Below are 57,671 nucleotides of genomic sequence, written 5' to 3' on the forward strand. Positions count from 1 at the left end.
TGGACAGTCTGTTCTTCATGAACTCCGGCAGTGAGGCGGTGGAGGCCGCGCTGCGTCTGGCCCGCCAGGCCACCGGCCGGCCGAACGTCCTGGTCTGCCACGGAGGCTTCCACGGCCGGACCGTGGCCGCCGCCTCCATGACCACCTCCGGCACCCGCTTCCGCTCCGGCTTCTCGCCGCTGATGAGCGGGGTGGTCGTGACCCCCTTCCCGTCGGCCTTCCGGTACGGCTGGGACGAGGAGACCGCCACCCGCTTCGCCCTCCAGGAACTCGACTACACGCTCCAGACGATCTCCTCGCCCGACGACACGGCCGCCATCATTGTCGAGCCGGTCCTCGGCGAGGGCGGATACGTGCCCGCGAACCAGGCCTTCCTCGAAGGGCTGCGCGAGCGGGCGGACCGCCACGGCTTCCTGCTGATCCTGGACGAGGTGCAGACGGGCGTGGGCCGCACCGGCCGCTTCTGGGGTCACGACCACTTCGGCGTCACCCCGGACATCCTGGTCACCGCCAAGGGACTGGCCAGCGGCTTCCCCCTGTCGGGCATCGCCGCCTCCGAGGAACTGATGCGGAAGGCCTGGCCGGGCTCGCAGGGCGGCACCTACGGCGCCAACGCCGTCGCCTGCGCCGCGGCCTGCGCCACCCTCGACGTCGTACGCGACGAGAAGCTCGTCGAGAACGCCGAGGCGATGGGTGCCCGGCTGCGGGCCGGTCTTGAGACGGTCGCCGCGGACACCCCCGGCATCGGGGACGTACGAGGGCTCGGCCTGATGCTCGGGACCGAGTTCGTGACCGAGGACGGGCAGCCGGACCCCGCGACGGCCGCGCGGGTGCAACGGGCCGCGGTGGACGAGGGGTTGCTCCTGCTGCTGTGCGGGGCCTGGAACCAGGTCGTACGGATGATCCCGGCGCTCGTCGTCGACGACACGGCGATCGACGAGGGACTGCGGGCCTGGTCCGCCGCCGTGGAAACCGGAACCTCGGCGCCGTGACCGCTGGTTCGGACCCTCTTACGGGCCACGAGGCGGCGCCGCTGCCGCCTCGTGGGCCCGGCGTGTCGGCGGACGACGGCGCCGAGGCGCTGTCGCGGCTGCTCGCCGGGACCGCCCCCGGGATGCGGGTCGACACCGGCGGCCGGACCGCCGCCTACGCGTACGACGCCTCCAACTACCGGGTGCCGCCACGGGCGGTGGTCTTTCCGCGCTCGGCCGACGACGTCGCGGCCGTACTGAACGCCTGCCGGGAGCTGAACATCCCCGTCACGGCACGCGGTGGCGGCACCAGCATGGCGGGCAACGCGATCGGCCCGGGTGTCGTCCTGGACTTCTCCCGCCACATGAACCGCGTGCTCGACATCGATCCCGCGGCCGGTATGGCCAAGGTCGAGGCCGGAGTCGTGCTCGACGACCTGCGGACCGCCGCAGGGAAGCACGGGCTCACCTTCGGCCCCGACCCGTCCTCGCACAGCCGGTGCACGCTCGGCGGCATGATCGGCAACGACGCGTGCGGCAACCGGTCCGTGCGCCACGGGCGGACCGGCCGCCACATCGAGTCGCTGGAGATCGTCACCGCCGACGGCGTCCACGCGATCGCCGACCACGGCGGGCTGCGCGCGGCCGATCCCGCGGACACCGCGTCCGTCGAACGCGTCGCCGAACTCGCGGACGACATACGGCAGTTGGTCGCGGACCAGCTCGCGCTCATCCGCACCGAACTCGGCCGGATCCCGCGCCAGGTCTCCGGCTACCAGCTCCAGCACCTGCTGCCCGAGCACGGCTTCGACATGGCCCGCGCGCTGGTCGGTACCGAGGGCACCTGCGCGGTCGTCGTCGCAGCGACCGTCCGCCTGGTGGCGACGGCTCCGGCCTCGGCCCTGCTGGCCCTCGGCTACGACGACGTCGTGGACGCCGCCGAGGACGTACCGGAGATCCTGCGCTGGTCGCCCACCGCCGTGGAGGGCATGGACGAGGCCATAGTCGCGACCATGCGCGCCCGCCGGGGAACGGACTCTGTCACCGGACTGCCCGGCGGACGGGCCTGGCTGTACGTCGAACTCGACGGCGACGAGGAGGAGTTGGTCACCGCCCGAGCGGCCGAACTCCTGGACACCCTCAAGGCACGCGGACGGATGGTCGACGGTCGCCTGGTCACCAGCCCGGGGGAGCGGCGGTCCCTGTGGCGGGTCCGCGAGGACGGCGCCGGTCTGGCCGCCCGCCTGCTGGACGGCGGGGAGTCCTGGCCCGGCTGGGAGGACGCGGCCGTCGCCCCGGAGGACCTGGCCGACTACCTGCGTGACTTCCGCGCACTGCTGGCCGCACACGGACTGACCGGCGTGCTGTACGGGCACTTCGGCGCGGGCTGCGTCCATGTCCGCGTCGACTTCGACTTCGCGACGGACACCGGCCGGGCCGCCGCCCGCCGCTTCCTCCAGGAGGCGGCCGCCCTGGTGGTCCGGCACGGCGGCACTCTCTCGGGAGAACACGGCGACGGCCGGGCACGCGGTGAGCTGCTGGAGGTCATGTACAGCGACCGGATGATCCGGGCGTTCGCCGCGTTCAAGCGTGCCTTCGACCCGGACGGCCTGCTGAACCCGGGCGTCATCGTGACACCGGCCGCGCTCGACGCCGACCTGGCCCTGCACGGCCCGCCGGCACCCGACGGCCGCCCGACGCTCTTCACCTTCCCGCACGACGACGACGGCTTCGCGGGAGCCGCCCGCCGCTGTGTCGGCATCGGCCGCTGCCGCTCCGACGCGTCGGCGGGCGGTGTCATGTGCCCCAGCTACCGCGCCACCGGCGACGAGAACGACTCCACTCGCGGCCGGGCACGGGCCCTCCAGGAGATGCTGCGCGGCGAGACCGTCCACGACGGCTGGCGGTCGACGGACGTCCGTGACGCCCTCGACCTGTGTCTGTCCTGCAAGGCGTGCTCCACCGACTGCCCGGTGGGCGTCGACATGGCCACGTACAAGGCGGAGTTCCTGCACCAGCACTACCGGGGAAGGATCCGACCCCGCTCCCACTACTCACTGGGGTGGCTGCCGCTCACCGCGGCCCTGGCCGGCCGGATCGCGAGGCCGCTGAACGCGCTGCTCCGCGGTCCGGTCGGCAGGCTGCTGGCACGCGTGGGCGGCGTCACCAGGAAACGTACGATCCCCGCCTTCGCCTCCCGGCGCGCGCTGCGGTCCGCCCTGCGCACGGCCGTCACCGACAAGCCGAGCGCGCTGCTCTTCGTCGACAGCTTCACGCGCGCCTTCCGTCCCCAAGTGGCAGGAGCCACGGCACGCGTGCTCGCCGACGCCGGGATACCAAGCGCGGCGAGGGACGGCCTGTGCTGCGGGTTGACCTGGGTCAGCACCGGCCAACTGTCCGTGGCGCGGCGGGTCATGGCCCGTACCGTGGCCCGGCTCGACGGCGGGCCCGACAGCGGGCTGCCGATCGTCGTGGCCGAGCCCAGCTGCGCCGCCGCGCTCAAACGCGACGTGCCCGAACTGCTCGGCACCGAGGCCGCCCGGCGGGTCGCGGCCCGGGTCCACACCCTGACCGGCGCCTTGAACGACCTCGCCGCACCAGACTGGAGCCCGCCCCCGCTGCCGGAGTCGGTGCTGCTGCAGACCCACTGCCACGAGTACGCGACCTTCGGCAGCCGTCGCCCCCGCGATCTGCTGACCCGCCTCGGGACACGTGAGGTGACCGAGGCGGAGGGCTGCTGCGGCCTCGCCGGGAACTTCGGCTTCGAGGAGCAGCACTACGACACCTCGATGGCCGTCGCCGACCTGTCGCTCCGACCGCACCTAGACGCGGCAGCGGCCGACGACCCACCGACCGTGGTGGCCGACGGCTTCAGCTGCGCCACCCAGATCGACCACCTCGGCCGGCTCGCGGGCGGCCGGGGAACCGTTGCCGTACATCTCGCGGAACTGCTCGACCCCGCCGCCCCCGCCCGTGCCGACCAGCCTGGAGACACACCGTGAGCATCCTGAACGACGTACCCAAGCAACTGTTCATCGGCGGCAAGTGGCTGGACGCCGAAGCCGGCGCCACGATGCCCGTGGACGACCCGGCGACCGGCGAGATCCTCTGCCAGGTCGCCGACGCCGGACCCGAGGACGCCCGGCTCGCCGAGGAAGCAGCCGTCGCGGCACAGGAGGACTGGGCCCGTACGGCGCCCCGCGCACGCAGCGAGATCCTGCGCCGCGCCTACGAGATCATCCTGTCCCGCACCGACGAGCTCGCCCTGCTCATGACCTCCGAGATGGGCAAGCCGCTGGCCGAGGCCCGGGGCGAAGTGGCGTACGCGGCCGAGTTCTTCCGCTGGTTCTCCGAGGAGGCGGTCCGCATCGACGGCGGCGGCTACGGCGTGCTGCCCGACGGCCGCAACCGGATGCTGCTGACGCGCCGCCCCGTCGGCCCCTGTCTGCTGATCACGCCATGGAACTTCCCGCTGGCCATGGGCACCCGCAAGATCGGGCCCGCGATCGCGGCGGGCTGCACGATGGTGTTCAAGCCCGCCCCGCAGACCCCGCTGACCAGCCTCGCGCTGGCCGGGATCCTCCGGGAGGCGGGGCTGCCGGACGGCGTGCTGAACGTCGTCACCACCTCACGCGCCGACAAGGTCGTCGAGCCGCTCCTGAGGGGCGGTCGCATCCGCAAGCTGTCCTTCACCGGCTCCACGCAGGTCGGCCGGATCCTGCTCGCCCAGTGCGCGGACACTGTCGTACGCGCCTCGATGGAGCTGGGCGGCAACGCGCCGTTCATCGTCTTCGACGACGCCGACCTCGACGTCGCCGTGGACGGCGCGATGATCGCCAAGATGCGCAACATGGGCGAGGCGTGCACGGCCGCCAACCGGTTCTTCGTGCACAGCTCCGTGGCGGACGACTTCGCGGTGCGGCTCGCCGAACGGATGGGGGCGCTCGTCGTGGGCCCCGGCACCCAGGAAGGCGTGGATGTGGGCCCGTTGATCGACGACGCGGGCCGCGCCAAGGTCGAGGAACTGGTCGCCGACGCCGTCGGCCGAGGCGCCCGGGTGCTGGTCGGCGGCGCCACTCCGGACGGGCCCGGCCGCTTCTATCCGCCGACCGTGCTGGCCGGCGTGGACCCGGGCAGCCGGCTGATGGACACGGAGATCTTCGGCCCGGTCGCGGCGATCCTCACCTTCGACGACGAGGACGAGGTGATCCGCGCGGCGAACGACACCCCGTGGGGGCTCGTCGGTTACGTCTTCACCGCGGGCCTGGACCGGTCGCTGCGGGTCAGCGAACGCTTGGAGGTCGGCATGGTCGGCCTCAACACGGGGCTCGTGTCCAACCCGGCCGCGCCCTTCGGAGGCATCAAGCAGTCGGGGCTGGGCCGGGAGGGCGGCCGGGTCGGGATCGACGAGTTCCTGGAGTACCAGTACCTGGCGATGCCGGTGAAGTGACCGGGCCGGGTCCCGACCCACTTCGGTCTCGACCCGGCGCGCGCCCGGCTCACTTCGGTCCCGGCCTGCCACGCGCCTGGCTCACCTAGGTTCCGGCCTGCCACGCGCCCGGACCGCCGCCGCGGTCCGGGCGCGCGCCGGTGCGTACGGCTCAGGGGCCCGGGTCGGTTCCGTCCAGCAGCGCGGCGACGCGCTCTGCCGTCTTGTGGCCGGCCCGCTGCTTGATCAGGCCCTCCTTCGCGACGGCCCGCACATGGATCAGGGTGGCCCACCCGCTCCCACGAGTCACGTCCACGGTGATCACCACCGGGTTCATGGCGAGGGCCCCGCCGCCGGTGAGTACCCGCAGGGTCACCCGGTCCGTCGTCGCTTCCAGGACCACCGGATGCGCACCGTGGGCCACGCCGAAGAGCTGCGCACGGACGCGTTCGACGGCGGTGTCGAAATCCAGCGGCAGCTCACGGTCGAACTCGCCGACGTCGTTCCTCATGAAACGGGAGGCGAACTTCCCACCGGGATTGATGCTGCCGAGAGCCTCCGCCAGGAGCCTGTCCTCCGGCTGCTGCATGCCGCCTCCCACTTCCGTGCCCACCCAGCTTCTGTACCTGCCCAGTCGAGGCATTTTGCCCGAGAGTGCGCCACCCGTCAGGGGTTTTCCATGCACCGGGCCCTGGACGGCAACGCGATGATGGCAGGTATGCGCATCCGAATCGACGCCGTGGACCTGCCCGGCCGTACCAGCCCCGCCCCCGCCGACGGCAAGGTCGCGGCGTACGACAACATCCATGTCGCCGTCCAACGCCGTGACCGTCCGGCCGAACTCCTCGAACCGCACCCGGGCGACGCCAAGTCCGCGACCTGGACCCTGGAGTGCACCGCGGTCACCTCACCGACCGGCACCGACGTCAAAGGCCCCTATGTGCAGGACCGGTTGGGGCGCCGGTTCATCTACCTCTCCTGGTGCACGGTCGACGAGTCCGGCGTCTTCAGCATGTTCCGCCGGGCCAAGCTGATGCTCGACGTCGTTCCCGAAGAGGTACTCGCCGCCGCTGCCCGTGACGGCCTGCTGGTGGCCCGCCTCGGCCTGACCGACGAACAGGGCGGCCCCCTGTGCGCCCGGGTCGAACCCCCGCACATCACCTGGACCGCCGAACCCGCTTAGACGGCCACGACCTCCACGGCGAGGCGGACGTGACCGAACCGCCGCCATCCACCGCCCAGCGTGCCTCAGGGGCTGATCCGGTACATACCAGCCATACGAAGCCGCGATGGCCCTGAGGCGAACCTTTTCTTGTTCTGGTCAAAGGCCGTCCCTACGCTTCCAGAACCGCACACCGGCGGCACTGGACAAGGGACATGGAACTCATGGGTCGACTGGCCGGGAAAATCGCTTTCATCAGCGGAACAGGGGCTGGAATAGGGCGGGCCGCGGCTCAGGTGTTCGCCGCGGAAGGCGCCACGGTATTCGGCTGCGACATCGATTTCGACGCCGCTGGGGAAACGGTGGAACTCGTCGAGAAGGCCGGTGGAGTCATGCGGTCCCTGGCCCCCGTGGACCTTTCCACCGAAGGCGGTGCCGGGGAGTGGATCGACGCGGGGATCGCGGCCTTCGGTGGGATCGACATCCTCTACAACAACGCCTCGGCGCTGCGCAACGGGCCGTTCGAGACCATGCCGGCCGAGGACTGGTACTTCACCATCAGGAACGAGCTCGACATCCCGTACTTCTGTACGCGGGCGGCCTGGCCGCACCTGATCGCGCGGGGCTCAGGAGCCGTCCTCAACGTCGCCTCGGTGGCCGCGGTGCGGGGCGCGCCCTTCATGCCGATGGTTCCGCACGGCGCCGCCAAGGGCGGGGTGCTCGCGATGAGCAGGCATCTGTGCGCGGCCGGCGCCCCGCACCGCGTCCGCGTCAACACGATCTCGCCGGGCATGACCCGCACCTCGGCGACCGCCCCCTTCCTCGACGACCCCGACGGGCCGAGGGCACAGCTGGAGGCGCGGATCCCGGTGGGACGGGTGGGCGAGCCCGAGGACATCGCGCGGGCCGCCGCCTTCCTCTGCTCCGACGAGGCGGCGTTCGTCAACGGCGCGAACCTCATGGTCGACGGCGGCGACAGCGCGATGGCGGGCTGAGCGCCCGTGACCACACGACTCGACCACGTGGGCGTCAACGTACGTGATCTGCCCGCCCTCACCACCTGGTACCAGGACGCCTTCGGTCTGAGGACGGTCTTCGCCTTCACCCTCGAAGGGCCCGGACTGAGCGCCGTCGTCCTGGAGCATCCGCACGGCTGGCGCATCGAACTCCTGGCCAGAGACGGCTCCACGCCCGGGCTGCGGGCCCCCGACCCGCTGACAGCCGCCCTCACCGAGGGATACGGGCACTTCGCGGTCACCACCCCCGAACTCGACCCCCTCTACACGGCCCTGGTGGCCCACGGAGCGGGCGAGGCCATGAAGCCGGGGCCGTCCCCCGAGCCCGGTGTCCGCATGGCCTGGGTCACCGACCCCGAGGGAAACCTCATCGAACTCATCGAGAAGAACGTCGAGAACAACGTCGAGAAGAACGTCGAGCAGCACCCCCATAGGAACGCGTAACGAGGGCAGGCGTGATGACGGATTCGATCTCCTTGAACCCCTTGAAGAAACTGGACCGCGGAACACTCATAGCCTGCTGTCTCGCGGTGGCCGCCGCGCAGTTGTGCATTACCGTTCCCTCGCCCATCAATGGCGAGATCCAGGCCGCATTCGGTGCGTCGGGCTCCCAGGTGGCCTGGGTGACCTCCGCGTTCATTCTTCCCACAGCGATTCTTGAGTTGAATTTCGGTGTGGTGGGAGACCTTTTCGGCCGTAAACGTCTGCTGGTGATCGGTGGACTGGTCCTGGCGCTCGGTGAACTCCTCAACGCCACCTCGCAGAACATCACCATGATGTGGACCGGTCAGGCTCTGGCGGGCATAGGTGCCGCCGCGCTCTTCCCGAGCTCCCTCGCGGTCATCGCGGCCGCCACCCCGGACGGGAAGGACCGCGCGAAAGCGGTCTCCACGTGGGCGCTCAGCATCTCCATCGCCTCCGCCGTGGGGCCGCTGTCCTCCGGGGTCCTCGCCACCGTCGCCGACTTCCGCTGGGCGTTCGTGCCCCCGGTCTTCCTCGGCCTGGCGGTCGCGGCCGTGAGCTGGAAGCTGGTCACCGACTCCAAGGCTCCCCAGGGCCGCACCCTGGACTGGCCCGGGCAGATCACCATCGCCGTCGGCCTCACCGCCCTGCTCTGGGGCATCATCGAGGGCGGCGAACGCGGCTGGAGCAGCGCGGCGATCGTGGGTTCGCTGTCCCTGGCGGCCGTGGCCCTCGTCGGATTCGTCGTCGCCGAGAAGCGTGCCGCGTCGCCCATGTTCAACCTGGACCTGCTGCGGATCCCCTCGTTCGCGGCGGCGGCCGTCGTCGCGCTGGCCGGCATGTTCGGCTTCATCGGCACGGCGTACTGCGTCTCGATCCGGCTCGGCGCGGTGATGCACCTGAGCGCGCTGCGAGCCAGCATGCCCTTCGTGATCCTGCAGTTGATCCCGCTCATGCTGGCACCGGTGCTGAGCAGGATGCTCACCCGCGTCGACGCCCGCTGGCTTCTGATGGGCGGTCTGCTGCCGATGGCCGCGGGGCAGTTCTGGATCGCGGCGATCCCCATCACCACCACCTCCCTGGCCGCCTTCATCGGCCCGGTGCTGCTGCTCGGCATCGGCTTCATCTGTGTCGTCTCCTCGCTGACCTCGGCGGCCGTGAACGCCGTGCCTATCCACATGACCGGCATGGCCAGCGGCGCCACCAGCCTCGTACGCGAGTTCGGTCAGGGACTGGGCCCGGCGGTGATCAGCACCATCGCGATGAGCGCCGCGTCCTCGGCTCTGGTGGGCAAACTCAGCGGGGCCGACGCGGGTATGGAAGCGGCGGCCGGTCCGCTCGCCGTCGTGAACGCGGGCAGCGACAGCGCCAGGGCCGCGGCCCAGGACGCGCTCGGCCACGGCATGGCCCTCGGCGTGGTGGTCTGCGGCTGCGCGTCCCTGCTCGGTGTACTGGTCACCCTGCTGCTGGTGTGCAGGAACACGGCCCGCTCGACGGCCGATGCCACCGGCGAGCCGGCGGAGGCGGCGGCCGTCTAGGGCACACCAAACTCTGGACCGAACACGTCCCACGAAGGAGCCCGGGCCCGTGCCCGGGCTCCCTCGCATGCCCGGCCGCACACAAGAGATGCCGAAGAGGCGTCGATTCGGCCCCGCGCCGTTCGTCGGTGGGGTACAGAGAGCCCACAGGGGTCTCATGAACACCGGGAGGAAACATGAAGTACATGCTGCTGGTCTGTGGTGACGACACCGCCGACGCCTCCGGCATGGCACCCGTCGAACCCTGGGTCGAGGAACTGGGCGTGCGCCGCGGCGTACGGCTGCACGGGCACCGTCTTCGGCCGCCCACCGATGCGGTCACCGTACGGGTGCGCGACGGCGAAGTGCTGCGCAGCGACGGGCCGTTCGCGGAGACGAAGGAGTACGTCGCCGGGTTCGACATCCTTGAGTGCGACAGCCTGGAGGAGGCCGTCGAGGCTGCCGCCAAGCATCCAGTGGCGACCGTCGGGGCCATGGAGGTGCGCGCGTTCTGGGAGGACGGGGACGCCGAGAAGGAGATCCGACGCTTGGACGCGGAGCTGACGGCGGCCGGCCGTGAGCGGGACTTCGACCGGGCGATGGCCTGCTACGCACCGGACGTCGAGGTGTTCCACCCCGTGAGCGGTCTGGAGCAGCGCGGGATCGAGGCCCTGCGCAAGGCGGAGGAGATGTGGTTCTCGACGCTGGCCGGGCCCGTGGAGCGCGAGGTGCTCGACTTCCGCGTACGGGTCGACGAGAGCATCGCGTTCAGCCACGCGCTCGTGCGGATGCGCGCCTCGACGGTCGGCGGTGACTCGCTGGACACCACGGCGCGGGTGACCACCGGCTACCGTGCGGCGGGGGACCGCTGGCAGATCGTCCACCAGCACACGTCCGTTCCCTTCGACGTGGGCATCCCCGGAGCCTCCGCCACCGGATGAGGACGCGGTGCGAGGCACTGGGCGGGCCGCCGCGGCTCCGCACCCGTCACCGGGCGTCGAGCGCGTTCGTGATCGCCTGCACCCCGCCGTGCGCCGAGTAGCCGCCGTCCACGGTGATCTCGGCGCCGTTCACGTACGACGACTCGTCGGAGAGGAGACAGACGACCAGCGGCGCCACCTCGTCGCAGGTGCCCGGGCGGCCCTGCGGCGTCATGGCGAGGTGCGCCTCGACGAATACGGGGTCGGCGCTCGCCGTCATCGAGGTCTCGATGTAACCGGGATGGATCACGTTCGTACGGATGCCGCGCGGTGCCAGTTCCAGCGCGGCGACCTTCGACAGGCCGCGCAGCGCCCACTTGCTCGCCGTGTACGCGACCGCGTGGTGGGCGGTGAGACCGGCGACCGAGCCGACGTTGACGATGGAGGCACCCGGGCCCATGAGCGGGGCGAGGGCCTGGATGCCGAGCAGGGGCCCGGTGGTGTTCACGGCGAACGCCCGGTTCCAGTCGGCGAGTTCGACCGAACCCAGGCGTCCGCGCATCGGGATGCCCGCGTTGTTGACGAGACCGTGCAGGGGTGCGTCGCGGAGGGACGCGGCCAGCGCCGCCCAGTCGTCGGGCGACGACACGTCCAGGTGGTGGTAGCGCACGTCGAAGCCGTCGGCGCGCAGGGAGGCGGCCAGCTTCCGGCCCGGCTCGTCGAGGATGTCGGTCGCGACGACCGAGGCGCCCTCACGGACCGCGGCCGTGACCTCGGCGGCGCCCTGGCCCTGCGAGGCCCCGGTGACGACAACGGTGCGGCCGGCCAGACGCTTCCTGCTCACGGCTTCCTCCAGGTGACGGGGCACGGACGGGAAACGTCCGCTCCCGCTCCACGCTAGGGAGCCGGGGCCGGCTCCGGAAACGCGCGTTCCTCATGGCTGGCATCCGTGACGGTGATCTCGGTGGACTGCGGCCGGGCGGGGGCGTCGAGGCGGACACCCACCTTCCGCAGCGTCTCGCGCAGCCATCGGTGCGCCGGGTCCGCATGCCGGTTGTGGTGCCAGTACATGGCCTCCACGAGCGGTACGTCGGGGAACGGCGCCGGTACGGTCACACAGCGGGCGAAGCCCTCGTAGCGCCTCGCCAGACGTTCGGGCACCATCGCCACCAGCTCGGTGCCGGCCACCAGGAACGGCAGCACGCTGAAGCCGGGCGCGCTCACCTGGACCCTCGGGGTGATACCGAGGGTCTCCAGCTGGCGGTCGGCGGGCGTGAGGCTCTTGCCGAAGGCGGAGGCGGCGTGCGGGAGTTCGGCCAGGTCGCGCAGCGTGAGCCGGCCGTCGACCAGACGCGGGTTGTCCGGGTCGACGATGCACACGAACCGGTCGTGCATCACGGCCTCGCTGATCCCCGGCAGCTGGTAGCCGAGCGGCACCACCATCAGGTCGTGGCAGCGCAGATGCGTCTCGCTCTCGGGCTGCCCGTGCACCAGGGGATGGAAGTCGATGCGGACACCGGGCGCCTCCCGTGCGATGGCCCGCAGCAGCGGCTCCACGAACACCGTCATCACGTAGTCCGACATCACGACCGAGAAGCGCTGCCGGCTGCGCTCCGGATCGAAACTCCGGGTCAGGGACATCGCCTCCTCCGCCTTGTGGAGGGAGGCCTGGACGACCGGCAGCAGGCGCTCCGCGAGCGGGGTGAGTTCGTACTCGCGGCCCACGCGCACCAGCAGCTCGTCGTTGAAGTGCCGCCGCAGCCGGGCGAGGGAGCCGCTCATCGCGGACTGGCTGGTGGAGAGCCGGACGCCGGCGTGCGTGACGTTCTTCGCCTCCAGGAGTGCTTCGAGCGCCACCAGAAGATTGAGGTCGATCGCTCCGAGACCCACGGGTGTCTCCTCTCCGGCCGCGTCACTGAAGCATCGGTGAGACGGGAGCGTAACGACGTGCCACCCGGGGAGGAAGCCCCGCAGGGGAACTCTCAGCAAGTTGCGATGCCAGCCATCGGACCAGCGAATACGGGCACGCCGGAGGGCCTGTCCCGCCCCGTTCCACGAGGCGCACTCCGGCGCCCGCGTCCGACGCCGCTCCTGAAGGATCGCTGACGCCGCTCCTGAAGGGCCGCTCCTGAAGGGCGGGAGACTCACCGGGTCGACGGGGCGAGCGCTCCCGCGGCGCCGTCCGCGTCGCCCTGGTCCGCCGGATCGTGCGGCCGTGCCGCCCGGCCGTCCAGGAGTTCCGTGCCCAGCGGCGTGAGGGTGTGCCGCATGGTGTTGCGCACGCGCAGGCTGTGGATCAGGCCCGCGTCACGCAGCACGGTCGCGTGTTCGCTGACCGACGCGGGCGAGATGGCCAGCCGGCGGGCGATCTCGTTGCCGGTCGCGTTCTCCGCCTCCGCGATCGTGGCGAGGGTCGCCGCCCGGGTGCGGCCGAGGAGCCGGTCGAGTGCGCTCGCTCTGCCCACGGGACCGCCGGGCCGCAGGGAGTCGAAGCCGCAGTTCACCGGATACACCAGCACCTGCGAAAGGGAGCTGTCGCGCAGCGCGATGGGCCTGCCCCGGCAGAAGTACGACGGCACGAGCCGCAGCCCCCGACCCTGGAGGTGCACGTCCCGGTCCTCCGGATAGGACATCTGCAGGACCGGCGCACGCCACTGCACCGTGGGGTGCAGTCCGCTCAGCAGCCGGTCGGTCCCGCCGGCCAGGAACGCCTTGGCGCGCTGGGCCCGTTCGGCGTCCACCGAGGCGCTGATCTGTGTCCAGTACGGGTGCAGCGCCTGCCGGTGATACCGACGCAGGGCCGTGCCCAGACCCCGTCTGGCCGCCGGCAGTCCCGAGGCGAGCGCGGTCGCCCACGAGGGCAGTCTGCGCTGCTGACCGAGGGTCGCCACATCCGCCCGCAGGCGAGTGGACGAAGTGGACAGGATCGTGTCGACCGCTTCCGCGGGGTCGGTGGTCCCCTCGGCCGGTGTCAGGAAGTCGGGCGAGTACCCGCGCGGCGGAACGAGATGGAACAGCGGCCGTGCGGCCGTGTCCATCGACGTCCGGACGTGCGTGCGCCATCGCCGCAACTCGACATCGATGTCGGGACCGCCGAGCACATGAAGGCTCAGCAGGGCTTCCCAAGCAGGATCCGGTCCGGTCGCCAGGCGAATCCGGCCGAGGTCCTCCGCACTGAAATGGATACGCAGCATCAGCTTCCCCCCGAAAGGCTGCTACCCCAGGCGCCCCACTCTTGCCGATGAACGCAGGACGCGATAGCTCCGATTTCGCCAGCCCTGGTCTTTCGGCGACGGCCGAAACTGTTCCTGTGCGTTCCCTGAACGCGCCTAGTTTCGGGGCCAGTCACCACGGGGGAACGGCGACGGAGACCGCCGACGGTTTTCGTCGCCGCCCGTAGGCAAACGGAGGACTTCGTGACAACTGCACGTCGAATGGTCGGTTCCCTCGCGGTCGCGGCAGCTCTCGTCGCCGGGACCACCGTCCTGGCCACCGCCCCGGCGTCCGCCCAGGCCGACGCGTCCGCGCCCGCCCAGACACAGCGCGCCGACTGGGACGGCAACATCTACCTCTACTACAGCGCGTCCAGCAACAGCTCCTGGAGCAAGTACTACGGCTGGGTCGACGACTTCGCCGGGCACACCTTCGCCGCGGGCGGTGAGGGCAGTGGCCGGCTCGTCAAGAACAACGTGAACCGCGCCTGGAACAACGACGCGACCCACGCCGCGCGGATCTACTACAACGAGAACCAGAACGCGAGCGGCAACGCACCGTACGACGACTTCTACCCTGGCAACGCCCGGGCGCTCAACAGCGGTGTACAGAACAACAACGCCTCGATGAGCTGGTGGTACGTCGGCTGACATCGGGCTCGGGCCCGTCCGAGGACTTCGGACGCGCCTCTCTCGTACGAAGGGCCCTTCGTACCGTACGGGCCCTTCGTACGGCCGCACACACAAGGGGGACATGACATGCGGGCGCGAACCAGGCAGCGCACACTGCGGATCGGGGCCGCGGTCGCCCTCTCCGCCGCCCTCGCGGGCTGTGCGGAGGGACAGGCCGCCGAGCCGAGGCCGAAGGCATCCGGTCCGCCGCCCGTGACCGGAGTGCCGACGATGCTCGGCGTCGGATCACTGGTCCTGCCCATCGAGCCCTATCTGTTCACCGACCGGCAGGTCGCCCGGCTGTTCCGGGCGCGTGCGGTGCTCACCGCGTCCTGCATGGAGCGTTTCGGCCACCGCTGGCCCGTCCCCACCGAAACCGTGCCGGACACCGGCACGCTGAATCCGGCCAACACGGCACACCGGTACGGGATCACGGACGCTCGGCTCGCCGCCGAGTACGGATACCACCCGGCCCCCGGCACGGCACCGAGCCGCTCCAAGGAGAAGAGCGCGGGGCCCAGGCCCGGACCGGAAGAGATGCTCCTCCTGACGGGCCTCCGCGACGACGGCACCCCGGCGGACAAGGACGAACGCGGGCGGGCCGTTCCGGCGGGCGGATGCCAGGGCGAGGCGACGGCGGCCCTGTCGGGCGACCCGGAGAAGATCGGCAACCGGGAACTCGTCGGCACGATCAACATCGGCAGTTACAGCGACTCGCAGAAGGACCCACGGGTGGTGGAGGTCTTCCGCGCCTGGTCGCGCTGTATGAAGCGACACGGTCACCGGTACGCCGATCCGACCCAAGTGCCGGGCAAGGAACCCGAGTTCACGGGCCCGGAGGCCACCCGGGCCGAGACCTCCCTGGCCGGTACGGACGTACGGTGCAAACGTGAGACGAACGTCATCGGCGTCTGGTCCTCGGTCGACGCGGCCTACCAGCGGCGGGCGATGAGCGCGAAGACCCGGGAACTCGCCGCGATCAAGCGGGACATCCGCAAGCAGGTCACCAACGCGGACCGGGTACTGGAGTCCCGCTGACCCCATGCCCCATGCCCCCTGACCTGCTGACCGTGGCAGGGGCCCGTGCTCCGGCTCGGATCGGCTAGGGACGCGGTGTACGCCCCCGCTTGCGCGCCCGGGGCAGGTACACGTCCGTGCGACCGGGGACGACACGGTTGGAGAGGCTGCCCAGGCGCTCCACGGTGAGTGTCACCTCGTTGCCGGGCTTCAGCGGCGGTGGCGTACGTTCGCCGACGCGGCCCCAGAACTCCGCCAGGGAACCCCAGCCGCAGGTGCCCGAACCGAGGATGTCGCCCGGGCGCACCCAGGCGTCGCGGGTTGCGTAGGCGACCATCTCCTCGAAGGTCCAGGAGGCGTTCGCCAGGGTGTCACGGCCGATGAGTTCGCCGTTGAGCGTGACCGTCATCTCCAGGTCGAGGAAACCGTCCGGATCCCGCCGGTCCTCGACCTCGTCGGCGGTGACCAGAAACGGCCCGAGGGTGTTGGCGAAGTCCTTGCCCTTGGAGAAGCCGAGGCCCAGGTTCTTCTCCGGCTTCTGCAGATCGCGCGCGGACCAGTCGTTGAAGACCAGGTAGCCGACGATGTGTTCGCGAGCCTCCTCCGGTGCGAGATCGCGACCTGAACGGCCGATCACCGCACCGACCTCCAACTCGAAGTCGAGGACCGAACAGCCCGCCGGCACCGGCACGTCGTCGTGGGCCCCGTACGCCGCGTGCGGGTTCGTGAAGTAGAAGTTGGGCGCCCGGTACCACTCATCGGGCACGTGCTCCAGCGCGTCCAGTGACTTGGACACGCCCTCGATGTGCGCCTCGAAGCCGACGAAGTCCCGGATGGACGGTGGCCTGAGGGGCGGCAGCAGCCGCACCTGATCAACCGTCAGGTCGCTTGGTACGGCGAGCGCTTCGGCGCCGACCCGTTGCAGGGCCGCCTCCTCGACGAGGGACAGTACGCTCACGCCCTCGGGCAGTCGGTGCACGATCCCGTCACGGACGACCCCGGCGTGCTCTCCGCCCTTGTACTCGTATGTCGTGAACCGCATCTCTCACTGCTCCCAGTGGTTGGTGTTGCTGACCGCGCCGGTGCTCAGATAGCCCACGAAGAGACCCTTGGGATCGCGGACGGCACGGATCTCCTGGACCCGCCGCCACTGTTCGTCGCCCATGAACTTCAGCTGCCGGACGGTGAAGTCGGAGTCCCCGAGGTACTGGCCCACGGTCACGGGCCGCATCCGTGCCATCGCGTCGTCGAGCCAGGCACGCAACTCGCCGTCCCGCTCCGGTGAGTCGTGGACGACGTACGTGGCGCAGTAGATCTCGGACTGCAACGAGAAGGCCATGTCGGGGAGTTCACGCAGGGGCGCCATGGAGAACCAGATGGTGAAGGTCTGCGGGGTGGGCTGTTCCGTGAACGCCTTGCGGATCGCCGGGACGACCTCCTCGGCGGGGCCGGTCAGCCAGGCGTTGTCGACGAGATAGCGGTGCCCTTCGGGGTTGGCGGTCCGCTGGCCCCGGAGCTGTTCGGCGAGCGTGGTCGGCTGCGCCTCGATCCGGAACAGGGCCCGGTCCGCGTACGGGTTGGCGTGCAGCGGAGCCAGCGCTTCGGCGGCCTGACCGGGCGTGTCGGTCATGGAGACGCCGGTGACCAGCAGCAGCGGCTCGTCGTGACCCGGCGGGGTCTGGGTGAGCGCCACGATCTCCACCAGGTCGGAGACCGTGTGGTGCATACCGTGCAGCCAGGTCATGACCTCGTCGAACAGGCCGAGCGGGTAGGCGTGCACGCTGTGCGCCAGGTGTCCCGGCAGGGGGCGCGTGCGGAGGTGGAAGCGGGTGACGACGCCGAAGAAGCCCGGGCCCGCGCCGCGTGCCGCCCAGAACAGGTCGCTGTGGTGCCGCTCGTCCGCGCGCACCGACTCGCCCTCGGCGGTGACGACGTCGACGGCGGCAAGGCTCTCGGCCGCCCAGCCCCAGCCGCGGGCGTTCCAGCCCTGGCCGCCCTGGAGGAGGAATCCGCCGATGCCCACGGACGGGCAGTGGCCCCCGTTGAAGAACCTGCCGAACTCCCCGAGATACGGGTTGAGTTCGTCGCCGCCCCGCACGCTGGCCGTCGCCGTCACGATCCCGGTCGTCGCGTCGTAGGACATCTCGCGGAAGCCCCCGAGGTCGATCAGCAGGGCCTCGTCGCGTACCGACCAAGTGGCCCAACTGTGCCCGCCGGAGCGCACGGCGACCTGCCAGCCGCGCTCGACGGCGAGGCGCACACCCTCGACGACATCTTGTTCGCTCTCCGCCTCCAGTACGGCGGCCGGGCAACGGTCAAAGGGGCGGCGGGCGTTGAAGACCCGCCCGAAGCAGGCTTCCTCGAAGCTCTCGTCGCCGGGTAGGTGCAGCGTGCCGGTGAACCGGTTCGTGTTCATGCGGCGGCTCATTTGACCGCGATCGGGTTCACCGGGGCGCCCACCGCACCGGTGACCGGCAGCGGCGCCGCGACCAGCAGGAACTCGTGGACATCGTCCGCCGCGCAGTCCTCGGCCAACGCCTCCAGGTCCCACATCTCGCCCAGCGGCAGGCCCATGTTGGGGATGGCTATCTGGTGCAGCGGGGACATCGCGGGGCCGGGGAATTCGTAGGGGCGTACCTCGAGTCCCCAGGTGTCGGTGGCGATGGCGGCGATCTCCGTACGGTGCAGCCAGCCGAGCGTGGTGAAGGAGAGGCCGGGCGCGTCACCGGCGGCGTACCCGCCCCAGGCGCCGAGCCGGCGTACCCGCCCCAGCTGTCCGGTGCGGACCAGGACCAGGTCGCCCCGCCGTACCGTGGAAGTGGCGCCCTGGGCTTCGATCGTGGCGCGCAGGTGCTCCTCCAGGATCGGGAACCCGTCCGGGAGTTCGCCGTGTTCGTCACCGACCGCGCGGCCCACGTCGAGGAGCACTCCGCGTCCGGTGAAGGCGTCCTTCATGTGCTCGATGCCGGTGACCGAGTCGCCGTCGCCGTTGACGATGGTGCACGGACGGCCGTTCCAGGCCCGCTTGTTGTCGTAGATGTGGCCGAGGCCGTCCCACTGGGTGGAGGCCTGGAGCGGCATCACGACATGGTCGTCGGCACCGCCGAAACCGTGCGGGAAGCCCTGCGTCCCGGCAGCCGCGTCCGAGCCCGTGTCCTTCATGTAGTGAACGGGGTTGATGCGGCCGCGGAAGCCGCGCTGCGGGCCGTTCTCGTTGAACTCCTGTGCCAGCGAGAAGGACCGGCCGCGCCGGACCAGACCGGCCGCGTGCGCCCGCATGGCGTCGTCGATGTGGTTGAGCGTGCCCAGTACGTCGTCCTCGCCCCAGCGGCCCCAATTGCGGTACGCGGCACGGGCTTTGGCGAGTTCCTCCTCGATGGGACCGACGGTCGGGCCGAGCGGCGTACCGGTGATCGCGCTCATCGGGTGTGTCCTTTCTGCAGCAGGCCGAGGGCGTTGCCTCCGGCGACGGCGGCGCGGTCGGCGGGCGACAGGCCGGCGGCTTCCAGCCTCGCCACCGGGTCGTCCACCCCCATGTCGAACGGATGGTCCGTGCCGAGAACGATCCGGTCCGCGCCCACCTCCTCGACGAGATGGCGCAGGGCGCGCGCCGTGTAGACCAGGGAGTCGAACCACATGCGTCGCAGATAGGTGCTGGGCGGCTCGGCGCAGCCGCGTGCGTCCTCGCGCCGGTGCCAGGCGTGGTCGGAGCGGCCGATGTACGTCGGGAGATAACCGCCGCCATGCGCGGCCACCAGCCTGAGGCGCGGGAAACGGTCCAGCACACCGGTGAAGACGAGGTGGGAGAGCGCGATCGTCGTCTCGACGGGCTGGCCGACGGTGTTGCCCAGATAGTGCGTGGCCAGGCGCTCACCCAGCGAGCAGCCCCAGGGGTGCACGAACACGACGGCACCCAGCTCCTCGGCCTTCCGCCACACCGGGTCGTGCGCGGGATCGGCCAGCTCTCGTCCGTCCACGGTCGTGGACACGCTGACGCCGTACAGGCCGTACGAGGTGACCGCCGTGTCCAGCAGCGCGACCGCGAGGTCCGGATGCTGGAGCGGGATCGTGCCGAGGCCGTACAGCCGCTCCGGTGCCACGGAGCAGTGGGCGGCCACCGCCTCGTTCACCGTACGCGCGAGCCGGTCGGCGAGGTCCGCGTCCGCCCAGTAGCGGTGCATCGGCATCGGACCGACCACTTGAACGTCCACGCCCATCATGTCGAGATCGGCCAGCCGGACCGCGGGGTCCGTCAACTTCGGTGCCAGCCGCCGGAGTTGGGCGCGATTGACCGCGAGGGACGCGGGGGAGTGCGCCCGCAGCTCGGCCGCCGTCTCGGCGGCGAGGCCGGGAGTGCCCGCGCACAGCGTGTCGGCGGCCGGGACAGCGAGATGGCCGTGGAAGTCCACCACGGGCGCCGGGTCCGGGGTGTTCACGCGGCCGCCGTCAGGTAGTCCAGCGTCTCGGACATGATCCGGGCGGGATCGGCACCGGGTGTGTCCGGGTGCATCTCCCAGTCGGCGAGACGCAGCGAGTTCTCCAGTACGACCCGCACCCGGGGCAGCCGACGTGCCATGAACGTGTCCAGCGCCTGATCGAGGGGCGCCCCGCCGGTGACCAGTTCCGCGAGCACGACCGCGTCCTCGGCGCACATCGCGGCGCCCTGCGCGATCAGGGGCGGGCAGGCGTGCGCCGCGTCGCCGACGACGATCGTCCGGCCCCGGTGCCAGGGTCCGTCGAGGAGGATCGCCTCGATCCAGCGGTAGTCGACCGACGTGTCGTCGGGCAGCGAGGCGAGAACCTTGCCCCAGGTGCCGCCGTACCCGCCACCGCGCTCCCGCAGCAGCGACAGGGGAGCGCGTGGGCCGACCAGCGAGGCGTCCAGGTTCTCGTCGAGGAGATACGCGTAGCAGTGGTCGGGGGAGATCGGGCTGTACCCGGCCTTGTAGCGCGGGCCGCCGTAGTACACCTCGGCGCAGTCCATCTCGGGCGGGCGCTCCGCGACGACCCGGAAGATCGAGATGCCGACGGGGCGGGGCTTCGTGGTGATGCCGATCAGCGCGCGCAGCGCCGAGTTGATGCCGTCGGCGCCCACCACGAGGTCGTAGCGCCCGGTGGAGCCGTCGGTGAAGGTGACGTCCACGTGGTCGGGGGACTGGTCGAGTTTCTCGACGCTCAGCCCGAGACGGACCTGGACCCCCTGCACGTACACCGCCTCGCACAGCGCGTCCTGGAGATCCGAGCGGAGCGCGCCCGCCGTCGACGGCAGGTCCGCGCCGCCGGTGTGCGGGGTGGGCAGCTCCGCGATCAGCTCGCCGTCGGCCCTGCGCAGCCGCATCAGGTCGAAGGGGACGGCCCGGGCGAGCACCCGGTCCAGTACGCCCACGGAACGCAGCGCCTTGAGCGCGTTGCCCTGGATGGTGATGCCGTGCCCCACACCGAACCAGTGGGGCGACAGCTCGGCGAGGTCGACCTCGACGCCGCGCTGGGCGAGCGCGAGGGACAGCACGCTTCCGGTGATGCCGCCGCCGACGACGAGCACCTTTGTTACGGGCATGGGAGATCCTTGCGAACGTAGAGGAAGAGGTCAGCCGGGCTGTGGCTGTTCCGGGGGCAGGCCGGCGGACACCCGCCGAGGGCTCAGCTCGCGGTAGTGCTCGACGGTGGGCGCCCGTGTGAGGAACGCGCCGACCGGACCGCGCCGGCGGGCGAAGAGCTCCGACTCGCGGAAACCCACCGTGTGGGCCTCGGTCGACTCCCAGCCGACCAACAGCAGATACGTCCGCGGCCGTTCCTCGCGGCGCAGCAGCTGCGCCCGGCGGAAGCCGTCGGCCTCGGCGGGCACCGCGCGGGCCTTGTCGAAGACGGCCTCGAAGTCGTTCTCACGGCCGGCCGCCACGGCCGGCTCGGCATGCTCGACAACCACGTGCGTACTCCCTCTCGTGGAGCCCGGCTGGGGACCGATGGTGCTCCGAGCCTGCTGGGACGCCGGATGCGAGGTCAACGGATGGAGGCATCGGCAGCGAAGACGTCATCCATCCCGCACGACGATGGGCGTGCGGGGCGGGCACCTCGGCGAGGCAGCCGTCACAGCCTCTGGTCGCGGGCCCCGTGCGGCGCCGATGCCAGGCATCGCGGATCCCCATTTCCGCCGGGGCCCCGCACTGCCTAGCGTCGACGGCAAGCCACCCGTCCCCGCGAGGAGAGCGCCCGTGCCCGACCGAATCCCCCTCCACGTAGGCCCGTTCGCCCTGGGGACCTTTCAGGCGCACGGCTCAAGTCCCTTCCCCGGCCTGGTCGTCGGGCCACGGGTGCGCGACCTGTCCGACGTGGCACCCTCCGTGCGCGCGGTCGTCGAGGACTGGGCGGGTCTTCTTCCCCGCCTGGCGGACCTCGCCCAGGAGAGCGAGGACACCCACGGGAGGGACGAGGACCAGGAAGTCGGGCAGAGCCAGGACGTCAGGCAGAGTCGGGCAGGCTGGTTCGCCCTCGCCGAACTGCGCGTCCTCGCCCCGCTCGAACCCGGCCAGATCCTGCAGAGCGGAGCCAACTACCGCAAGCACGTGGTGGACCTGGTCGCCGCCGAGACACAGAGTGTGCACGGCGCCACGCCCGAGGAGGCCCGCGCCGACGCCGAGCGGATGATGGAGGAGAGGATCCGCACCGGCGTCCCGTACATCTTCCTCGGATCGCCGCGCGCGATCTGCGGTCCGTACGACGACGTCGTGCTGCCCACGCTCGGCGAGCAGCACGACTGGGAACTCGAACTCGCCCTCGTCATAGGCAAATCGGGCAGGAGCATCCCGGCCGAGGAAGCGATGGAGTACGTAGCCGCGTACACCGTCTGCAACGACCTCACGACCCGGGACCGGCTCTACCGGCCGGACCTGAAGGCCATCGGCACGGACTGGTTCACCGCGAAGAACGCCGACACCTTCCTGCCGACGGGCCCCTTCCTGGTGCCCGCCGCCTTCGTGGGGGACCCCTCGGATCTCCGGATCACCCTGCGCCACAACGGAGTTGTGCGCCAGGACGAGACCACCAAGGACATGATCTTCGACATCCCCCGGCTCATCGCGTACGCGTCCTCGACCACCACCCTGCGCCCCGGCGACCTCCTCCTCACCGGGTCCCCGGCCGGCAACGGCGCGCACTGGGGGGTCTTCCTCTCACCCGGGGACGTGCTGGAAGCCGAGATCACCGGCCTCGGCCACCAGCGCAACACCGTCAGGAGCGGCATGTGACCACCTTTCAGCCCATCACCCATCTGCGCCATGTCGACCTGGCCGTACCGGACTTCGACAAGCAGCGCGTCTTCCTCCACACCACCTGGGGACTCACCGAAGTCGCCGACGACAGCGGCCTCGCGTTCTTCGCGGCCGAGGGCAGCCCCGAGCAGTACGTCGTCCGGATCCGCAAGGACGAGCGCAAGCGCATGGACCTCGTCGCCTTCGGGGCCGCGACGACCGCCGACGTCGACACGCTGGCCCTGCGGCTCGGCGCGGCGGGGGTCCAACTCATCGGCGAGCCAAGGGTGTTGGACACTCCGGGCGGCGGCTACGGCCTGCGCTTCTTCGACCCGGACGGCCGTGTCGTCGAGGTCTCCGCGGATGTCCGGACCCGTACCCACCGCAAGGTCGAGGAGCGCGAGGCGATCCCCGTCCGGCTCTCCCACTGTGTGGTCAACTCCCAGAACCCGGAAGGGCTGCGGGACTTCTACGTCGAGCACCTCGGCTTCCGGCTCACGGACACCCTGTACTCCACGCACATGGGCGACCTCATGTACTTCCTGCGGTGCAGCCCCCTGCACCACTCCTTCGCCATCGCGCGCGGACCCCATGTCTCCCTGCACCACGCCTCGTTCGAGATGCGCGGCGTCGAGGAGTACATGCGTGGCACGGGGCGTGCGCTGCGTGCGGGGACTCGGCTCACCTGGGGGCCCGGACGGCATCTCGCGGGCGACAACACCTTCTCCTACTTCCACGACCCGCACGGCAACACCGTCGAGTACACGACCGAACTCGCCGTCCTGGAAGAGGACATGTGGCACCCGGGCCGCCACGACGTCGACGATCCGGTCACGCAGGACCAGTGGGGCACCGCGGACCCGATGAGCGAGTCGGTGGCCAAGGAGCAGTTCAACGACCCCGACGTCCTCTTCACCGCGCCGCCCGTCTGAGCCGACCACCCGCTCGTGAGCCAGTCACCCTCCTTGAGCCAGTCACCCGCTCGTGAGTCAACCACCGGCAGAGAGGCCGCAGTTGTGGGAACCGTCCTGAAGCACGCCGTATCGAATGCCGAGGTCACCGCCTCGCTCGACCAGGTGCGAGAGACCGTGACGAGCGTCATCGCCGACATCCGTGAACGCGGCGACGACGCCGTACGCGCGTACTCCGAGAAGTTCGACGAGTGGAGCCCCGGCTCCTTCCGGCTGTCGGAGGAGGAGACCGAGAGGATCGTCGCGACGGTCCCGCAGCAGGTGATCGACGACATCCGTTTCGTACAGGACCAGGTGCGTACGTTCGCCCGCCACCAACTCGACTCCCTCGGGGAGTTCGAGGTCGAGACCCTCCCGGGCGTGCGCCTGGGGCAGAAGCACATCCCGGTACGGTCGGCGGGCGCGTACGTCCCCGGCGGGCGCTACCCGCTGACCGCCTCCGCCCACATGACCGTCGTGACGGCGAAGGTCGCCGGGGTGCCGCGCGTCGTCGCCTGTACGCCGCCGATCCACGGCGAGATCCCGGCGGCCACCGTAGCCGCGATGAGTCTCGCGGGCGCTGACGAGATCTGGCTGCTCGGCGGGGTCCAGGCCGTGGCCGCGATGGCCGTCGGCACCGACACCATGCGGCCGGTCAACCTGATTGCCGGACCCGGCAACGCGTACGTCGCCGAGGCGAAGCGGCAGCTCTTCGGCGAGATCGGCATCGACCTCTTCGCCGGTCCGACCGAGATCCTGGTCCTCGCCGACAAGGACGCCGACCCGTTCGTGTGCGCGGTCGACCTGCTCTCCCAGGCAGAACACGGCCCCGACTCTCCGGCCGTCCTCATCACCACCTCGCGCGAGGTGGCCGAGCGGACCGTCGCCGAGGTGGAGCGCATCCTGCCCGGCATGCCCACCCGCGACTTCGCCGGACCCGCCTGGCGCGACCACGGCCAGGTGCACGTCGTGGACTCGCTCGACGAGATGTACGCGCTCGCCGACGCGTTCGCCTTCGAGCACGTGGAGGTGCTCACCGCCGAGCCGCGTCTGGCGCTGGAGAAGATGTCCCAGTACGGCGCCCTGTTCCTCGGCGAGGGCACCTGCGTGTCCTTCGGGGACAAGGTCATCGGCACGAACCACGTGCTGCCCACCCGAGGCGCCGCGAGCTACACCGGTGGCCTGTGGGTGGGGAAGTACCTCAAGACGGTGACCTACCAGGAGGTCACCGACACCGGGTCCCAGGCGCTGCTCGGCCGGCTCTGCGGGCGGGCGTCCCGCGTCGAGCTGTTCGAGGGACACGCCCGCTCCGGTGACGTACGGGCGGCCAAGGCCGCGGGCGACGCGCTGCCGTGGAACGCCTCATGACGGTACGGGGGCGTACGGCGCTGATCACGGGCGGGGGAGGGCCGTTGGGGCGGGCCTTCGCGCTCGCCCTCGTGGAGGCCGGCGCTCAGGTGATCCTCGTCGGTCGGGGCGAACAGGCCCTGGCCGACACCGCGACCCGAGTGGCGAAGGACGGCGGCCGGGCCCGTACGGCCGTCTGCGACGTGTCAGTACCGGCGTCGGTGCACGCGCTCTCGGACCAACTCGCCGACGAGGAAGTGTCGTTGCTCGTCAACAACGCCGGGGTCGCGGGTCCGGTGAAGCCGCTCACCGACATCGACCCCGAGGAGTGGGACGACGTCTTCGCCGTCAACGTACGCGGTGTGTACCTCATGTGCCGGGCCTTCCTGCCACCGATGATCGCCGTCGGGCGCGGCGACATAGTCAACATCGCGTCCGTGAGCGGGAAACGGCCCCTGCTCAACCGCACCCCCTACGCGGCGTCGAAGATGGCGCTGCTCGGACTGACACGGACACTGGCCGGCGAGGTCGGACCGCACGGCATCAGCGTCAACTCCCTTTCCCCGGGCCCGGTACGGGGCCCGCGCATGGACCGCAACTTCCGGCTGACCGCCGAGCTGACCGGCACCAGCACCGAGGCAGCCGAGCGGGACTTCGCCTCGCGCGCCGCCCTGAACCGGCTGGTGGAGGAGGACGAGGTGGCCCGCGCGCTCATGGCGATGCTCGCGATGCCGGGGCTGTGCGGGGCGGACATCGACCTGTCGGCGGGGATGATCGCGCCGGCGTAGGACGCTTCCCCGACCGCTCCGACCGCTCCGACCGCTCCGACCGCTCCGACCGCTCCGACTGCCCCGGTCGTCCGCGTCGATGTACGTGCCGCAGCCGTGGTGTCTCCGGCGCACCCGGCCTCTCCGGTCTCACGCCCTTGTCGCTGCCCCTGTTTCGCACTGGCCGCGGTTGCGCGCTCCGGCCGGGCGCCCCGATCGGCTGTTTGGAGCAGGTGCGCGAGCGGAGCGTCCCGCACGAGCCGATGCTGGGCGTGTCCTGTCCCCCATCTGCCCGGGAATGATGATGCCGCTTCAGCGCCACCCTCGTCTGCGCCTGTGCCTGGTCACCGTGCTGGCCGCCGTCTCTGTCGGCAGCGGGACGATCCACCCGGCCGCCGCCGCTCCCGTGGACGGTTCCCGCGACCACCCGGACCAGTTGCAGCGACAGCTCGACCGGCTGGTCGCCGCTCCGGGCGGACCACCGGGAGCGGTGGTCCTCCTTCAGAGCGGGGACAAACGTCGCGTGCTGCGCGCCGGAGTCGCCGACCTGACGACCGGCCGCCCGATCGGACCCGGCGACCACACCCGGATCGCCAGCGCGAGCAAGGCCTACAGCGGCGCGGTGGCCCTGCATCTCGTCCAGCAGGGCGCGCTGGACCTCGACGACACCATCGGGACGAGACTGCCGCGCCTGCCCCGGGCCTGGGCGAAGGTGACGCTGCGACAACTGCTGCAGCACACCAGCGGTCTGCCCGACTACAGCCGGGATCCGGAGTTCCTGCGCCTGATCGCGGCCGACCCCCGACGGCACTTCGACTCGCGACGCCTGCTCGACTTCGTACGTGGCAAGCGTCTGCTGTTTCGTCCGGGCTCCCAGTACCGCTACTCGAACTCGGACAACATCGCCGTCGCCCTCATGGCCGAAGCGGTGACCGGCGAACGCTACGAAACACTGCTCCGCAAGATCGTCTACCGCCCCCTGGGCCTGCGCGAGACCAGCCTCCCGCAGGGGTACGAGATGGTGCGGCCCTTCATGCACGGCTACGACGTCGGCGAGGTCCCGCCGCTGGACGTCAGCGAGTTGATCGGCGCCTCCGGAGTGTGGGCCTCGGGCGGGATCATCGCCACGCCGCGGGACATGAACCGGTTCATCCGCGGCTACGCGAGCGGGTCACTGACCTCCCCGGCCGCACTGAGCGACCAGCGCCACTGGGTGGACGGTGCCTCCGAACCGGCAGGCCCCGGCCGCAACAAGGCGGGGCTGGGCATTTTCCGCTACACCACCCGGTGCGGAGTGGTGCTCGGGCACACCGGAAACACTCCCGGATACACCCAGCTGATGGCCGCGACCCCGGACGGCCGACGCTCCCTCACCGTCTCGCTCACCACCCAGATCAACCAGACCACGACCCCGGACCTGCTGCGGAAGCTCCGCACGATGGAGGAATCGGCCGTGTGCTCGCTGCTGCGCATGGGGTGACTGCCGGGACCGACTGGCGGGCCGGAGGCGTGCCGCCACGGTCGGGGTCAGGCCCGCAGGTAAGTGAGTACGGCCAGGACCCTGCGGTGGGTCCTGTCCGTCAGAGGCAGATCCAGCTTGGTGAGGATGTTGCCGATGTGCTTGCCGATCGAGGCGTCGGAAACCATCAGCCTCCTGGCGATCGCGCCGTTGGACTTGCCCTCGGCTATCAGTGCCAGTACTTCGCGTTCGCGGGGGGTGAGCCGCTCCAGCGGATCGGGGTGGCGGCGCAGCAACTGGCGCACCACCTCGGGGTCGATGACCGTCCCGCCGGTCGCCACCTTCCACAGCGCGTCCATGAACTCCTCGACCTGGCCGACCCGGTCCTTGAGCAGATAGCCGACGCCCGATCCGTCGCCGGAGTCCAGGAGTTCGGCAGCGTACGTCCGTTGCACGTACTGACTGAGGACCAGGACCGGCAGCGTGGGGTGCTTCTCGCGCAGCCGCACTGCCGCGTGCAGGCCCTCGTCCTGGAAACCGGGCGGCATGCGCACGTCCGTGACCACGATGTCGGGTGCATGCTCCTCGACCGCGGTGACCAGTGCCTGCGCGTCCCCGACGGCGGACACCACCTGGTGGCCGCAGCGGCCGAGGAGGCCGACGAGCCCTTCCCGCAGCAGCACACTGTCCTCGGCCAGCACTACGCGGAGCGATCGGCCGCCTTGGTCAACTCGCAAGAGAACTCCACACGCAACAGAGTCGGCCCACCCGGCGGACTGGTGAGGGCAAGTCTGCCATCCAGGACCGACACCCGGTCCGCGAGACCGGTGAGGCCGCTGCCCGCCGAGGCGTCCGCGCCGCCGCAGCCGTCGTCGCGCACCAAGAGGAACAGACGTCCGTCGCGATGACCGCCGCTCACCCGCGCGCGGTCGGCCCCACTGTGCTTGGCAACGTTGGCCAGCGCCTCGCAGACCACGAAGTACGCCGCGGACTCGACCGCCCGGGGCAGCCGGCCCGGCAGTTCGAGGTCGACGGCGACCGGGACCACGCAGCGGTCGGCGGCGTCGGCGACCGCGGCTTGAAGGCCGTAGTCCGTGAGGACCTTGGGGTGGATGCCGTGGATGAGTTCACGCAGCTCCGCGAGCGCCTCGCCCGCCTCCGCCTGGGCGTTGGCGAGCTGGTCGGCGAGCGGGCCGGGCGGTGCGTCCAGACGGGCCAGCCCGAGCGCCATCGTCAGGGCCACCAGGCGCTGTTGGGCGCCGTCATGGAGATCCCGCTCGATGCGGCGCCGCTCGGCCTCGAAGGCATCCACCAACCGGACGCGGGAGCGGGCCAGTTCGACCACCTTGACGCCGAGCTCGCCCTCACGGGAGGCGATCAGCAGTCGGGTCAGCTCGGCGCGGGCGCCTGCCATGACACCGAGTGCGTAGGCGCACAGGCCCAACAGGAGCAGGCCCAGTACGGCGACGCCGAAAGCGGTCGGCCAGGTGGTGACCGTCCACTGCTTGAGCACCTTCGCCTCGTGGCCGTCGCCGACGGTGGCCATCAGCAGCGGGGTCGCGACCATGGACAGCGGGCAGAGCAGGGCGACCGTGACCGCCAGGGCGTCGACGGGCCACAGGAGCCCGGCGAACAGCAGCGCGTACCCGAACTCCCGCCAAGTCGCCTGTTCGCACAGCCGGGTGGTCAGCCAGGGCCACAGTCCCGGCGCGGTCGGCACCTGGTGCCGACCTGACAGCGGGTCGCGGTCGATCAGGCGCAGCCGGTGCCGGTCCACCCACGCCACCGGGATCCCGCTGAGAGCGACCAGGACGAGCAGGGGCAGCCCCACCAGGACGATGGCGAGCGCGCCGCCGACCGCTGCCAGCGTCACGATCCCCACCAGGGCGGCGACGCCGGTCAGCGCGCCGGTGAGCAGATACGCGGCGGAGCGCCAGGGCCAGGCCGACAACAGGAAGCCCGGCCGGGACATGGCCTGCCACACGTTCCGAGGGTGCATGGGCATGACCGTAGGTGCTCCCGTCGCCCCGGTGCCATCGGCCCAGTGTCCGTATCGGGGGTATGCCTGGCACTACCCCATGTCTAGTTCTGGCCGTAGTGCGTCACGAGGGGCTTCCGCGGTTTCGTGGTGGCACCAATGAGGCAAGGAGCAGGCGCTGGTGGGGGAACACATGAGCAACGACGCGGTCCGACTGCGCTCCGTAACGCGGCGGTACGACTCGGGGGGCACGTCCGTCACCGCCCTCGACCAGGTATCGCTCGCCTTCCCGAGGGGGACGTTCACCGCCGTGATGGGCCCGTCCGGCTCGGGCAAGTCGACCCTGCTGCAGTGCGCCGCGGGCCTGGACCGGCCCACGTCGGGCTCGGTCACCGTGGGCGACACCGAGCTGACCGGGCTGAGCGAGACCAGGCTGACCCTGCTGCGCCGCGAGCGCATCGGCTTCGTGTTCCAGGCGTTCAACCTGCTGCCCGCGCTGACCGCCGAGCAGAACGTGGCCCTGCCGCTGCGGCTGGCGGGCCGCCGCCCGAAGAAGGGCCGGGTGCGCGAGGTGCTCCAACAGGTCGGACTCGGCGACCGGGCACGGCACCGGCCGACGGAGATGTCGGGCGGCCAGCAGCAGCGGGTTGCCCTGGCCCGCGCCCTGATCACCTGCCCCGACGTGCTGTTCGCCGATGAGCCGACCGGCGCGCTCGACTCGGGGACCGGCCGGGAGGTGCTGACCCTGCTGCGCGGCATGGTCGACCGGGACGGCCAGACGATCACCATGGTCACCCACGACCCCGTCGCCGCCTCCTACGCCGACCGCGTCGTCTTCCTCGTCGACGGCCGTGTCAACGGCGAGCTGATCCGCGCCTCCGCCGAGGACATCGCGGCGCGCATGGCCAGGCTGGAGGCCGTCCCGTGCTGAGCACCACCCTGCGTACCCTGCGCACCCGCTGGATCACCTTCGTCGGCGCCTTCGTCGCCCTTTCCCTGGGCGTGGCGCTGATCGCCGTCATGGGGCTGGCCCTGGCGTCCTCGCTGGACGCACCCGACCGGGGGCCGGAGCGGTTCGCCGCCGCGCCGGTCGTCGTCAAGGGCCAGGACACCCTCAAGGCGCCGACCTCGATCGGCGACCGCCCGAAGACGCTCGCGCAGCCGCGTCCCGTGCCCGACGACGCGGTCGCGAAGCTGCGGGACCTCGGGACCGTGGTCGAGGACCGGTCGTTCGCCGTGCGGGCGGTGGGCGCTCCCGCCGATCTGGTGGGCCACCCCTGGTCCACCGCCGCCTTCGCGCCGTACGAGCTCGACGCGGGACGCGCGCCCGAGGCGATGGACGAGGTCGTCGTCAGCGGTGACTGGGCCCGTCCGGGCACCCGGGTACGGACCGACGGCAGCACCGTGCGCGTCGTCGGTACCGTGACCGGGCTCGGCTTCGAGAACGCCGTGTTCTACACCGACGTCCGCGCCGCCGAACTGTCGCCGCGCAGCCTCCAACTCGTGGTCGACGCCGATGCGGTGGCCGTGCGCGAGGCGGTGCGCGGCAGCGAGGGCGTCCGGGTCCTCACCGGGGACGCGCGCCGGTACGCCGACGCCGACCCCGACCGGGACGCCGAGGCCCTCACCGCGATGAACGCCATGTTCGGCACGGCCGGCGGCGTCACCGGGTTCGTGTCGGTGTTCGTGGTGGCCTCGACCTTCGCGTTCGCCGTGGCCCAGCGACGCCGGGAGTTCGGGCTGCTGCGCACCGCCGGGGCGACCCCGGGGCAGCTCCGCCGCATGGTCGTCTCCGAGGCGCTCGTGGTCGGTGTGCTCGCCTCCGCCGCCGGCTGTGTACTCGGCTCCTACGGGGCTCCGAAGCTCGCTGAGTGGGCGGTCGACGAGAACCTGGCGCCGCGCTGGTTCACCATCGGCGACTACAACTGGCCCTACCAGATGGCGTTCTGGACAGGTCTGTTCGTGGCCCTGTGCGGTGTGACGGCCGCGTCCTGGCGGGCGGGGCACACCGGTCCCGCCGAGGCGCTGCGCGAAGCGTCCGTGGACACCCGGGCCATGACATGGGGCCGTTGGCTGTTCGGCGGCGCCCTGCTGATCGCCGCCGCGGTGACACTGGTCCTGGCCCTGGTGACCAACCCCGGCGAGCTGCTGCAACGCAAGACCTATGTGAGCCGGCCGATGCTGCTGATCACCGCGGTCGCGCTGCTCGCACCGGTGCTGGTGCGGCCACTGACCCGGGCGATCGCCTGGCTGCCGGCCCAACTGCCCGGCGCAGGCGGGATGCTGGTGCGGGAGAACGCCGCCGCCGGGGTGCGCCGCACCGCCGCCGTCGCCGCGCCCGTGCTGGTCACGGTCGCGCTGGCGGGCTCGTTGCTGGGCGCCACCGCCACTCTCGACGAGGCGCAGGCCACCGAGGTCCGCGAGCGGACGACGGCCGACTTCGTGGTCACCCCGGCGGGCGACGCCGGCTTCGACGACGCCACGCTGCAGCGGCTTCGGACCGTCTCCGGCGCCGAGGTCTCCCCGAGTTCGTCGAGCGCCGTGTACGTCCTGGAGGACGGCGTGGCCCTCATCAGGTCCGATGCCAGGGCCGTCGATCCGCAACCGCTCGCGGCGACGGCCCGTCTCCCGCTCGCCGCGGGGAAGGTGAGCGATCTGGACGACGACTCGATCATCGTCAACGAGGAGTGGGAGAAGCACGACGTGGGCGAGCGGGTGGACGTGTGGCTCGGCGACGGCACGAGGAAGTCCCTGAGGATCGCCGCGGTCATGACCGTCGGCACCGGCGACAACGGCGTCCTCGTCACCCCGCGCAACGCCCCCGCGGCGCCCGTCGACCGGGTCGACGTACGTCTGGCGGACGGTGCCGACACGGGCACCGTGGCCGCGGGTCTGCGTCAGGCGGTGCGGGCGTCGGGCGGGGAGGTCCTGACCGGAGACGCCTGGGTGCGCGCTACGTACCCCGAGTCCAACCGGACGACCCGGATGGGCTTCTTCCTGGTCCTCGGGATCGCCTTTCTCTACACCGGCATCTCGCTGGCCAACACGATGGTCATGGCGACCTCCGACCGGGAGCGCGAACTGGCCCTGCTGCGGCTGGCCGGCGCCACCAGGTGGCAGGTGCTGCGGCTGGTGGGCGCCGAGGCGCTGATGGTGGTCATGGTCGGGGGACTGCTGGGAGCGCTCGTCGCCGGCCTCAACCTCGTGGGCATGTGGAGCGCGCTGGGCCTGCTCTCGGTGCGGACGTCCATCGAGATCCCGTGGGCGGTGCTCGCGGCGGCCATGGGCGCCTGCGCGGTGCTCGCCGTGATCCCGGCGGTCGCTTCGGCCGGCCTTTCCCTGGGCCGAAGGGCGGTGGAACTGGCGGGCGTAGGCGAGTGAGCTGTGCCCCGGAGCCTGCGCGATGTCTTGACATGTTCCTGGCGCAGTGCCTCTATGGGAGCGCTCCCACGTTCCTTCCGATGCTCAGGTTTCTTGGCGCTCACTCCCTGGAGTCGCAGTGAGAACAACAAGAAGCACCACACGAGGCCCCATACGAAGCACCACACGGCGCACGACGCGTAGCACAACGAGAAGGACCCCCCGAAGCACAACGAGAAGCGCGACACGAAAGAGCCAGGTCGCCGCCCTCCTGACCCGACTGGTCACCCTCCTCGGGCTCGTCGCTCTCGGTGTCCTCGGTCCGGCGACGGCGCATGCCCAGTCACCGGGCGCCCTCGCCACCGGTCTTCACATCAGCGACGGCCGCCTGCTCGAAGGCAATGGCAACGACTTCATCATGCGTGGCGTCAACCACGCCCACACCTGGTACCCGGGCGAGACGCAGTCGCTGGCGGACGTCAAGGCGCTCGGTGCCAACACCGTCCGCGTCGTCCTCTCCAACGGTTACCGCTGGACCAAGAACAGTGCCGCGGACGTGGCCGGCGTCGTCAGTCAGTGCAAGGCCAACCGGCTCATCTGTGTCCTGGAGGTGCACGACACCACCGGATACGGCGAGGACGCCGCGGCCGGCACGCTCGACCAGGCGGCCGACTACTGGATCGGCCTCAAGGACGTACTGGTCGGCGAAGAGAACTACGTCATCGTCAACATCGGCAACGAGCCCTGGGGCAACACCGACCCGGCCGGCTGGACGGATCCCACGATCGCCGCGGTCAAGAAGCTCCGCAACGCCGGTTTCGGGCACACGATCATGGTGGACGCCCCCAACTGGGGCCAGGACTGGCAAGGCGTCATGCGGGCCAACGCCCAGTCCGTGTACGACGCCGACACCACCGGCAACCTGATCTTCTCGATCCACATGTACAGCGTCTACGACACCGCCCAGGAGATCACCGACTACCTGAACGCCTTCGTCAACGCCGGACTGCCCATCCTCATCGGTGAGTTCGGCGGGCCTCCCGACCAGTGGGGCGACCCTGACGAGGACACCATGATGGCGGCGGCCCAGCAGCTCAGGCTCGGCTATCTGGCCTGGAGTTGGAGCGGCAACACCGACCCGATCCTCGATCTGTCGATCGGCTTCGACCCCAGCCGGCTCAGCTCCTGGGGCCAGCGCATCTTCAACGGCGCCAACGGCATCGCCCAGACCTCCCGCGAAGCGACCGTGTTCGGCGGCGGCAACCCGGGGGACACCCAGGCCCCGACCGCCCCCGGAACCCCGACCGCCTCCGCGGTGACGGCCACCTCCCTCACCCTCGCCTGGACCGCCGCCACCGACAACGTCGGCGTCACCGGCTACGACGTCGTCCGCGTCGCCGGCGGCACCGAGACCACGGTCGCCGCCTCCACCACCAACACCGTCGCCGTGACAGGGCTGACCGCCGAGACCACGTACACCTTCGCCGTCTACGCCCGAGACGCGGCCGGGAACCGGTCGGCACGCTCGGCCACGGTGAACGTCACCACCGACGAGGGCGGCAGCACGCCCGGTGTGGGGTGCTCCGTCGGCTACCGGGTCGTCGGCGAGTGGCCGGGCGGCTTCCAGGGTGAGATCACCATCCGCAACACGGGCACCACCGCCATCAGCGGCTGGACGCTCGCCTTCGCGTTCGCCAACGGCCAGACCGTCACCAACATGTGGGGCGGGACCCCCGCCCAGAACGGCGGCGCGGTGAGCGTCACCCCCGCCTCCTACACCTCCACCGTCCCCGCAGCCGGCTCTGTCACCGTCGGCTTCACCGGCGGCAAGGGCGCCACCAACACCGCCCCGACCGCGTTCAGGCTCAACGGCACGACCTGTGCCACCACTTGACCCACCGGCCGTTCGCGCCGGTGGGGGCCGCCGACCCCCACCGGCCAGGCAGACCCGTACCCGGCCGAGGGCGGTCAGCCCGGCTTCTCGCCGGTCTCGCAGATCAGGCGGGCGATCTCGCGCAGTTTGATGTTGCGGTCCTGCGACGCCTTCTTGAGTACTTTGAAGGCCGTGTCCTCGGTCAGCCCGTGGCGCTCCATGAGGATGCCCATGGCCTCGCCGATCTCGTGCCGGGTCTCCAGGGCGTGGCCGAGCTGCTGATGCGTACGGGCCGCGGAGAAGGCAACGGCCGCGTGCGAGGCGAGGATCCAGCCGGCACGCTGAGCGGCCTCGTCGAAGGTGCCCGGCTGCCGGGAGTAGACGTTGAGGGCGCCGAGATCGTCGTCGTCGGTGAAGAGGAGAAAGCCCATCGCGCTTCCCATGCCCATCTTGTTCAGCTCTGGGGCGAAGTGCGGCCAGCGATCATGGGGTTCGCGCAGGTCCTGGATCGTGTAGACCTGCCGGCGGTCGGTCACGGCGTCGAAGCAGGGGCCTTCCCGCAGGTCCTGCTGGATCCGGTCAGCGCGGCGCACGAGGTCACTCGTCGCCGCCAGTGCGTGCACCTCACCCCGCCGCACGGTGAGGATGCCGGCGTGGTCACATCCGTTGATCAGGACCTTCGCGTGCTCCACGATGCGGTCCAAGGTGTCCTGCGCCGAGTCCTGGGCCAGCAGATCCCGCGCCATCTCCGCCAGGGCGACGGCGCACCGCTCCCAGACCTCGCCCGGCTCGTCCGCCATGGGTCACCCGCCTCCGTGGTCGAAGAGCCCCCGCCGCTCCACTGGGGGCCCATCTTGCCACCAGGGCGCCCCCACCGCGTCGTGCGGGCCCGACCCCGTCCGGCGGAGCGCGATCACGCCCGGGATTCCTGAGACACCCGCAGCTCGGTGGCGTCGATGTAGTCGTGGAGGACCTGGCGGGAGCGAGTGAGCGTGTCGATGTGCTCGTCCAGCCCCTGCAAACGAGCCCGAAGGGTGTCCAGGAGCTCGGGACAGGGTTCGAGGTCGGGGGCCGTGCCGGTGACGCAGGGCTGCAGGTATCCGATCTCCTCGGTCGACAGTCCCGCTTCGAGCAGTCTCCTGATCTGGGCCACGGTCAGTACGGCGTCGTCCGCGTACTCGCGATAGCCGCTGGTGCCGCGGCCGGGCTCCAGCAGCCCCTGGGCCTCGTAGTAACGCAGCTGATGCGTGCGGACCCCGGTCCGCCGGCTCAACTCCCCGATCAGCACGCCGATTCCCCCTTGACCTTCATACCGGTGTGAACGTTGACGATTCTGCCATGACCACCGATTCACCCAGGGGGAACACATGACACAGAAGCACGATGCCGACCGCACGCCCGTGGCGGTCATCGGACTGGGGCTGATGGGCCAGGCACTGGCCGGAGCGTTCCTGCGCGCCGGGCACCCCACGACCGTGTGGAACCGCACGGCGGCCAAGGCCGGACCACTGGTCGCACAGGGCGCGACCCTCGCGGACTCGATCGGCGACGCCGTCGCGGCCGGCCCACTCGTGGTCGTCTGCGTCTCGGACTACGACGCCGCGCACAAGCTCCTCGATCCGGTGGGCGAGCTCCTCGACGGCCGGGTCCTGGTGAACCTGACGTCGGGCACCTCGGCGCAGGCCCGTGAGACGGCCGAGTGGGCGGCGCGGCACGGCAGCAACTATCTCGACGGCGTGATCCTGGCCGTCCCTCCGGGCATCGGCACGGCCGACGCCATCGTCCTCTACAGCGGGCCCAGGGAGGCCTTCGACCTGCACGAGCCCGTACTGAGGAGCCTGGCCGAGACAACGACGTACCTGGGCGGCGACCACACCCTGTCGGCGCTGCACGACATGGCCGTGCTGGGCCTGATGTGGGGCGTCCTGAACGGATTCCTTCAGGGAGTCGCGCTGCTCGGTGCGGCAGGGGTCGAACCCGCGACGTTCGTCCCGCTCGTGCGGCGGGGAATCGGGATCGTGACCGACTGGCTGCCCGGCTACGCGCAGCAGATCGACGAGGGTACGTATCCGGCGCTCGACGCCACCCTCGACACCCACCGGGCCGCGATGGAGCACCTCGCCCACGAGAGCGAGTCCCGCGGTGTCAACGCCGACCTGCCCAGGTTCATCCAGGCCCTGGCCGACCGGGCCGTGGCCGACGGCCACGGAGGCGACGGCTACGCGGCGATGATCGAGCAGTTCCGCAAGCCCTCAGGAACGCGCTCATGACCGGGCGTCGGCCTCGTCCCGCCGGGAATAGCCGGACGGCGGTCGCGACTTGGCCCTGGACATGACCGCCACACCATTCGACCCACGCACACTGCTCGCGGAGAGCCGACTCGGCGTTCTCGCGACGATCAAGTCGGACGGCCGCCCCCAGCTGTCGCCCGTCATGCCCTTCTACGACCGGGAGGCCGATGTTCTCCACGTTTCGATGACCGAGGGACGAGCCAAGACGGCGAACCTGCGCAGGGACCCGCGAGCGGCACTGGAGGTCACCAGCCCTGACGGCGGGTCGTGGGCGACGGCCGAGGGCACGGTGACCCTGACCGGGCCGGGAACCGACCCCCACGGCCCGGAGGTCGAGGCGCTGGTCGACTACTACCGCCGCGCCGCGGGTGAGCACCCGGACTGGGACGAATACCGGTCGGTGATGGTGACCGACCGTAGAGTGCTCATGACGATGACGGTCACCCACGTGTACGGCGCCAGGATCCGCTGAAGGCGCCATGGCGAACCACCGGAGCGGGCTCCGGCGGTTCGCCCACTGCCCGAGCGCTCACCGCCGTAACGCGCTCACCGCTGTGACGCACGGGGCTTGAAACCGAGGGGCGTGGGCTTGAAACCGAGGAGTGGGAGTCCGTAACCGGGACACCCGTCGGTCACGAGGGGCCGGACGAGCGGCTTCGGAGGCTGCTCCGGAGCCGCTCCGGCCGCGTTGTCAGTGCCCTCCGCAACAATGCGGAGCAGCGAGAACGTCATCGTCCCGGCGATGCGTGATCGCACCCGTCCGACGAAAGGCCGCCCGTACATGACGCCCACCCCCCACCGCCGAGCCGTACCGCGCGCCCTGGACGGAGACCGCTGAAGATGCTCCGAGCCCTCCCGCGCACACCCGCTCCGCTCGGCCCCGGCGGTGCCGAGGTTCTGCGTCTCATCACGGTGCAGCGAGTTCCCGTCTGGCTGACCGTGCACGCCAACGGCCGTCGCCGGTACGGCTACTGGCAACCCCTCAGTTCCGGTGCCGGGCTCGGCGTCAGCCATGTGGCCCTGCCCACCGACGAGTGCGACGCGCTGCAGGCGGCGGGCCGGATCGTGCTGGGGGAACCGGTCGTGGACCCGGCGAAGACCACCTACCCCGTGCGTCCCGCGGTGCCGGGCGCCCCACCCGCGGCAGGCACACCGCGTCAGACCCGGCAGGCACTCACGGCCTGAACCGAGGGCCTCTCGCCACGTCGCGGCCGACCACGTCACGGCCTACCGGGGCGAGAGCGGTACGACGGCGGTGATGCGCTTCCCTCCGGTGTCGAGCTCCGAGATCGTGACGTCACGGGCGAGATGGCAGACGATCGGCCAGCCGTGGCCCCCTACCCGCATGAACCCCCGCTCGTCGATGTGGCGTGCCGATGTCGGCAGTTCCTGGCTGCGGTCGCTCACCGACAGACGTACGTCCCGGTCGTCCAGGGTCACCTCGAACCGGGTGACACCACCGCCGTGCAGCATCGCGTTGGTGGTGAGCTCCGAAGCGACGAGCAGGGCGTCGCCGACGGCCTCGTCACCGGCCACCGGGTCGGGATTGCGGGATCGTCGTGCGCCTTCGAAGGCGTGCCTGACCGCCTCGCGTACCTCGGCCGGGCTGCGTGGTCCCGGTGAACGAGGCCGGCCGGGGACCGTCACCGTGTCGATCGGGTGCGTCCGGTGCTCCCCGCACATTCTTTGCTCCTTCGCCTCGAAGACCTGAAAGACCTGAAAGACCTGAAAGCAGGCGGCCCGCCGCAAGCGCGCAGCGGACCCTGCGGAATGGATGATCGCCATCAGTGCCGGAATATGTGCTTCGTCTTTTCCTCGGCCTGACGGGCGTCACCCTCGGCCTGCTCCGTCCTGGCCCGTGCCTTCTGCTTCCTGGCCATTGCGGATCACGTCCTCACTGCTTCGACGTCGCGCTCTACCATTACGGCTGACCGGGGAAAGCCCGTCCAAACACGGGTGGGTCGAGAATTCGACGGGCTTCCCCCGAAGGGCCGAATCATTCCCGACCCGGAAAAGGATTCACCGAATTTCACAGAACGAGGAGACGTGAGCGATGGGGACCGCTGGGCACGTCCCGCAGACGCGGGACATGATCGGGGAGGAGCTGTCCGGTGACGAGGCGCTCACCGCGCTGCGGCGCTACGGGGGCCGTCGCCTGGTGATCGACGCGTTCTCCCGCTTCCGCTACGCCGACGGCTTCACCAGCGCACGCTCCCTCGCCTTCCAGGTGGTCCTGGGCATGGTGCCCTTCACCATCGCCCTGGTGGGCGTCGCCACCACCGTCCACACCGAGAGCGTCGGCCGGATCATCGAACTCACCCTCGGCCGGATCGTGCCCGGCGCCAGCGCCGACCTGGTCGAGGACGCCCTGGCCGAGACCGAGCGCAGCGCCGGCTCCGGGATCTGGAGCGCCCTGGCGATGTGGCTCGGCCTGGCCTTCGCCGTGCTCAACCTGGCCTCGGCCATGGGCCAGGTCGAAAGGGGCGCCAACCGCATCTACGGGATCGAGCGCGACCGTCCGCTCCTGGCCAAGTACGGCCGGTCCCTGCTGCTCGCCTTCGCCGCGGGCATGCCGATGGTCCTCGGCTTTCTCGTCCTGGTCGCCGGTGACGCGGTGGGGGAGTCGGTGGTCCAGGCCCTCGGCTGGTCGCGCGACAACCTCGGCTGGTGGGGGCCGCTCCAGGTGCCACTGGGCGTGGTGTTCGTCTGGGTCGCCTCGGCGGTGATCTTCCGCTGGGCTCCCCGCAGGGACCAGCCGGGCTACACCTGGCTCGCCTTCGGCTCGGCGGTCCATCTGGTGCTGTGGGTCGCGGCCACCTGGCTGTTGGCGCTCTACGTCGCCGGCAGCGGATCCTTCGGCGCCGTGTACGGACCGCTCACCGCCTTCGTCGCCCTGCTGCTGTGGGCGAACCTCACCGGAGTCGCGCTCTTCCTCGGTGTCGCCTTCGCCGCTCAGCTGGAAGCGGCCCGCGCCGGAATCACCGAACCCGTGAAACCGGACCCGGGCCCCGGTCTCTGAGCCCTGCCCACGAGCCCGACCCGAGAGTCCGGCACCCTCAGTGCCCCGGCACCACACACACGGCGTCCAGGCCCAGCACATGGTTGAGCCGCCCGAACGCCAGCCAGGAGCCGAGACTCATGGTCAACTCCACGATCTCGGTCTGGCTGTAGTGCGCGGCCATCCGGCCCCAGAACTCCTCGTCGAGTCCGTGGTGATCCAGGGCGTACCGCTCCGCGTACTCGGCGGCCAGCCGCGTGCGCTCGTCGAAGACGTCGGTCGTGCGCCACCGCACCACCGCGTCGGCGAACTCCGCCTCGACCTTCTGTCCGTCCCGCTCGGTCCGCCAGTCGAGGCAGAAGAGGCAGCCGTTGATCTGCGCGATCCGAAGCCGCGCGGCCTCGAACTCACGCAGCCCCAGGGTCGTACGGGAGTAGACGGACAGCGAGAACTTCGCGGCGGCGGGCCCGATGCCCGGGACCATCTCGCCCCACACGTACTCGATCGGGTCCTTGCCCTCGGGAATGTCGATGTTCATCCGGAACTCCTTCGTCTACGTTCCCGGCTTCGTCCGCGTTCCCGGCTCGGCCGGGGCGGAGGCGCGTCCTTGGGACGCCGGCGGGGGAGCGGCGCCGGCGTCACTTGCTTCCGAGCCGCCCCAGCCTGCCGACCGCCGGGCGCAGGGGGACGTCGAGCGCGTCGTACAGTCCGGGCTCCGCGTCCACGAGCCAGTCGATCGCGCCGACCAGCCGGCCGACCGCGGTGGCGTTCCCGCCCGCGGACCGGTTCTCGCCCTCGTCGGTCGCCTCGACGGTGATCTCGATACGCGGGCGGCCCTCGATGATCACGCGGTGCGCCCCGTCGCCGCCCGGCGGCGACGGCCAGTCCGGCGCGCAGGACGGGTGGATCCGGGTGACGTGCTCGATGACGAGCCGCGGTTCACCTTTCACGAAGCCCTGCACCTCGAACCGCACCGCGCCCTGGGTGCCGGCCTCGAACTCGCCCATCGTGCGGGTGCTCACCGTGGCGGCGAGCGCACGTCGCTGCAAGGTCTCGCGGATCTCGTCGAGTTCGACACCGAGGGCCCTGGCCATCAGCCGCAGCTGCCCGCCCCACACCATGGTCGGGACCGACGGGGCGAGCATCAGGGGCTCGTAGTCCATGGGGTGGCCCATGCCGACCAGGTTCCGTACGGACTCCTCCTGCTCGTATGTGGAGTAGTCGAAGATCTCCTGACAGCGGACGGCGTCGACGACCGTGCCGAGCCCGCTCATCAGCAGGGGCAGTACGTCGTTGCCCCAGCCGGGGTCGACGCCGGACACGAACAGTGATCCTCCGCCGTCGGCTATGGCGGCGAGGACGGGTTCCCGGAACTCGGGCGGGGCGTTGCGCTGGTCGTATAGCGGGTACAGCGCGGGGGTGACGACGACGGCACCCGCCCGGACCGCGGCGCCGATGTCGGCCAGGGCCTCGTCCGGCCGGATGTCGCCAGACGCCGCGTACACGACGGCCCCGGGCCCGTCGGCCAGTACCGCTTCGATGTCGTTCGTCGCCGCGATCCCCAGACCGCGGTCGAGGCCGCCGAGTTCGCCCGCGTCGCGGCCGACCTTCTCAGGGCTGTGGACGATCACGGCCGTGAGATCGAGCGCCGGGTGGGCCTCGACCGCACGGATGGCCGCGCGGCCGACGTTGCCGGTACCCCAGACCACCGTGGAAATCATGCGCGGAGAGTAACTTGACGGATCGTCAGTTGCCAGAGTCCCGCGCGGTCCTCCCGGCGTGCGGGGCTCGCGCGCCGTCGGGTCCGGTGATCCGTTGCCCAGGGTGCTCCCGGAGGGGCGGGTCAGCCGTTGCCATATGAGTGTGCCGTGATAGTCTTGATCCAGTTGCAATTGTAGTTCCCGCACACTTCAAGTGGCTCGGATGATTACATATCGCCGGGCGCTTTTGTATTTCCGGCGCTCTTTCCGGACGGGTTCATTGCGGCGACGCAGGGGTTCACACAGTGCGGACCCCCGGGTACTGCCCCGAAGGGGAAATGACATGGCTACTGGAACCGTCAAGTGGTTCAACTCGGAAAAGGGCTTCGGCTTCATCGAGCAGGAGGGCGGCGGCCCCGACGTCTTCGCCCACTACTCGAACATCGCCACCCAGGGCTTTCGTGAGCTCCAGGAGGGCCAGAAGGTGAACTTCGACATCACCCAGGGTCAGAAGGGCCCGCAGGCGGAGAACATCACGCCTGCCTGACGTCGAATCGTACGAGGCAGCTGGGGTCCCACCTCGCGGTGGGGCCCCAGTTTGCTGATTCTCCAGAGGGGTCCCGACCCGGACCTCCTTCTTGTGTCACATCGCTGCGGCCGGTTCCTTTTCCGGTCCCGCACCCGGCTCGTTCTTGCAATTCGTTCGGCTCGTGTCCGCCGAGAATTCCTCGATACGTGCCCTATCGAGGAAGGTTCCTTCATGAACCGTTCAGCTCGCACGAACGACGGTTACTCCAAGGGCCGCAAGGACGGCTTCGGCGGTTCCGGCCGGGGCGGCCGTGCCCGCCCGCAGAGCCAGGGGCGGCCCGTCACCCGGTCGGGTGGCGGCGGACGCAGGCCCGCCGCGGTGCAGGGCGAGTTCACGCCGCCGACCACCGTCACCCCGGGCCTTCCCGCGGTGGCGACCTTCGGTGAACTGGGCCTCCCCGCCGAGCTGCTGGACACGCTCACCCGTCTCGGCGTGACCGAGCCGTTCCCGATCCAGGCCGCCACGCTGCCGAACTCCCTCGTGGGCCGTGACGTCCTCGGCCGCGGGCGCACCGGCTCCGGTAAGACGCTCGCCTTCGGCCTGGCACTCCTCGTGCGCCTGGCCGGGCGGCGTGCCGAGCCCCGGAAGCCGCTGGCGATGATCCTCGTTCCCACCCGCGAGCTGGCCCAGCAGGTCACCGACGCGCTGACCCCGTACGCCCGGCCGCTCAAGCTGCGGCTGGCCACCGTGGTCGGCGGGATGTCGATCGGCCGGCAGGCCGGGGCGCTGCGGGCCGGTGCCGAGGTCGTCGTCGCGACCCCGGGCCGACTCATGGACCTCGTAGAGCGCAAGGACTGCCGCCTGGACCGGGTGGAGATCACGGTCCTGGACGAGGCGGACCAGATGGCCGACATGGGCTTCATGCCCCAGGTCACCGAGCTGCTCGACCAGGTACGGCCCGACGGTCAGCGGATGCTGTTCTCGGCCACCCTGGACCGCAACATCGACCTCCTCGTCCGGCGCTACCTCCACGACCCGGTGGTCCACTCGGTCGACCCGTCGGCGGGCACGGTCACCACGATGGAGCACCACGTGCTGTACGTGCACGGCGCGGACAAGCACGCCGCCGCCACGGAGATCGCCGCCCGGGACGGCCGGGTGCTGATGTTCCTGGACACCAAGCACGCCGTTGACCAGTTCACCCGGCATCTGCTGGGCAGCGGGGTGCGGGCCGCGGCGCTGCACGGCGGCAAGTCGCAGCCCCAGCGCACCCGAACCCTGGCCCAGTTCAAGGACGGCCAGGTCACGGTGCTGGTGGCGACCAACGTCGCGGCCCGAGGCATCCACATCGACGACCTCGACCTTGTGGTCAACGTGGACCCGCCCGCCGACCACAAGGACTACCTGCACCGCGGAGGCCGTACGGCCCGTGCCGGGGAGTCCGGCAGCGTCGTCACGCTGGTGCTGCCCAACCAGCGCCGTGACATGACCCGTCTGATGTCCGACGCCCGGATCAGGCCGCAGATCACCCAGGTCCGCTCGGGAGAGGCCGAGCTGAGCCGCATCACCGGTGCTCAGGCGCCCTCCGGGATCCCCGTCAACGGAAGCGCGCCGGTCACTGAGCGCCCCCCGCGCGGCGGTACCCCCTTCCGCGGCATGGGCACCCGCCCGGGACGTGCCGGTGGCGAGTCCCGCCGGTCCGCCGAAGCCCGGCAGACGGCCGAGGCCCGCAAGGCCGCCCGGGTCCGTCGCGGCGCCTAGACCGGGCGCGAGCCGGTTCCCGAGTGGCGGCGGGCGCGGAGATCCACCATTTTGGTCCCAGATGCGATCATGTTGGCCACATCGGGGAAGTCGAGTCTCATGAGCGATTCAGAGTTTCCGCCCGAAGACCGGCCCGTGGATCTCTATCTCGACCTGTTGCGCGTGCGTATGGCGCCGTCGGACTACGCGGTGCTGCTCCGCATGGTCGAACCAGTGCTGGAGGCGATGCAGGAGCAACGAGCTGGGCCGATCGAGTTGAGTCTGGAAGGCGAGGACGGCGCCAGCGTCTCGCAGGAGGTCCGCGACGAGGCGTCCCTCGTCGTGGCCGTCGCCGTCACGGGACGGCTGGACAACCAGATCGTCGAGATCGAGACCGAGGAGGTCGGTCCCGTCAGGGTCGTCACGGACTCCGGCACCGCGGCCGATCCGGCCAGGTGCCAGGAGATCGCCGACTTCATCGGCGAACGACACCGCCAGGACGAGGAGCTGCGCGGCATCGCGGAGGTGAGCGGCCTGCCCACCGATGTCTGACCCCCGCAGCGGCCCCGGGACCCGTCCGGGGCCGGCGCACGACGGTGAGGCCCGGGACGACGGCACCGGGGCGTACCTGTGCCAGACGCGTCACACAGCACGCGTTCCCGCCGTGCCCCGGACAGGGCCCTGCGATGCTTTCGCGCGTGTCGATCACCTCGTCCGAGCCGGAGCCGATCACGCCCGACGCCCCGGTCGCACTCCGGCGACCCCTGCTCACTCAGCAGTGGCTGGACCTCACCTTCGTGCACTGGGCCGTGGATCCGGCGGCCGTGGCGGGACTGCTGCCGGACGGCACCGTTCCCGACACCGTGGACGGCGTCACCTACGTCGGGCTGGTCGCGTTCCGGATGCACAAGGTGGGCTGGCTGCGCCTGCCGGGAGTGCCGTACCTCGGCTCCTTCCCGGAGACCAACGTGCGCCTGTACTCGGTGGACTCGCACGGCCGGCGCGGTGTGGTCTTCCGCTCCATGGACGCCTCCCGGCTCCTGCCGGTGGTCATGGGGCGCCTCGTGTTCCGGCTGCCGTACGTGTGGTCCCGTATGTCCGTGCGGACCGGCGAGGACACCGTCGGCTACGCCAGCGCGAGGCGGGTGCCGGGACCGCGCGGTGCGTACAGCCGGCTCGTCGTCAGGCCCGGGGAGCGCATAACCGCGCCGACCGGGCTTGAGCACTTCCTCACCGCCCGGTGGGGCATGCACAACCCGTTCTTCGGCGACGCCGGCTTTCTGCCGAACGACCATCCACGCTGGCCGCTGCACCGGGCGACGCTGGTCGAGTGCGAGGAGAACCTCGTCGCGTCGGCCGGGCTGCCTGCGCCGACCGGAGAACCGGTGAGCGTGCTGTACTCCCCGGGGGTCCCCGTGCGTCTCGGGCGCCCTGTCCCTCCGCCGCGCGGATGAGCCCCGTACGGCTGTCGTCCGCCCGGGAAGTGCCGTCACTCAGCGGTGGCGCCCCGACTCCGGGCGGCGTGCGGTGAGCAGCAGCGCTATGTCGTCGGGGCGGTCGGCGACGTGCCGGGCCTTGGCCGTGAGCCGGTCGGCGACGGCGGCCAGCGAACGGCCGCCGGGGCGGGCGGCGGGGGAACCGGCCCGGGCCAGGGCCACGCGCAGCGCGGTGATGCCCTCGTCGATGTCGACGCCGGGCCGCTCGACCAGCCCGTCCGTGTAGAGCGCGAGGATCGCGCCGGGCTCCAGCTGCAGCTCCGTCACCGGGTACTGGGCGTGCGCGTCGACGCCGAGCACGACACCGCCGGGGATGTCCAGGACGTGGGTGCGGCCGTCCGGGAAGCGCAGGATCGGCGGAGGATGCCCGGCGCGGGCGACCCGGGCCAGACCGGTGAGGGGGTCCAGGCGGATGTAGCAACAGCTGGCGAACAGGCCGGGATCGAGGTCGATCAGGAGCCGGTTGGTGCCGCTGAGGACCTCGTCTGGCGGATGGTCGCCGAGCGCGAAGGCCCTTACGGCACTGCGCAGTTGACCCATGGTGGCGGCGGCCTGGACGCCGTGTCCCTGGACGTCGCCGATGACCAGGGCGAGGCCGTCCCCGGACTCGACGACGTCGTACCAGTCGCCGCCCACGTCCATTCCCTGGGTGCCCGCCAGATAGCGCCCGACGGTCTCCACGCGCGGATGGCCCGACAGGCGCCGGGGAAGGAGCGCCTGCTGGAGACCGCGGGCGAGCGCCGCCTCGGTGTCGTAGCGGTGTGCCTTCTCCATGGCGTGGGCGATCAGCCCGGCGAGGGCGGTGAGCACCGTGCGTTCCTCGGTGCTGAAGTCGCGGGGACGGTCGAAGCCCAGAATGCACGAGCCGACGGGGCGTCCGGAGGCGATGAGGGGCAGGAAGGCACGGGCTCCTTCCGTCGCGTCGAGCGGGATGCCGGGATAGGCGGCCGTGAGCTGGTGCATCGACTCGAAGAAGAGCGGCTTGCCGGTGGTGAGGGTCTCCACGCCGGGCAGCCGGGTGTCGAGACCGACCCCGTCGAACGGTGCGAGGAATCCCTTGGGGAAGCCCGATTCCCAGGCCAGGTACAGATGCCGGTCCTGCAGCAGGTAGATGGCGAGCCGACGGCCGCCGAACGCCGGCAGCAGTTCCTGCATCACGACCGCGGACACCTGATGGGCGGTGACCGCCTCGGTCAGCGCGATCGCGAGGATGATCGGGCGGTACAGCGGGGCCATCGAGGTGACCGCGGCCGGGGAACCGTCGGCCGGAGGCGCGTCCGCCGATACGTCCGCCCCGGGTCGCGGTGCCGGCTCGGGAGGCGGGTTCGCCATACGGTCGGCCGGAACGAGCTTGCAGGTCATGATGTCGGGACCCGGATAGACGGAGAGCGAGAACCAGTCACCTCCCTGCGGATCCGCGAGGGGCTTGTCCTCGTCCTGGAGCGGTCGTACGACGTGGCAGTGCACCGGATGCGGTGACATCAGGGCTTCCCGCAGGTGGTCCTCGTAGGCGGGCCGGTCCAGCCACGGCACCGCCTCCCACAGGATGCGGCCCACAAGCTCGGACCGCGGCCGGCCCAGGAGCTCCGCCGCCCGCGGATTGGCGTAGACGATCAGGCCCAGCCGGTCGAGGCAGAACACGCCCTCCGGGAGCAGGTCCGCCGCCTTGTCGGCCGCCGAGCCGACGTCCGGATCGAGGACGATGCCGCGGACCGGGTGCCCTCCGGGTGGGACGGACGCGTCGTGCGGGGTCCAGAGCTCCAGCAGCCGAAGAGTGCCGTCGACGGCGTGCACGTGCAGCGGCAGCGGCGGCGGTCTCCCCGCTGCCGTCTCCCGCAGGGCGGCCAGGATCTGATGGGAGTCGGCGGCGGCCACGGCGTCAGCGAGCGCCTGCGGGGTGTCGGCGGACTGTCCCGGCGCCACCCCGAGCAGGGCACGCAGCCGGTTGTCGGCGGTCACGACATCCGTTGCCGGATCCCAGGTGAAACGCCCGATGGGTGCGGCAGGGGGTCCTGCGGCCGGTGGCCGGACACACAGCGGTTCGTCGTCCCAGGCGACCGGAGACCCGTTCCTGTCCTCCAGGCTCCGCAGAGCCACGCCCAGATCCTCGGCCAGCTGCGCCATGCGGTCACGGTCGGGCAGCACGGTGGTGGCGTCCGACGTCGAGGGGCGCAGGAGGGTCAGTACGCCGTAGACCGTGGACCCGCCGACCACGGGCACGTACACGGACCCGAACTGGAACGGCAGGCCCGCCGCGAACTGGGGGTAGCGGCGCATCGTCTCCGTGGCGTCCGGGAGCACCACCTGGACGCCCAGCCGGTAGGCGTCCGCGACGGGGAACCGGCGGTCGACGTGCAGGCGCCACCAGGGGCGGAACAGCGGCCCGGGCAGTCCCGAGAGCACGGCCAGCCGCAGGAGCCCGGGCGTGCTGGACCGCAGGTACACGCCTCCCGCGAAGGCGTCGGCCGCGCCGATGGCCTCCGCCGTGATCCCGGTCAGCAGCGCGGCCAGGCGTCCGGGCGTCCGGGTGTCGTGCTCGGCTCTCCCAGTCATCGGCCCTACCTCGTCCGTGCGCCGCCGAGTGGCTGACACAGCAAGAATGCGCCACGATCGCCTCCGCCTGCACCCGGGCGGGCAACTCCGTGTGAATCCGAGGAGGGTACCGGCGCCAGGGCGCCCAAAACCGTGACCGTCAGCCGGCGGGCGACTACCGTCCGGCAGGTTCGGGGTTCGGCCCACGCCCGCCGGCGACCGGGCCGACGGGCGTGGGCCCGGCCCGTGTCAGGCCGCCGGTCGCACCAGGCCGGACTCGTAGGCGAAGACCACTGCCTGGACGCGGGCGTGGGCGCCGATCTTGGCGAGGATGTTGCTGACGTGGGTTTTCACGGTGGTCGGGGCGATGGACAGGCGCTCGGCGATCTCGGCGTTGGACCAGCCGGAGGCGACGGCGGTGAGGACGTCGCGTTCCCGCCCGGTGAGGGTGCCGAGTCCGGCTTCCCCTTCGAGAGGGTGGGCGGGGCGCTGCTGACGGACCGTGTCGATGAGCGTGCGGGTCAGGCCGGGAGTGATCACGGCATCTCCCGCGGCCACGATGCGGACGGCCGCGGTCAGCTCGTCGGGAGTGGCGTCCTGGAGAAGGAATCCGGCCGCTCCGGCGCGCAGGGCGGCGTAGGCGCTTCTCTCCCGGCCGGCGGATGTCAGGACGAGTACGCGCGGGCGCTGCCCACCGGCTCCGGTGAGTTCGGAAACCAGTGGGAGGAGGGAGGGGTGGGCGATACGGCGGATGGTGGCGATGCCGTCCGTGTCGGAGACGTTGCTGTCCAACAGGACGACGTCGGGGCGGAGTTCGGCGCTGAGACGAACCGCCTCGGCCCCGGTCGCGGCTTCGCCGGCGACGGTCAGGTCGGGTTCGGCGGCCAGCAGCATCCGCAGACCGAGCCGCTGCAGGGACTGGTCGTTCACGATGAGTACGGAGGTCATGGCAGGCGTTCTCCATGGGGAGGGACGATGGGCGGCGTCCTCGCCGGGGACATGCGCGGAGCCCTGAACGAAACTGTTTCGTTCACCTCTATGCCTCAGGGTAGCCCTGCCCGCTATCGAGACGGCACCGTTTTCGTTGTGGTCTGGCTCACTCCTCGCCCTCAGGTCGTGGCCGGCCTGTTCGAGCGGCACTTCATCAGCGGCTGGACGCGTGTACCGAAGGTCTCGATGCCTTCGAGGAAGTCGTCGAAGACCAGCATGATCCCCTTGGTGCCTTCGACCCCGGCGACCTCGTCGAGCATCCTCGCGACGGTCTCGTACGAGCCGACGAGCGTGCCCATGTTGAAGTTCACCGCCCCCTCGGGCAGCGAGATGGTCCGGGCGGTCGAGGAGTCGTCGGCGGCCGTGTCCGTGGCCGATTCACCCGCCATGTACGCCAGCGCGGCCAGGTCGGCGTTGTCGTGGTAGTCCTGCCACCTCGCCCGGGCCGCCTCGTCGGTCTCGTCCGCGATGACCATGAAGAGGGAGAGCGCCCCGACGTCACGGGCCGTGCCGCGAGCCAGGTCCACGAGCGAGGCCGTGGTGTCCGAGAGCGCGAGCGGAGTGTTCACACCGCTGCCCAGGACGAAGTTGTACTCGGCGTGCTCGGCGGCGAACCTCATCCCCGTGCCGCTCTGACCCGCGGCGACGATGTCGATGTGCCCGTTCGCCGGCCGCGGTGACAGGACGCAGTCGTCCATCTCGTAGAACTCGCCCTTGAAGTTGCTGACGCCCTCGCTCCACAGCTCCTTCATCACGGTGACGTACTCGGCGGCTCGGGCGTAGCGGTTGCCGAAGTGCTCGTCGCCGGGCCACAGACCCATCTGCGCGTACTCCCCGGGCGCCCAGCCCGTGACGATGTTGACGCCGAAGCGGCCGGGGGCGATCGAGTCGACCGTCACGGCCATGCGCGCGACGATCGCCGGGGGCAGCGCGAGGATCGGTGTGGAGGCGTACAGCTTGATCCGGTCGGTGACGGCGGCCAGGCCGGCCATCAAGGTGAACGACTCCAGGTTGTGGTCCCAGAACCCGGTCTCGCCGCCGAACCCCTTCAGTTTGATCATCGACAGGGCGAAGTCGAACCCGTGCTCCTCGGCCTTCAGTACCACGGCCTTGTTCAGCTCGAAGCTCGGCAGGTACTGCGGGGAGCTCTTCGATATGAGCCAGCCGTTGTTGCCGATGGGGATGAAGACGCCGATGTCCATGCCGCTCCTCGTGTGTCGCCGTGACCGGAGGACTGCCCGCGGCGATGGGGCGTTACACGGGGTGCGGGATTGCCGGACCGGCCATGGTCGCGAGAGGCAACTCGGCCTGAAGCGGCGGGTGTTGAAGATCGGGTAAGGGAGGGTGGAGGCGAAGGTGTGATTCCTGCGAAGGCCCGCATTGGGTGGGGCCGGAACGGTAAAATTAATCGTATGAACGCACGGCTGGCTCTGCTCAGCACGGTGGAACCAGGTGTCGCGGAGAGCGAGATCTTCCGGTTGGCGCTCCAGCACGTGGTGGGCGAGTTCGGCGCCCTGGGCGGGATGATCCACCTCCGCGGCCCCATGTCCGCCCTGCGGCTGGTGTCTGCCACCGGTCTCCCGCCGGCTCTCACCCGGGCCTGGGAGATCATCGACCAGGAGGGCCCGCTGGCCCCCGCCCGCGCCCTGCACCAGGGCAGCGGCGTCTGGGCGCCACGGGAACTCACGGCACGTTCCATGGCCGGGGAGGCCGCATGGCCGGGCAGCGGACTGGCGGCCGCCCCGCTGTCCAGCGGGAACCGCACCATCGGGGCGCTCTCCGTCGTCATGGGCGAAGGAGGCGAACCCACCCCGGAGCAGTGGGAATTCCTGCGCGCAGTGATCGCCTGGACCGAGGAACGCATGGCCCAGGCGCTTCCGCCGGCCGGGCCCGCGCAGACCGAGCTCAGCGGCGAGCGCCTCCGGCAGGCCCTCAAGGAGGTCAGCGTCGGCTCCTGGGACTGGGACATCCGGACCGGCGACCTGATCTGGGACGAGGCGGCCCTGGAGCTCTACGGCACCAGACCGGCCGACTTCACCGGCAAGATCGAGAACTGGATGAGGATCGTCCACCCCGACGACCTGGCCCCGACGCTGGGCGCCGCGCAGCGGGCGATCCGTGACCACACGGTGTACGAGGCCGAGTACCGCGTACGCCGCCTGGACGGTACGTACGGCTGGACCCAGGCCCGTGGCAGGGCGACCTACGACGAACACGGCGAAGCCCTTCGGATGATCGGCGTGGGCTGGGAGAGCAACGAGTCCCGGTCCGCCCGTGACGCCCTCAGCCGCGCCCTGCGCCATATGAGCGACGGCTTCCTGGCGTTCGACGACGAGTGGCGGATCACCTTCGCCAACCTTCAGGCGGAACGCACGCTGGGCCTCTCCGAGGAGGAGCTGTTCGGGCGCGTCCTGTGGGAACTGCCCTCCGCACAGCAGGTGTCCGGCATGGAGAGCCGCTTTCGCAAGGCCGCGGCCGAGGACGAGCCCGCCAGCTTCGACGTACACATGCCGGACGGCGACCGCCGCTACCACCTGCGGCTGGTCCCCGGTCCCGACGGCCGCACCCTCTACTTCACCGACGTCACCGAGCGGCGGCGGCACGAGGAGGAGCGTCAGGCCGCCGACCGGGTCGCGTCCGAACGCGCGGCCCAGATAGCGGAGTTGACGGCCGCCCTCGCGAAGGCGACGACCTCACGGGACGTGGTGGACGCGCTCGCCCCACGGGTGCTGCCGCCGTTCGCCGCCGCCGGACTCCTGGTGCAGACGGTCGAGGGCGAGTTGCTGCACACCGTGGGAGCGGTCGGCTACCCCGACGACTTCCTCGCCACTGTCGACCGACGCCCGCGGGTATCCGGTGACCCGGGCTGGGACGCGATCACGTCCGACACACCACTCTTCCTGTCCGCCGTCCAGGAACTCGCCGCGCGCTCACCGGGACAGGCGGAACTGCCCGGGCGCGCGGGCAAACAGGCGTGGGCGTTCCTGCCGCTGACGGCGTCCGGAGTCACCTTCGGGGTCTGCGTCGTGGCCTTCGACCGGCCGCGCCGCCTCACCGACGACGAACGCACCCTGCTGACCACCATCAGCGCCCTGGTCGCCCAGGCACTGGAACGGGCGAGGCTCTACGACGCCGAACACACCCGGTCCCGCGAACTCCAGCGCAGTCTGCTTCCCCGGGACCTGCCCACCCCGTCGGCATGCACGGCGGCGGCCCGCTATCTCCCCGCGGGGCAGGGCATGGACGTGGGGGGCGACTGGTACGACATCATCCCGCTCTCGGGCGGCCAGGTGGCCCTGGTGGTCGGTGACGTGATGGGCCACGGCCTGCCGGAGGCCGCGACGATGGGCCGCCTGCGAACGGCGGTCCACACCCTCGCCGCCCTGGAACTGCCGCCCGACGAGATCATGAGCCATCTCAACGACATCGTCGGCGGCATGGGCGAGGAGTCGTACGTCACCTGCCTGTACGCGCTGTACGACTCGACGACGCAGATCTGCTCCATCACCCGGGCAGGCCATCCCCCGCCGGCCGTGGTCCATCCCGACGGCAGGGTCCACTTTCCGGAACTGTCGGCCGACCCTCCGCTGGGCGCGGCCGAACCACCCTTCGAGACGGCCGAGTTGGCCGTGCCGGAGGGCAGCCTGCTCGTGCTCTACACCGACGGCCTGGTGGAGTCGTCCACGCGCGAGATCGACGAGGGCATGGCGGACCTGGCCGGGCTGCTGAGCGCGGCGCACATCACGGACGTGGACCCCGCTGGAGAGCGTGATCGTCTCGAACGCCTCTGTGACACCCTCACGGCCGGTCTTCTTCCCGCCGAGCACCAGGCGGCCGACGACGCGGCGCTCCTCGTCGCCCGGCTGCACGCCCTGCCCGTCGAGAGGATGGCCTCCTGGTCGCTCCCCGAGGACCCCAGGGCGGCGGGCCAGGCCCGCCGTCACGTCCGTGAGCAGCTGTCCGCCTGGGGCCTCGACAGCCTGACATCCACCACGGAACTCCTGGCCAGCGAACTGGTCGGCAACGTCGTACGCCATGCCAAGGGTCCCGTCGGCCTGCGGCTCCTGCACGACGCCGAGCTGGTGTGCGAGGTCTTCGACGGCAGTCTGACGATGCCCCGTATTCGCCGGGCGACGGAAACCGACGAGGGCGGGCGCGGCCTGCAACTGATCACGGCACTCTCCCGACGCTGGGGCACGCGCTACACGGCGACAGGAAAGTGCATCTGGACCGAGCAGTCCCTCGTCGGCCCGGACAGCCGCAGGGACGAGCCGTCCGACGCCCTGGAGCTGATGTTCCCGAACGTCGGCGAGTTCGACGGGGACCTGGACGCGCTCCCGTTCGGGGACGAGGAGTTGTAGGGATCGGCAACTGGCAGGCCGGGACCGGAGTTTCAGCTCCTAGGCCGCGTCGCGCCACACCTTCACGTCCAGGGTGGCGTACGTCGTCCCGGACGAACCCTGGTACGTCACGAGCGCCACGTGCCCCGTCCCGCTGATGACGCACATCTGCCGGCCGACGGTCAGGTCCTTGATCCAGATGTAGCTCTGGTAGCCCGTCGCGGCCTTGCACGCCTCCACGCTGCCCTGCCGCCCCGACGTGAGCAGGGCGAGGGAGCTGCCGGAGGTGGTGCCGGGGGCGAGGACGGCGCCCGAGGAGTAGACGGCGTACGTCAGATCCTCGTCCGAGCTTCCGGTGTCCGCCTTGGGGCGCACCGGGGTGTCCGCCAGATACAGGTCGTGGCTCGCGGTCATCCGGATTCCGGAGTACGTGACCGGAGCCGGGGCCTTGGGCGCCGCCGGCTCGCTCGACGCGGCCGGGGCAGCCGGGTTCGGAGGCTGGGTGGGTGTCGCGGGTCCCGAAGGGCCGGACGGCAGCACGGACTTGGTGGGCTTCGGCTTCTTGGACGCCTTGGCGGACGGGGAGCCGGACGCCGACGGGGACTTCCCGGCTTCCGGAGCCGACTGCGACGCGGCCACCTCCGTGGTCCGGGTGTCGCCCTTGTCGCCGTCCTCCGGGACGAGCAGCAGCGCGGCTGCCGCCCCGCCCGCGACGAGCACGACGGCGGCCGCCGACAGCATCCAGGGACGGGCCCCGCGGCCCGCGCCGTTCGTGGTGACCGGGGAGGTCTGCGCGGCGGCCGGCTCCTGCGGCTGGGGCCATGAAGGCGGTGTGTACGCACCCGGTGCGGCCGGAGACCCCATCACGAACGGTCCGGGCAGCGCGGCGTGGGAGTGCGCGGCACTGGGCTGCGCCGCGTGGGAGGGCGAGGTGGGGGAGTAGGCGGCCGCGGGGCCGAAACCGCCGAAATCACCGGAGCCTGCGGGGCCGAAGCCGCCGCCGGAGCCCGCGGCCCCGAATCCGGCGGAACCTGCGGCCCCGAGCCCGTCAGGACCTGCGGCCCCGAATCCGCCGGAACCATGAGCGCTCGGAGCCGCCTCCGCCGGGGCCTGAGCCTCGCCCTGGGCCCGATGGGCTCCTTCGGCGCGAGCCGCTATCCCCGCCGCCAGTTCGCCCGGCAGCCATGCCCCCGATGTGTACCGGGCCTCGTCACCGCGATGCGTCTGGATCGTCTGGACGGAGCGGATGACCTCCTCGACGGAAGGCCGCTCGGCGGCGGGCTTGCGCAGACACCGTGCCACCAACTCCCTTATCTCGTCGGGTACGTGGCTGAGGTCGGGCTGCTCGTGCACCACCCGGTAGAGCACCGCGTGCGCGTCCCCGTCCCCGAAGGCGCCGCTGCCCGTCGAGGCGAACACCGCGGTCTGCCCCAGCGCGAACACGTCGGCCGAGGCGACGGCCTCGCCACCGAGCGCCTGCTCCGGCGCCATATAGGCGACCGTGCCCAGGGCCATGCCGCTCTGCGTCACCGAGGTGGCGTCCGCGGCCCGAGCGACCCCGAAGTCGATGACGCGCGGCCCGTCGTCGGCGAGCAGTACGTTCGACGGCTTGAGGTCCCGGTGCACGATGCCCTCGCGGTGCACCGCCTGCAGTGCCTCCGCGACACCGGCGATCAGCCGCAGCACGGTGTCGACGGGCAGTGGCCCGTGGTCGCGTATCGCGTCGGCGAGGGACGGACCCGGCACATAGGCGGTCGCACACCACGGGACGGAGCCTTCGGTGTCGCTGTCCACGACCGGGGCCGTGTAGAGCCCGTGCACTCGGCTCGCGGCCGCCACCTCGGCCCGGAACCGCTTGCGGAACTCGGCGTTCTCGGCCAGCTCCGGCCGGATCACCTTGACCGCGACGGCCCGTCCGCCCGGCGTGTGCGAGAGGTAGACCCGCCCCATGCCGCCGGACCCGAGCCGCGCCACCAGCCGGTAGCCGCCCACGACCCGCGGATCACCATCCTCCAGCGGCTGGAAACCTCCCGCGCCGGGCCCACCGTTGCTCAACACGCCTACTCCGCCCCGAGATCTGTTCAGTGGCCCCATTGCATCACGGGTCCCCCATGTCCCGCCGCACACCCGTTCAGGCGAGCGCCGGTTCAAGGACGCGCGGGGGGAGCGGGCGTCCGGAACTCCGTCCCGGACCCTTCAGAGCCGGGGTATCGGGAGGGCGTACACCTTGTTGAAGTGCTGGGCGATCAGCGGTCCGCCGCTGTCGCAGGCGAGTTGCCAGTCGTTGATGCCGGCGTCCTGGCCGTCGGTGAAGTTCCAGAGCAGTTCGCCCTGTTGGGCGTCGATCGCGTAGAACCCGTCCCTGTTGCGGGCGGCCGTGACGAACACCGCGCCGCCGCCCGCGACGAGGGGGCTGCCCATATCGAGTCGAGGGGTCCGGCGGAACCAGCGCCGGGTGCCGTCGGCGGCGTCGAACGCCTGGACGCCGTGCGGGCTCCGGGTGGTGCAGTACACCGTGCCGGCCGCGGCGGCCACGGAGGCGAATCCGCCCTTCTCCTCCTTCACCCGCCAGCTCACCGCACCGGACTCCAGGTCCACGGCGATGAGTTCGCTGTCGACGGCGAAGACGGTTCCGCCGAGCACCACCGGGGCCGAGCGGGCGTCCGAGTCCGAGTTCAGGGACCGGCGCCACAGCACGTCCCCGGTGCTCGCGGTGTCCCGGGCCGTGAGGCGGTGCAGCCCGTCCATGTAGACGAATCGGCCGGATGTCATGAGGGGCTTCAGATCGAGGCCGATGTCCTCCTCGCTGATGGGGATGACATCCGCCCGGCGGGCCCGCAGATCCGTGTTGAGGACGACGTTCGTGGAGGTGGCCGACCCCTGCGACCCGTTCGGGCGGCTGAACCGCAGACCCGAGATGGTGACCCTCTCGTTGTCGAACCCGCCGAGCAGGGTGTCGAACCGGAAGTCCGCTCCGAAGTCCAGGGAGAACCGCTCGATGCCCGTGACCGGGTCGACGCCCAGGACGGTCGCGCCGGTGCCGAGGGCGACCACATCTCCCGAGACGAGGAGAGGCGGGGTGGGGGACTGGCTGATGCCGCGGTAGGTCCACCGGGGACGGGTGCCGTCGGCGCGGCCGAGGCAGAACAACGTGCCCGACTGCGTTTTGAGCAGGGCCGTGTCCTGGTATATGGCCGCCGGTGCCTTGACGAGCGGGGCACCCTGGTAGACCCACAGCGGTTCCGGCGCCGGACCGGCCGGCTTCGGGTCCGGCTCGGTGCGGTCCTTCGGCTCACCGAGCAGTGCGGCGACGCCGGAACCAAGGCCGACGGCGCCGAGCGCGGCGGCCGCGAGGACCGTACGGCGGGAGGGGCGCGGCCGGGCCCGTCGCCGTGAGCGGTGGGTGACGGGCTCGGGCGACTTCGCGGGTGGCGGGCTGGGTGTCGGCACGTCGGGGAAGACGACACGGCTGGGGCTCGGGCGCTCCGTGACGATCCGCTGAACGGCCACGCGAGGGTCGGTGCGGACACCGGCGGCGACCGCGCGGCCGGCGGTGGCGCGGGCGGGCTCCCGTTCGATGAAGTCCGCAGCCGATCCGGGCCCGAGTTCCAGGTCCATGAGGTCGGCGGCCCGTTGGCTGATCGAGGCGGCCACGGGCTTCGGCAGCCAGCCCTCCCAGTCCAGCGTGTCGGCGCCGCCGGGCGCGCACGCCGCCGACACGCGGTCCGGAGTGGGCCGGGCCGTCGGGGACTTGTCGAGACAGAGCTCGATGATCGTGTCCAGTGGATCCGGAACACCCGTCAGATCCGGCGTACCGTGCACCACTTGGTACAACAGGGTGGCCGCCGACGAGCCGTCGAAGGGCGCGTTCCCGGTGGCGGCGAAGGCGAGCACCGAGCCGAGACAGAACACGTCCCCCTCGGGGCCCATCGGGTCACCCGTGGCGTGCTCGGGGCACATGTACCGCGGGGAGCCGAGCAGCACACCGGACAGGGTGAGTTCGTAGCCGTCGGTGGCGCGGACGATGCCGAAGTCGATGACCCGCGGGCCCTCGGCGGAGAGCAGCACGTTGGACGGTTTGAGATCGCGGTGCACGAGTCCCGCCGAGTGCACGGCGATCAGCGCCTCGGAGAGTCCGGCCCCGAGGGCCAGCACCGACCTCGGCGGCAGCGGCCCGTGCTTCTCGACCGCGTCGGCCAGCGTCGGACCGAGGATGTGCGCGGTGGCGAGCCAGGGGATGGGGCCGTCCGGGTCGGCGTCCACGACGGTGGCCGTGTAGCTGCCGCTCACCGCCCGCGCCGCGTCCACCTCGCGCCGGAAACGGATCCGGAAGTCCCTGTTCGCGGCCAGCTCCGGCCGGATGACCTTGACGGCCACGGTCCGCTGCTGATCGTCCCGGGCGAGGAAGACCTCCCCCATCCCTCCGGCGCCGAGTCGCGCTACAGGACGGTACGGTCCCAGGTGCTCCGGATCCTTGGGACGAAGTGGCTCCATTAGCCTCAGCTCGCCTGTTCATCGTCGAATGGACTTGGGGCGAGAGTAGGTGCTGGAGGGACAGTTGGTGTACGCAACCGAGCAACCTGTAGCCATTACTTGACGTTTCAGATAGATACCGCCCGGACGGTCTTCCAGAAGGTCGGGACGGATATGGACGAGAGCGTCAAGCCCGTCCGCGGGCCTGCTGGGAGCGTCGCGA

The 57,671-nt window shown here is 71.1% G+C and carries 50 protein-coding genes (2 of these 50 running past the window's edge); 27 read left to right on the forward strand and 23 right to left on the reverse strand.

Annotation, left to right across the window (positions count from 1 at the left end; translation table 11 throughout):
• From ACH4YP_RS34820 to ACH4YP_RS34830, 3 genes are all read left to right on the forward strand, one after another.
• Positions 1–992 carry the 3' portion of an aminotransferase class III-fold pyridoxal phosphate-dependent enzyme gene (locus tag ACH4YP_RS34820; RefSeq protein ID WP_361056416.1) on the forward strand. The gene continues 268 nt to the left of window position 1, outside the view, so only the last 992 of its 1,260 coding nucleotides appear in the window; its start codon lies off the left edge, out of view; it ends in the stop codon at positions 990–992.
• 122 nt (positions 993–1,114) lie between these two features.
• The gene (locus tag ACH4YP_RS34825; RefSeq protein ID WP_398494915.1) at positions 1,115–3,973 is read left to right on the forward strand and encodes an FAD-binding and (Fe-S)-binding domain-containing protein; all 2,859 of its coding nucleotides are present in this window, start codon (positions 1,115–1,117) and stop codon (positions 3,971–3,973) included.
• 5 nt (positions 3,974–3,978) lie between these two features.
• Positions 3,979–5,421: an NAD-dependent succinate-semialdehyde dehydrogenase gene (locus ACH4YP_RS34830; RefSeq protein ID WP_361056562.1), complete on the forward strand. Its 1,443-nt coding sequence runs from the start codon at positions 3,979–3,981 to the stop codon at positions 5,419–5,421.
• A gap of 151 nt (positions 5,422–5,572) precedes the next feature.
• On the opposite strand, the gene ACH4YP_RS34835 is transcribed toward ACH4YP_RS34830, so the two are convergent.
• On the reverse strand, positions 5,573–6,013 hold the full coding sequence (locus tag ACH4YP_RS34835) for a hypothetical protein (RefSeq protein WP_398494848.1): 441 nt from the start codon (positions 6,011–6,013) through the stop codon (positions 5,573–5,575).
• A 93-nt stretch (positions 6,014–6,106) separates the two neighbouring features.
• Between ACH4YP_RS34835 and ACH4YP_RS34840 the strand changes: the two genes are divergently transcribed.
• From ACH4YP_RS34840 to ACH4YP_RS34860, 5 genes are all read left to right on the forward strand, one after another.
• Positions 6,107–6,583, forward strand: a complete 477-nt coding sequence (locus ACH4YP_RS34840; RefSeq protein WP_398494917.1) for a DUF5990 family protein — start codon at positions 6,107–6,109, stop codon at positions 6,581–6,583.
• A 194-nt stretch (positions 6,584–6,777) separates the two neighbouring features.
• On the forward strand, positions 6,778–7,557 hold the full coding sequence (locus ACH4YP_RS34845; protein WP_361056422.1) for an SDR family oxidoreductase: 780 nt from the start codon (positions 6,778–6,780) through the stop codon (positions 7,555–7,557).
• 6 nt (positions 7,558–7,563) lie between these two features.
• A complete protein-coding gene (locus ACH4YP_RS34850; RefSeq protein WP_361056424.1) occupies positions 7,564–8,022 on the forward strand; it encodes a VOC family protein in 459 nt (152 codons plus the stop codon).
• A 14-nt stretch (positions 8,023–8,036) separates the two neighbouring features.
• Complete coding sequence (locus ACH4YP_RS34855) at positions 8,037–9,578, forward strand: MFS transporter (RefSeq protein WP_398494850.1); 1,542 nt, start codon at positions 8,037–8,039, stop codon at positions 9,576–9,578.
• A 176-nt stretch (positions 9,579–9,754) separates the two neighbouring features.
• Positions 9,755–10,498 carry a nuclear transport factor 2 family protein gene (locus tag ACH4YP_RS34860; protein WP_398494852.1) on the forward strand — a complete coding sequence of 248 codons (744 nt, stop codon included), beginning with the start codon at positions 9,755–9,757 and terminating at the stop codon, positions 10,496–10,498.
• 46 nt (positions 10,499–10,544) lie between these two features.
• Here the strand turns inward: ACH4YP_RS34860 and ACH4YP_RS34865 are convergent, their stop codons facing one another.
• From ACH4YP_RS34865 to ACH4YP_RS34875, 3 genes are all read right to left on the reverse strand, one after another.
• Positions 10,545–11,321 (reverse strand): SDR family oxidoreductase, encoded by a 777-nt coding sequence (locus tag ACH4YP_RS34865; protein WP_361056433.1) that lies wholly within the window; start codon positions 11,319–11,321, stop codon positions 10,545–10,547.
• Positions 11,322–11,374: 53 nt separating this feature from the next.
• Positions 11,375–12,367 carry a LysR family transcriptional regulator gene (locus ACH4YP_RS34870; protein ID WP_398494853.1) on the reverse strand — a complete coding sequence of 331 codons (993 nt, stop codon included), beginning with the start codon at positions 12,365–12,367 and terminating at the stop codon, positions 11,375–11,377.
• A 254-nt stretch (positions 12,368–12,621) separates the two neighbouring features.
• Positions 12,622–13,671, reverse strand: coding sequence for a helix-turn-helix transcriptional regulator (locus ACH4YP_RS34875; RefSeq protein WP_361056439.1), 1,050 nt, complete (start codon positions 13,669–13,671; stop codon positions 12,622–12,624).
• A gap of 222 nt (positions 13,672–13,893) precedes the next feature.
• Between ACH4YP_RS34875 and ACH4YP_RS34880 the strand changes: the two genes are divergently transcribed.
• Both ACH4YP_RS34880 and ACH4YP_RS34885 read left to right on the forward strand, forming a co-directional pair.
• Positions 13,894–14,340, forward strand: a complete 447-nt coding sequence (locus ACH4YP_RS34880) for a hypothetical protein (protein WP_361056442.1) — start codon at positions 13,894–13,896, stop codon at positions 14,338–14,340.
• 108 nt (positions 14,341–14,448) lie between these two features.
• Positions 14,449–15,399, forward strand: coding sequence for a hypothetical protein (locus ACH4YP_RS34885; protein ID WP_398494856.1), 951 nt, complete (start codon positions 14,449–14,451; stop codon positions 15,397–15,399).
• Between the two features lie 64 nt (positions 15,400–15,463).
• On the opposite strand, the gene ACH4YP_RS34890 is transcribed toward ACH4YP_RS34885, so the two are convergent.
• The 6 genes from ACH4YP_RS34890 to ACH4YP_RS34915 are packed head-to-tail and all read right to left on the reverse strand — an operon-like array spanning position 15,464 to position 21,304.
• Positions 15,464–16,420, reverse strand: coding sequence for a fumarylacetoacetate hydrolase family protein (locus tag ACH4YP_RS34890; protein WP_398494857.1), 957 nt, complete (start codon positions 16,418–16,420; stop codon positions 15,464–15,466).
• Positions 16,421–16,423: 3 nt separating this feature from the next.
• Positions 16,424–17,794 carry an FAD-binding oxidoreductase gene (locus tag ACH4YP_RS34895; protein WP_398494859.1) on the reverse strand — a complete coding sequence of 457 codons (1,371 nt, stop codon included), beginning with the start codon at positions 17,792–17,794 and terminating at the stop codon, positions 16,424–16,426.
• A gap of 8 nt (positions 17,795–17,802) precedes the next feature.
• Entirely contained in the window at positions 17,803–18,801 is a 999-nt protein-coding gene (locus ACH4YP_RS34900) for a cyclase family protein (RefSeq protein WP_398494861.1), read from the reverse strand.
• Positions 18,798–19,814 carry an amidohydrolase family protein gene (locus tag ACH4YP_RS34905; protein WP_398494862.1) on the reverse strand — a complete coding sequence of 339 codons (1,017 nt, stop codon included), beginning with the start codon at positions 19,812–19,814 and terminating at the stop codon, positions 18,798–18,800. The genes ACH4YP_RS34900 and ACH4YP_RS34905 overlap by 4 nt, the downstream gene beginning before the upstream one ends.
• Positions 19,811–20,935, reverse strand: coding sequence for an FAD-dependent monooxygenase (locus tag ACH4YP_RS34910; protein WP_398494864.1), 1,125 nt, complete (start codon positions 20,933–20,935; stop codon positions 19,811–19,813). The genes ACH4YP_RS34905 and ACH4YP_RS34910 overlap by 4 nt, the downstream gene beginning before the upstream one ends.
• A 30-nt stretch (positions 20,936–20,965) precedes the next feature.
• Positions 20,966–21,304 carry an antibiotic biosynthesis monooxygenase family protein gene (locus tag ACH4YP_RS34915; protein ID WP_398494866.1) on the reverse strand — a complete coding sequence of 113 codons (339 nt, stop codon included), beginning with the start codon at positions 21,302–21,304 and terminating at the stop codon, positions 20,966–20,968.
• Between the two features lie 286 nt (positions 21,305–21,590).
• On the opposite strand from ACH4YP_RS34915, the gene ACH4YP_RS34920 reads away from it, so the two are divergent.
• The 5 genes from ACH4YP_RS34920 (at position 21,591) to ACH4YP_RS34940 (ending at position 27,169) form a co-directional block, all read left to right on the forward strand.
• Positions 21,591–22,622, forward strand: coding sequence for a fumarylacetoacetate hydrolase family protein (locus tag ACH4YP_RS34920; protein ID WP_398494868.1), 1,032 nt, complete (start codon positions 21,591–21,593; stop codon positions 22,620–22,622).
• Positions 22,619–23,557 carry a VOC family protein gene (locus ACH4YP_RS34925; RefSeq protein WP_361056469.1) on the forward strand — a complete coding sequence of 313 codons (939 nt, stop codon included), beginning with the start codon at positions 22,619–22,621 and terminating at the stop codon, positions 23,555–23,557. Before ACH4YP_RS34920 ends, ACH4YP_RS34925 begins: the two co-directional genes overlap by 4 nt.
• A gap of 84 nt (positions 23,558–23,641) precedes the next feature.
• Positions 23,642–24,943 carry a histidinol dehydrogenase gene (hisD, locus tag ACH4YP_RS34930; RefSeq protein ID WP_361056472.1) on the forward strand — a complete coding sequence of 434 codons (1,302 nt, stop codon included), beginning with the start codon at positions 23,642–23,644 and terminating at the stop codon, positions 24,941–24,943.
• A complete protein-coding gene (locus ACH4YP_RS34935) occupies positions 24,940–25,710 on the forward strand; it encodes an SDR family NAD(P)-dependent oxidoreductase (protein WP_398494870.1) in 771 nt (256 codons plus the stop codon). Before hisD ends, ACH4YP_RS34935 begins: the two co-directional genes overlap by 4 nt.
• Positions 25,711–25,993: 283 nt before the next feature.
• Entirely contained in the window at positions 25,994–27,169 is a 1,176-nt protein-coding gene (locus ACH4YP_RS34940) for a serine hydrolase domain-containing protein (protein ID WP_361056565.1), read from the forward strand.
• Between the two features lie 47 nt (positions 27,170–27,216).
• Here the strand turns inward: ACH4YP_RS34940 and ACH4YP_RS34945 are convergent, their stop codons facing one another.
• Together ACH4YP_RS34945 and ACH4YP_RS34950 are read right to left on the reverse strand one after the other, a co-directional pair.
• Entirely contained in the window at positions 27,217–27,849 is a 633-nt protein-coding gene (locus tag ACH4YP_RS34945; protein ID WP_361056568.1) for a response regulator transcription factor, read from the reverse strand.
• Positions 27,849–29,120: a sensor histidine kinase gene (locus tag ACH4YP_RS34950; RefSeq protein WP_398494919.1), complete on the reverse strand. Its 1,272-nt coding sequence runs from the start codon at positions 29,118–29,120 to the stop codon at positions 27,849–27,851. The genes ACH4YP_RS34945 and ACH4YP_RS34950 overlap by 1 nt, the downstream gene beginning before the upstream one ends.
• A gap of 199 nt (positions 29,121–29,319) precedes the next feature.
• On the opposite strand from ACH4YP_RS34950, the gene ACH4YP_RS34955 reads away from it, so the two are divergent.
• The 3 genes from ACH4YP_RS34955 to ACH4YP_RS34965 all read left to right on the forward strand — a co-directional run bounded on the left by ACH4YP_RS34955 (position 29,320) and on the right by ACH4YP_RS34965 (position 34,380).
• The gene (locus tag ACH4YP_RS34955; protein ID WP_398494872.1) at positions 29,320–30,057 is read left to right on the forward strand and encodes an ABC transporter ATP-binding protein; all 738 of its coding nucleotides are present in this window, start codon (positions 29,320–29,322) and stop codon (positions 30,055–30,057) included.
• A complete protein-coding gene (locus tag ACH4YP_RS34960; protein WP_398494874.1) occupies positions 30,051–32,507 on the forward strand; it encodes an FtsX-like permease family protein in 2,457 nt (818 codons plus the stop codon). Before ACH4YP_RS34955 ends, ACH4YP_RS34960 begins: the two co-directional genes overlap by 7 nt.
• Before the next feature lie 250 nt (positions 32,508–32,757).
• Positions 32,758–34,380, forward strand: coding sequence for a cellulase family glycosylhydrolase (locus ACH4YP_RS34965; protein WP_361056574.1), 1,623 nt, complete (start codon positions 32,758–32,760; stop codon positions 34,378–34,380).
• A 74-nt stretch (positions 34,381–34,454) separates the two neighbouring features.
• On the opposite strand, the gene ACH4YP_RS34970 is transcribed toward ACH4YP_RS34965, so the two are convergent.
• Complete coding sequence (locus tag ACH4YP_RS34970) at positions 34,455–35,159, reverse strand: GAF and ANTAR domain-containing protein (RefSeq protein WP_398494876.1); 705 nt, start codon at positions 35,157–35,159, stop codon at positions 34,455–34,457.
• 113 nt (positions 35,160–35,272) lie between these two features.
• Positions 35,273–35,647, reverse strand: coding sequence for a MerR family transcriptional regulator (locus tag ACH4YP_RS34975; RefSeq protein ID WP_361056488.1), 375 nt, complete (start codon positions 35,645–35,647; stop codon positions 35,273–35,275).
• Between the two features lie 79 nt (positions 35,648–35,726).
• On the opposite strand from ACH4YP_RS34975, the gene ACH4YP_RS34980 reads away from it, so the two are divergent.
• The 3 genes from ACH4YP_RS34980 to ACH4YP_RS34990 all read left to right on the forward strand — a co-directional run bounded on the left by ACH4YP_RS34980 (position 35,727) and on the right by ACH4YP_RS34990 (position 37,835).
• Complete coding sequence (locus tag ACH4YP_RS34980) at positions 35,727–36,629, forward strand: NAD(P)-dependent oxidoreductase (protein ID WP_361056491.1); 903 nt, start codon at positions 35,727–35,729, stop codon at positions 36,627–36,629.
• A 61-nt stretch (positions 36,630–36,690) separates the two neighbouring features.
• Positions 36,691–37,122 (forward strand): PPOX class F420-dependent oxidoreductase, encoded by a 432-nt coding sequence (locus ACH4YP_RS34985; protein WP_361056494.1) that lies wholly within the window; start codon positions 36,691–36,693, stop codon positions 37,120–37,122.
• Between the two features lie 368 nt (positions 37,123–37,490).
• Positions 37,491–37,835: a hypothetical protein gene (locus ACH4YP_RS34990; RefSeq protein ID WP_361056496.1), complete on the forward strand. Its 345-nt coding sequence runs from the start codon at positions 37,491–37,493 to the stop codon at positions 37,833–37,835.
• A 42-nt stretch (positions 37,836–37,877) separates the two neighbouring features.
• On the opposite strand, the gene ACH4YP_RS34995 is transcribed toward ACH4YP_RS34990, so the two are convergent.
• Entirely contained in the window at positions 37,878–38,333 is a 456-nt protein-coding gene (locus tag ACH4YP_RS34995) for an ATP-binding protein (RefSeq protein WP_361056499.1), read from the reverse strand.
• A gap of 370 nt (positions 38,334–38,703) precedes the next feature.
• On the opposite strand from ACH4YP_RS34995, the gene ACH4YP_RS35000 reads away from it, so the two are divergent.
• The gene (locus ACH4YP_RS35000; protein WP_361056502.1) at positions 38,704–39,669 is read left to right on the forward strand and encodes a YihY/virulence factor BrkB family protein; all 966 of its coding nucleotides are present in this window, start codon (positions 38,704–38,706) and stop codon (positions 39,667–39,669) included.
• 37 nt (positions 39,670–39,706) lie between these two features.
• Here the strand turns inward: ACH4YP_RS35000 and ACH4YP_RS35005 are convergent, their stop codons facing one another.
• Both ACH4YP_RS35005 and ACH4YP_RS35010 read right to left on the reverse strand, forming a co-directional pair.
• Positions 39,707–40,186: a carboxymuconolactone decarboxylase family protein gene (locus ACH4YP_RS35005; RefSeq protein WP_361056505.1), complete on the reverse strand. Its 480-nt coding sequence runs from the start codon at positions 40,184–40,186 to the stop codon at positions 39,707–39,709.
• A gap of 100 nt (positions 40,187–40,286) precedes the next feature.
• Positions 40,287–41,369: a dihydrodipicolinate reductase gene (locus tag ACH4YP_RS35010; RefSeq protein WP_361056508.1), complete on the reverse strand. Its 1,083-nt coding sequence runs from the start codon at positions 41,367–41,369 to the stop codon at positions 40,287–40,289.
• Between the two features lie 322 nt (positions 41,370–41,691).
• Here ACH4YP_RS35010 and ACH4YP_RS35015 point away from each other — a divergent pair, with 322 nt between their 5' ends.
• From ACH4YP_RS35015 to ACH4YP_RS35030, 4 genes are all read left to right on the forward strand, one after another.
• A complete protein-coding gene (locus ACH4YP_RS35015) occupies positions 41,692–41,895 on the forward strand; it encodes a cold-shock protein (RefSeq protein WP_055614959.1) in 204 nt (67 codons plus the stop codon).
• Between the two features lie 213 nt (positions 41,896–42,108).
• Entirely contained in the window at positions 42,109–43,638 is a 1,530-nt protein-coding gene (locus ACH4YP_RS35020; protein ID WP_398494881.1) for a DEAD/DEAH box helicase, read from the forward strand.
• Positions 43,639–43,737: 99 nt separating this feature from the next.
• Entirely contained in the window at positions 43,738–44,169 is a 432-nt protein-coding gene (locus ACH4YP_RS35025) for a hypothetical protein (RefSeq protein ID WP_055614957.1), read from the forward strand.
• 146 nt (positions 44,170–44,315) lie between these two features.
• Positions 44,316–45,071, forward strand: a complete 756-nt coding sequence (locus ACH4YP_RS35030) for a DUF2071 domain-containing protein (RefSeq protein WP_361056515.1) — start codon at positions 44,316–44,318, stop codon at positions 45,069–45,071.
• 39 nt (positions 45,072–45,110) lie between these two features.
• On the opposite strand, the gene ACH4YP_RS35035 is transcribed toward ACH4YP_RS35030, so the two are convergent.
• From ACH4YP_RS35035 to rutA, 3 genes are all read right to left on the reverse strand, one after another.
• The gene (locus ACH4YP_RS35035; protein WP_361056518.1) at positions 45,111–47,666 is read right to left on the reverse strand and encodes a SpoIIE family protein phosphatase; all 2,556 of its coding nucleotides are present in this window, start codon (positions 47,664–47,666) and stop codon (positions 45,111–45,113) included.
• A gap of 228 nt (positions 47,667–47,894) precedes the next feature.
• Positions 47,895–48,593, reverse strand: coding sequence for a response regulator transcription factor (locus tag ACH4YP_RS35040; RefSeq protein ID WP_361056521.1), 699 nt, complete (start codon positions 48,591–48,593; stop codon positions 47,895–47,897).
• A 161-nt stretch (positions 48,594–48,754) separates the two neighbouring features.
• Positions 48,755–49,837 carry a pyrimidine utilization protein A gene (rutA, locus tag ACH4YP_RS35045; protein WP_361056524.1) on the reverse strand — a complete coding sequence of 361 codons (1,083 nt, stop codon included), beginning with the start codon at positions 49,835–49,837 and terminating at the stop codon, positions 48,755–48,757.
• A gap of 210 nt (positions 49,838–50,047) precedes the next feature.
• Here rutA and ACH4YP_RS35050 point away from each other — a divergent pair, with 210 nt between their 5' ends.
• Positions 50,048–52,996: a SpoIIE family protein phosphatase gene (locus ACH4YP_RS35050; protein ID WP_398494884.1), complete on the forward strand. Its 2,949-nt coding sequence runs from the start codon at positions 50,048–50,050 to the stop codon at positions 52,994–52,996.
• A 39-nt stretch (positions 52,997–53,035) separates the two neighbouring features.
• Here ACH4YP_RS35050 and ACH4YP_RS35055 read toward each other — a convergent pair whose 3' ends face one another.
• From ACH4YP_RS35055 to ACH4YP_RS35065, 3 genes are all read right to left on the reverse strand, one after another.
• Positions 53,036–55,033 (reverse strand): protein kinase, encoded by a 1,998-nt coding sequence (locus ACH4YP_RS35055; protein ID WP_361056530.1) that lies wholly within the window; start codon positions 55,031–55,033, stop codon positions 53,036–53,038.
• A gap of 138 nt (positions 55,034–55,171) precedes the next feature.
• Positions 55,172–57,394: a PQQ-binding-like beta-propeller repeat protein gene (locus tag ACH4YP_RS35060; RefSeq protein ID WP_398494886.1), complete on the reverse strand. Its 2,223-nt coding sequence runs from the start codon at positions 57,392–57,394 to the stop codon at positions 55,172–55,174.
• A 241-nt stretch (positions 57,395–57,635) separates the two neighbouring features.
• Positions 57,636–57,671: the final stretch of a sugar ABC transporter permease gene (locus ACH4YP_RS35065; RefSeq protein ID WP_398494888.1), read on the reverse strand. The gene runs 1,230 nt beyond the window's last position; the window shows 36 of its 1,266 coding nt (coding positions 1,231–1,266); its start codon lies beyond the right edge, outside the window; the stop codon is at positions 57,636–57,638.

The organism is Streptomyces sp. NPDC020747, from assembly GCF_044334695.1.
GTDB lineage: Bacteria > Actinomycetota > Actinomycetes > Streptomycetales > Streptomycetaceae > Streptomyces.

Coding starts and splice junctions, on each gene's coding strand:
- ACH4YP_RS35020 (WP_398494881.1), top strand. CDS start 42,109: ATGAACCGTTCAGCTCGCACGAACGACGGTTACTCCAAGGGCCGCAAG.
- ACH4YP_RS35005 (WP_361056505.1), bottom strand. CDS start 40,186: ATGAACATCGACATTCCCGAGGGCAAGGACCCGATCGAGTACGTGTGG.
- ACH4YP_RS34970 (WP_398494876.1), bottom strand. CDS start 35,159: ATGGCGGACGAGCCGGGCGAGGTCTGGGAGCGGTGCGCCGTCGCCCTG.
- ACH4YP_RS35000 (WP_361056502.1), top strand. CDS start 38,704: ATGGGGACCGCTGGGCACGTCCCGCAGACGCGGGACATGATCGGGGAG.
- ACH4YP_RS34825 (WP_398494915.1), top strand. CDS start 1,115: ATGCGGGTCGACACCGGCGGCCGGACCGCCGCCTACGCGTACGACGCC.
- ACH4YP_RS34940 (WP_361056565.1), top strand. CDS start 25,994: ATGCCGCTTCAGCGCCACCCTCGTCTGCGCCTGTGCCTGGTCACCGTG.
- ACH4YP_RS34935 (WP_398494870.1), top strand. CDS start 24,940: ATGACGGTACGGGGGCGTACGGCGCTGATCACGGGCGGGGGAGGGCCG.
- ACH4YP_RS34895 (WP_398494859.1), bottom strand. CDS start 17,794: ATGAACACGAACCGGTTCACCGGCACGCTGCACCTACCCGGCGACGAG.
- ACH4YP_RS34985 (WP_361056494.1), top strand. CDS start 36,691: ATGACCGCCACACCATTCGACCCACGCACACTGCTCGCGGAGAGCCGA.
- ACH4YP_RS34980 (WP_361056491.1), top strand. CDS start 35,727: ATGACACAGAAGCACGATGCCGACCGCACGCCCGTGGCGGTCATCGGA.
- ACH4YP_RS34860 (WP_398494852.1), top strand. CDS start 9,755: ATGAAGTACATGCTGCTGGTCTGTGGTGACGACACCGCCGACGCCTCC.
- ACH4YP_RS35060 (WP_398494886.1), bottom strand. CDS start 57,394: ATGGGGGAGGTCTTCCTCGCCCGGGACGATCAGCAGCGGACCGTGGCC.
- ACH4YP_RS34990 (WP_361056496.1), top strand. CDS start 37,491: ATGCTCCGAGCCCTCCCGCGCACACCCGCTCCGCTCGGCCCCGGCGGT.
- ACH4YP_RS34840 (WP_398494917.1), top strand. CDS start 6,107: ATGATGGCAGGTATGCGCATCCGAATCGACGCCGTGGACCTGCCCGGC.
- ACH4YP_RS34995 (WP_361056499.1), bottom strand. CDS start 38,333: ATGTGCGGGGAGCACCGGACGCACCCGATCGACACGGTGACGGTCCCC.
- ACH4YP_RS34910 (WP_398494864.1), bottom strand. CDS start 20,935: ATGCCCGTAACAAAGGTGCTCGTCGTCGGCGGCGGCATCACCGGAAGC.
- ACH4YP_RS34900 (WP_398494861.1), bottom strand. CDS start 18,801: ATGAGCGCGATCACCGGTACGCCGCTCGGCCCGACCGTCGGTCCCATC.
- rutA (WP_361056524.1), bottom strand. CDS start 49,837: ATGGACATCGGCGTCTTCATCCCCATCGGCAACAACGGCTGGCTCATA.
- ACH4YP_RS35035 (WP_361056518.1), bottom strand. CDS start 47,666: ATGACTGGGAGAGCCGAGCACGACACCCGGACGCCCGGACGCCTGGCC.
- ACH4YP_RS34875 (WP_361056439.1), bottom strand. CDS start 13,671: ATGCTGCGTATCCATTTCAGTGCGGAGGACCTCGGCCGGATTCGCCTG.
- ACH4YP_RS34845 (WP_361056422.1), top strand. CDS start 6,778: ATGGAACTCATGGGTCGACTGGCCGGGAAAATCGCTTTCATCAGCGGA.
- ACH4YP_RS34890 (WP_398494857.1), bottom strand. CDS start 16,420: ATGCGGTTCACGACATACGAGTACAAGGGCGGAGAGCACGCCGGGGTC.
- ACH4YP_RS35025 (WP_055614957.1), top strand. CDS start 43,738: ATGAGCGATTCAGAGTTTCCGCCCGAAGACCGGCCCGTGGATCTCTAT.
- ACH4YP_RS34950 (WP_398494919.1), bottom strand. CDS start 29,120: ATGTCCCGGCCGGGCTTCCTGTTGTCGGCCTGGCCCTGGCGCTCCGCC.
- ACH4YP_RS35010 (WP_361056508.1), bottom strand. CDS start 41,369: ATGATTTCCACGGTGGTCTGGGGTACCGGCAACGTCGGCCGCGCGGCC.
- ACH4YP_RS35050 (WP_398494884.1), top strand. CDS start 50,048: ATGAACGCACGGCTGGCTCTGCTCAGCACGGTGGAACCAGGTGTCGCG.
- ACH4YP_RS35040 (WP_361056521.1), bottom strand. CDS start 48,593: ATGACCTCCGTACTCATCGTGAACGACCAGTCCCTGCAGCGGCTCGGT.
- ACH4YP_RS34955 (WP_398494872.1), top strand. CDS start 29,320: ATGAGCAACGACGCGGTCCGACTGCGCTCCGTAACGCGGCGGTACGAC.
- ACH4YP_RS34885 (WP_398494856.1), top strand. CDS start 14,449: ATGCGGGCGCGAACCAGGCAGCGCACACTGCGGATCGGGGCCGCGGTC.
- ACH4YP_RS35015 (WP_055614959.1), top strand. CDS start 41,692: ATGGCTACTGGAACCGTCAAGTGGTTCAACTCGGAAAAGGGCTTCGGC.
- ACH4YP_RS34855 (WP_398494850.1), top strand. CDS start 8,037: ATGACGGATTCGATCTCCTTGAACCCCTTGAAGAAACTGGACCGCGGA.